The 57026-nt window shown below is 70.8% G+C and carries 54 protein-coding genes and 1 riboswitch (2 of these 55 running past the window's edge); of the genes, 44 read left to right on the top strand and 10 right to left on the bottom strand.

The features are described 5' to 3' along the window. From ACFZDK_RS32285 to mutM, 5 genes are all read left to right on the top strand, one after another. Positions 1 to 146: the final stretch of a cell division initiation protein gene (locus tag ACFZDK_RS32285; protein WP_390977450.1), read on the top strand. The gene continues 955 nt to the left of window position 1, outside the view; the window shows 146 of its 1101 coding nt (coding positions 956-1101); its start codon lies beyond the left edge, outside the window; the stop codon is at positions 144 to 146. Positions 147 to 279: 133 nt separating this feature from the next. After that, positions 280 to 930: a YceD family protein gene (locus ACFZDK_RS32280; RefSeq protein ID WP_390977449.1), complete on the top strand. Its 651-nt coding sequence runs from the start codon at positions 280 to 282 to the stop codon at positions 928 to 930. Positions 931 to 932: 2 nt separating this feature from the next. Then, positions 933 to 1106, top strand: coding sequence for a 50S ribosomal protein L32 (rpmF, locus tag ACFZDK_RS32275; protein ID WP_007493396.1), 174 nt, complete (start codon positions 933 to 935; stop codon positions 1104 to 1106). An 8-nt stretch (positions 1107 to 1114) separates the two neighbouring features. Next, positions 1115 to 1966, top strand: a complete 852-nt coding sequence (gene rnc, locus ACFZDK_RS32270; protein WP_390977448.1) for a ribonuclease III — start codon at positions 1115 to 1117, stop codon at positions 1964 to 1966. 86 nt (positions 1967 to 2052) lie between these two features. Next, complete coding sequence (gene mutM, locus ACFZDK_RS32265; protein ID WP_390977447.1) at positions 2053 to 2913, top strand: bifunctional DNA-formamidopyrimidine glycosylase/DNA-(apurinic or apyrimidinic site) lyase; 861 nt, start codon at positions 2053 to 2055, stop codon at positions 2911 to 2913. On the opposite strand, the gene ACFZDK_RS32260 is transcribed toward mutM, so the two are convergent. Both ACFZDK_RS32260 and ACFZDK_RS32255 read right to left on the bottom strand, forming a co-directional pair. Next, positions 2886 to 3305: a winged helix-turn-helix transcriptional regulator gene (locus tag ACFZDK_RS32260; protein WP_390977446.1), complete on the bottom strand. Its 420-nt coding sequence runs from the start codon at positions 3303 to 3305 to the stop codon at positions 2886 to 2888. The genes mutM and ACFZDK_RS32260 overlap by 28 nt on opposite strands. Positions 3306 to 3385: 80 nt before the next feature. After that, complete coding sequence (locus tag ACFZDK_RS32255; RefSeq protein WP_390977445.1) at positions 3386 to 4543, bottom strand: CAP domain-containing protein; 1158 nt, start codon at positions 4541 to 4543, stop codon at positions 3386 to 3388. Positions 4544 to 4732: 189 nt separating this feature from the next. Here ACFZDK_RS32255 and ACFZDK_RS32250 point away from each other — a divergent pair, with 189 nt between their 5' ends. From ACFZDK_RS32250 to ACFZDK_RS32235, 4 genes are all read left to right on the top strand, one after another. Next, positions 4733 to 5014 carry an acylphosphatase gene (locus tag ACFZDK_RS32250; protein ID WP_390977444.1) on the top strand — a complete coding sequence of 94 codons (282 nt, stop codon included), beginning with the start codon at positions 4733 to 4735 and terminating at the stop codon, positions 5012 to 5014. A gap of 383 nt (positions 5015 to 5397) precedes the next feature. Then, positions 5398 to 5601, top strand: coding sequence for a hypothetical protein (locus ACFZDK_RS32245; RefSeq protein WP_093498859.1), 204 nt, complete (start codon positions 5398 to 5400; stop codon positions 5599 to 5601). A 252-nt stretch (positions 5602 to 5853) separates the two neighbouring features. Further along, complete coding sequence (locus ACFZDK_RS32240; protein ID WP_390977443.1) at positions 5854 to 9597, top strand: AAA family ATPase; 3744 nt, start codon at positions 5854 to 5856, stop codon at positions 9595 to 9597. A 247-nt stretch (positions 9598 to 9844) separates the two neighbouring features. After that, positions 9845 to 11263, top strand: a complete 1419-nt coding sequence (locus tag ACFZDK_RS32235; protein ID WP_390977442.1) for a sugar porter family MFS transporter — start codon at positions 9845 to 9847, stop codon at positions 11261 to 11263. A gap of 956 nt (positions 11264 to 12219) precedes the next feature. Here ACFZDK_RS32235 and ACFZDK_RS32230 read toward each other — a convergent pair. Together ACFZDK_RS32230 and ACFZDK_RS32225 are read right to left on the bottom strand one after the other, a co-directional pair. Continuing rightward, positions 12220 to 13191, bottom strand: coding sequence for an LLM class flavin-dependent oxidoreductase (locus ACFZDK_RS32230; protein WP_390977441.1), 972 nt, complete (start codon positions 13189 to 13191; stop codon positions 12220 to 12222). A 57-nt stretch (positions 13192 to 13248) separates the two neighbouring features. After that, positions 13249 to 14721 carry a cytosine permease gene (locus tag ACFZDK_RS32225; RefSeq protein WP_390977440.1) on the bottom strand — a complete coding sequence of 491 codons (1473 nt, stop codon included), beginning with the start codon at positions 14719 to 14721 and terminating at the stop codon, positions 13249 to 13251. Positions 14722 to 14849: 128 nt separating this feature from the next. Between ACFZDK_RS32225 and ftsY the strand changes: the two genes are divergently transcribed. Beyond that, entirely contained in the window at positions 14850 to 16043 is a 1194-nt protein-coding gene (gene ftsY, locus ACFZDK_RS32220) for a signal recognition particle-docking protein FtsY (RefSeq protein WP_390977439.1), read from the top strand. Positions 16044 to 16140: 97 nt separating this feature from the next. Here the strand turns inward: ftsY and ACFZDK_RS32215 are convergent, their stop codons facing one another. Further along, positions 16141 to 16797 carry a bifunctional DNA primase/polymerase gene (locus ACFZDK_RS32215; RefSeq protein ID WP_390977438.1) on the bottom strand — a complete coding sequence of 219 codons (657 nt, stop codon included), beginning with the start codon at positions 16795 to 16797 and terminating at the stop codon, positions 16141 to 16143. A 457-nt stretch (positions 16798 to 17254) separates the two neighbouring features. Here ACFZDK_RS32215 and ACFZDK_RS32210 point away from each other — a divergent pair, with 457 nt between their 5' ends. The 6 genes from ACFZDK_RS32210 (at position 17255) to ftsH (ending at position 26878) form a co-directional block, all read left to right on the top strand. Next, entirely contained in the window at positions 17255 to 18739 is a 1485-nt protein-coding gene (locus ACFZDK_RS32210; RefSeq protein WP_390977437.1) for a hypothetical protein, read from the top strand. Positions 18740 to 19070: 331 nt separating this feature from the next. Then, the gene (locus tag ACFZDK_RS32205) at positions 19071 to 20411 is read left to right on the top strand and encodes an ammonium transporter (protein ID WP_390977436.1); all 1341 of its coding nucleotides are present in this window, start codon (positions 19071 to 19073) and stop codon (positions 20409 to 20411) included. Next, on the top strand, positions 20408 to 20746 hold the full coding sequence (locus ACFZDK_RS32200) for a P-II family nitrogen regulator (RefSeq protein ID WP_390977435.1): 339 nt from the start codon (positions 20408 to 20410) through the stop codon (positions 20744 to 20746). The genes ACFZDK_RS32205 and ACFZDK_RS32200 overlap by 4 nt, the downstream gene beginning before the upstream one ends. Before the next feature lie 35 nt (positions 20747 to 20781). After that, positions 20782 to 23241, top strand: coding sequence for a [protein-PII] uridylyltransferase (locus tag ACFZDK_RS32195; protein ID WP_390977434.1), 2460 nt, complete (start codon positions 20782 to 20784; stop codon positions 23239 to 23241). 93 nt (positions 23242 to 23334) lie between these two features. Next, positions 23335 to 24885, top strand: coding sequence for a signal recognition particle protein (gene ffh / locus ACFZDK_RS32190; RefSeq protein WP_390977433.1), 1551 nt, complete (start codon positions 23335 to 23337; stop codon positions 24883 to 24885). Positions 24886 to 24934: 49 nt separating this feature from the next. Then, on the top strand, positions 24935 to 26878 hold the full coding sequence (gene ftsH / locus ACFZDK_RS32185) for an ATP-dependent zinc metalloprotease FtsH (RefSeq protein WP_390977432.1): 1944 nt from the start codon (positions 24935 to 24937) through the stop codon (positions 26876 to 26878). A gap of 121 nt (positions 26879 to 26999) precedes the next feature. Here the strand turns inward: ftsH and ACFZDK_RS32180 are convergent, their stop codons facing one another. Further along, the gene (locus ACFZDK_RS32180) at positions 27000 to 27857 is read right to left on the bottom strand and encodes a class I SAM-dependent methyltransferase (protein WP_390977431.1); all 858 of its coding nucleotides are present in this window, start codon (positions 27855 to 27857) and stop codon (positions 27000 to 27002) included. Positions 27858 to 28422: 565 nt separating this feature from the next. Here ACFZDK_RS32180 and ACFZDK_RS32175 point away from each other — a divergent pair. The 17 genes from ACFZDK_RS32175 (at position 28423) to ACFZDK_RS32095 (ending at position 41530) form a co-directional block, all read left to right on the top strand. Then, entirely contained in the window at positions 28423 to 29019 is a 597-nt protein-coding gene (locus ACFZDK_RS32175; RefSeq protein ID WP_093498845.1) for a hypothetical protein, read from the top strand. Between the two features lie 286 nt (positions 29020 to 29305). Continuing rightward, positions 29306 to 29725, top strand: coding sequence for a 30S ribosomal protein S16 (gene rpsP, locus ACFZDK_RS32170; protein ID WP_093498844.1), 420 nt, complete (start codon positions 29306 to 29308; stop codon positions 29723 to 29725). Between the two features lie 5 nt (positions 29726 to 29730). Further along, positions 29731 to 29970 carry an RNA-binding protein gene (locus ACFZDK_RS32165; RefSeq protein WP_005479813.1) on the top strand — a complete coding sequence of 80 codons (240 nt, stop codon included), beginning with the start codon at positions 29731 to 29733 and terminating at the stop codon, positions 29968 to 29970. A 103-nt stretch (positions 29971 to 30073) separates the two neighbouring features. Further along, positions 30074 to 30619 (top strand): ribosome maturation factor RimM, encoded by a 546-nt coding sequence (gene rimM, locus ACFZDK_RS32160; protein WP_390977430.1) that lies wholly within the window; start codon positions 30074 to 30076, stop codon positions 30617 to 30619. Continuing rightward, complete coding sequence (gene trmD, locus ACFZDK_RS32155) at positions 30619 to 31452, top strand: tRNA (guanosine(37)-N1)-methyltransferase TrmD (protein ID WP_390977429.1); 834 nt, start codon at positions 30619 to 30621, stop codon at positions 31450 to 31452. Before rimM ends, trmD begins: the two co-directional genes overlap by 1 nt. Before the next feature lie 136 nt (positions 31453 to 31588). Continuing rightward, positions 31589 to 31939 (top strand): 50S ribosomal protein L19, encoded by a 351-nt coding sequence (gene rplS / locus ACFZDK_RS32150; protein ID WP_123973848.1) that lies wholly within the window; start codon positions 31589 to 31591, stop codon positions 31937 to 31939. Between the two features lie 48 nt (positions 31940 to 31987). Further along, a complete protein-coding gene (lepB, locus tag ACFZDK_RS32145) occupies positions 31988 to 32683 on the top strand; it encodes a signal peptidase I (protein ID WP_390977428.1) in 696 nt (231 codons plus the stop codon). Continuing rightward, on the top strand, positions 32676 to 33764 hold the full coding sequence (gene lepB, locus ACFZDK_RS32140) for a signal peptidase I (RefSeq protein WP_390977427.1): 1089 nt from the start codon (positions 32676 to 32678) through the stop codon (positions 33762 to 33764). Before lepB (ACFZDK_RS32145) ends, lepB (ACFZDK_RS32140) begins: the two co-directional genes overlap by 8 nt. After that, complete coding sequence (gene lepB / locus ACFZDK_RS32135; RefSeq protein WP_390977426.1) at positions 33655 to 34662, top strand: signal peptidase I; 1008 nt, start codon at positions 33655 to 33657, stop codon at positions 34660 to 34662. Before lepB (ACFZDK_RS32140) ends, lepB (ACFZDK_RS32135) begins: the two co-directional genes overlap by 110 nt. 91 nt (positions 34663 to 34753) lie before the next feature. Next, complete coding sequence (gene lepB, locus ACFZDK_RS32130; RefSeq protein ID WP_390977425.1) at positions 34754 to 35551, top strand: signal peptidase I; 798 nt, start codon at positions 34754 to 34756, stop codon at positions 35549 to 35551. Continuing rightward, on the top strand, positions 35541 to 36047 hold the full coding sequence (locus tag ACFZDK_RS32125; RefSeq protein WP_390977424.1) for an NUDIX domain-containing protein: 507 nt from the start codon (positions 35541 to 35543) through the stop codon (positions 36045 to 36047). The genes lepB (ACFZDK_RS32130) and ACFZDK_RS32125 overlap by 11 nt, the downstream gene beginning before the upstream one ends. Positions 36048 to 36103: 56 nt before the next feature. After that, positions 36104 to 36412, top strand: a complete 309-nt coding sequence (locus tag ACFZDK_RS32120) for a DUF2469 domain-containing protein (RefSeq protein ID WP_390744759.1) — start codon at positions 36104 to 36106, stop codon at positions 36410 to 36412. A 139-nt stretch (positions 36413 to 36551) separates the two neighbouring features. Then, on the top strand, positions 36552 to 36923 hold the full coding sequence (locus ACFZDK_RS32115) for a YraN family protein (RefSeq protein WP_390977423.1): 372 nt from the start codon (positions 36552 to 36554) through the stop codon (positions 36921 to 36923). A 1-nt stretch (position 36924) separates the two neighbouring features. Beyond that, positions 36925 to 38547, top strand: a complete 1623-nt coding sequence (locus tag ACFZDK_RS32110) for an ATP-binding protein (protein WP_390977422.1) — start codon at positions 36925 to 36927, stop codon at positions 38545 to 38547. After that, entirely contained in the window at positions 38544 to 39701 is a 1158-nt protein-coding gene (dprA, locus tag ACFZDK_RS32105) for a DNA-processing protein DprA (RefSeq protein ID WP_390977421.1), read from the top strand. Before ACFZDK_RS32110 ends, dprA begins: the two co-directional genes overlap by 4 nt. A 312-nt stretch (positions 39702 to 40013) precedes the next feature. Continuing rightward, positions 40014 to 40856 carry an RNA polymerase sigma factor WhiG gene (gene whiG, locus ACFZDK_RS32100; RefSeq protein ID WP_355720435.1) on the top strand — a complete coding sequence of 281 codons (843 nt, stop codon included), beginning with the start codon at positions 40014 to 40016 and terminating at the stop codon, positions 40854 to 40856. Positions 40857 to 40972: 116 nt separating this feature from the next. Continuing rightward, a complete protein-coding gene (locus tag ACFZDK_RS32095; protein WP_390977611.1) occupies positions 40973 to 41530 on the top strand; it encodes a TetR family transcriptional regulator in 558 nt (185 codons plus the stop codon). A gap of 107 nt (positions 41531 to 41637) precedes the next feature. On the opposite strand, the gene ACFZDK_RS32090 is transcribed toward ACFZDK_RS32095, so the two are convergent. Continuing rightward, positions 41638 to 42180, bottom strand: a complete 543-nt coding sequence (locus ACFZDK_RS32090) for a peptidoglycan DD-metalloendopeptidase family protein (RefSeq protein WP_390977610.1) — start codon at positions 42178 to 42180, stop codon at positions 41638 to 41640. A 294-nt stretch (positions 42181 to 42474) separates the two neighbouring features. Here ACFZDK_RS32090 and rpsB point away from each other — a divergent pair, with 294 nt between their 5' ends. The 4 genes from rpsB (at position 42475) to frr (ending at position 46053) form a co-directional block, all read left to right on the top strand. Further along, entirely contained in the window at positions 42475 to 43413 is a 939-nt protein-coding gene (gene rpsB / locus ACFZDK_RS32085; RefSeq protein ID WP_390977420.1) for a 30S ribosomal protein S2, read from the top strand. Between the two features lie 132 nt (positions 43414 to 43545). After that, positions 43546 to 44382, top strand: a complete 837-nt coding sequence (tsf, locus tag ACFZDK_RS32080; RefSeq protein WP_390977419.1) for a translation elongation factor Ts — start codon at positions 43546 to 43548, stop codon at positions 44380 to 44382. A gap of 208 nt (positions 44383 to 44590) precedes the next feature. Beyond that, the gene (gene pyrH / locus ACFZDK_RS32075; protein ID WP_355720446.1) at positions 44591 to 45349 is read left to right on the top strand and encodes a UMP kinase; all 759 of its coding nucleotides are present in this window, start codon (positions 44591 to 44593) and stop codon (positions 45347 to 45349) included. A 146-nt stretch (positions 45350 to 45495) separates the two neighbouring features. Beyond that, on the top strand, positions 45496 to 46053 hold the full coding sequence (frr, locus tag ACFZDK_RS32070) for a ribosome recycling factor (protein WP_046727856.1): 558 nt from the start codon (positions 45496 to 45498) through the stop codon (positions 46051 to 46053). Between the two features lie 8 nt (positions 46054 to 46061). On the opposite strand, the gene ACFZDK_RS32065 is transcribed toward frr, so the two are convergent. Continuing rightward, positions 46062 to 46301: a hypothetical protein gene (locus ACFZDK_RS32065; RefSeq protein ID WP_390977418.1), complete on the bottom strand. Its 240-nt coding sequence runs from the start codon at positions 46299 to 46301 to the stop codon at positions 46062 to 46064. Positions 46302 to 46322: 21 nt separating this feature from the next. On the opposite strand from ACFZDK_RS32065, the gene ACFZDK_RS32060 reads away from it, so the two are divergent. The 7 genes from ACFZDK_RS32060 (at position 46323) to ACFZDK_RS32030 (ending at position 54954) form a co-directional block, all read left to right on the top strand. Further along, complete coding sequence (locus tag ACFZDK_RS32060; protein WP_390977417.1) at positions 46323 to 47372, top strand: phosphatidate cytidylyltransferase; 1050 nt, start codon at positions 46323 to 46325, stop codon at positions 47370 to 47372. 407 nt (positions 47373 to 47779) lie between these two features. Continuing rightward, a complete protein-coding gene (locus ACFZDK_RS32055; RefSeq protein WP_390977416.1) occupies positions 47780 to 49024 on the top strand; it encodes a cytochrome P450 in 1245 nt (414 codons plus the stop codon). Positions 49025 to 49040: 16 nt separating this feature from the next. Then, positions 49041 to 49829: a VOC family protein gene (locus ACFZDK_RS32050; protein ID WP_390977415.1), complete on the top strand. Its 789-nt coding sequence runs from the start codon at positions 49041 to 49043 to the stop codon at positions 49827 to 49829. Positions 49830 to 49908: 79 nt separating this feature from the next. Then, a complete protein-coding gene (gene rlmN / locus ACFZDK_RS32045; protein ID WP_390977414.1) occupies positions 49909 to 51015 on the top strand; it encodes a 23S rRNA (adenine(2503)-C(2))-methyltransferase RlmN in 1107 nt (368 codons plus the stop codon). Positions 51016 to 51035: 20 nt separating this feature from the next. After that, positions 51036 to 51143, top strand: a riboswitch (TPP riboswitch). Between the two features lie 72 nt (positions 51144 to 51215). Continuing rightward, positions 51216 to 52286 carry a thiamine ABC transporter substrate-binding protein gene (locus ACFZDK_RS32040; RefSeq protein ID WP_390977413.1) on the top strand — a complete coding sequence of 357 codons (1071 nt, stop codon included), beginning with the start codon at positions 51216 to 51218 and terminating at the stop codon, positions 52284 to 52286. A gap of 44 nt (positions 52287 to 52330) precedes the next feature. Then, positions 52331 to 53929 (top strand): ABC transporter permease subunit, encoded by a 1599-nt coding sequence (locus ACFZDK_RS32035; protein WP_390977609.1) that lies wholly within the window; start codon positions 52331 to 52333, stop codon positions 53927 to 53929. Then, complete coding sequence (locus ACFZDK_RS32030; RefSeq protein ID WP_390977412.1) at positions 53929 to 54954, top strand: ATP-binding cassette domain-containing protein; 1026 nt, start codon at positions 53929 to 53931, stop codon at positions 54952 to 54954. The genes ACFZDK_RS32035 and ACFZDK_RS32030 overlap by 1 nt, the downstream gene beginning before the upstream one ends. A gap of 111 nt (positions 54955 to 55065) precedes the next feature. Here ACFZDK_RS32030 and ACFZDK_RS32025 read toward each other — a convergent pair whose 3' ends face one another. Both ACFZDK_RS32025 and ACFZDK_RS32020 read right to left on the bottom strand, forming a co-directional pair. Further along, entirely contained in the window at positions 55066 to 55740 is a 675-nt protein-coding gene (locus ACFZDK_RS32025) for an LAETG motif-containing sortase-dependent surface protein (protein WP_390977411.1), read from the bottom strand. A gap of 192 nt (positions 55741 to 55932) precedes the next feature. Further along, positions 55933 to 57026, bottom strand: the 3' portion of a protein-coding gene (locus ACFZDK_RS32020) for an LOG family protein (RefSeq protein ID WP_390977410.1). The gene runs 61 nt beyond the window's last position; 1094 of the gene's 1155 nt are visible here — the last part of the coding sequence; the start codon falls outside the window, past its right edge; its stop codon occupies positions 55933 to 55935.

Below are 57026 nucleotides of genomic sequence, written 5' to 3'. Positions count from 1 at the left end.
TCTACGACCCCACGCAGCAGCCGGCCCAGCAGATTCCGCACCAGACGCAGCACCAGTCGTACGACCTCGACGAGACCAGCCTCTTCGACACCAGCATGATCACCCCGGAGCAGCTGAGGGCGTACGAGCAGGGCCGGGGCCTGTAGGAACCGGGCGGATTGGGCCGACAGCGAAAGGTCCAGTATCCTGGCTGTTCGGTCGCGTCTACGTCCGCGATCTGCGCTGCCCGGGGAGTCTCTCCGGACGGCGTCCCTCTGAGCTCGAAGATCGAAAGCAGGAATGGCTCCTCACGCGCGCCTCGACCACCGCAACCCGTTCGTGTTCGACACACACGAGCTGGGGCGGCGTCCCGGTGCGCTGCAGCGCCTGACCCGCACGGTCGACGCTCCCCAGGACTTCGGTATCAAGGGGGTCATCGGAGTGCCGGAAGGCGCCCCGGTGGAGCTCGTGCTCCGGCTCGAGTCGGTCATGGAAGGTGTGCTCGTCACAGGCACCGCCCGTGCACAGGCCGAGGGGGAGTGCGTAAGGTGTCTGGAGCCGGTCGAGCAGGAGCTCGAAGCGGACTTCCAGGAACTGTTCTCGTACCCTGACGCCGACGACCGGGGCCGCGTGATCGCGGAACCGGGCGACGACGCCGAGGACGACGAGGACAGGTTCTTCATCGAGGACGGCCTGTTCGACCTCGAACCCGTGCTGCGTGATGCGGTGGTGCTCGCACTGCCGATGCAGCCGGTGTGCCAGGACGACTGTCAGGGCCTGTGCTCCGAGTGCGGAGTCCGGCTCGCGGACGACCCGGACCACCACCACGATGCCGTCGACATCCGTTGGGCGGCTTTGCAGGGACTCGTCGGTTCCACCAAGGACGGCGAGAAGGACGAGATGAGCGGCGCTGACGCGCAAGCGGGCGTCGACGAGAAGCAGGAGAAGTAGCCGTGGCTGTTCCGAAGCGGAAGATGTCGCGCAGCAACACGCGCCACCGCCGGTCGCAGTGGAAGGCTGCGGTCCCCACCCTGGTTGCGTGCGAGCGCTGCCACGAGCCCAAGCTGCAGCACATCGCGTGCCCGTCTTGCGGCACCTACAACAAGCGCCAGGTCCTCGAAGTCTGAGCGGCCAGGTGAGAGGCACTGTGTCCAGTCCAAAGAAGGGCGAAGAGCCCAAGGCGGACCCGTCCGCCAAGAAGAAAGCGGACAGCACGGCCTCGTCCCACACGCTTCTGGAAGGGCGGCTCGGCTACAAGCTCGAGTCCGCCCTTCTGGTGCGTGCACTGACCCACCGTTCCTACGCGTACGAGAACGGCGGTCTGCCGACGAACGAGCGGCTGGAGTTCCTCGGTGACTCCGTCCTCGGTCTCGTCGTCACGGACACGCTGTACACCACCCATCCCGATCTGCCCGAGGGCCAGCTGGCCAAGCTCCGGGCCGCGGTGGTGAACTCGCGTGCGCTCGCGGAAGTGGGTCGCGGTCTCGACCTGGGTTCCTTCATCCGGCTCGGCCGCGGTGAAGAGGGCACGGGCGGCCGGGACAAGGCGTCCATCCTCGCCGACACCCTGGAAGCGGTGATCGGTGCGGTCTATCTCGACCAGGGCCTCGATTCGGCGTCCGAGCTGGTGCACCGGCTCTTCGACCCGCTGATCGAGAAGTCCTCGAACCTCGGAGCCGGCCTGGACTGGAAGACCAGTCTCCAGGAGCTCACCGCGACGGAGGGCCTCGGCGTGCCCGAGTACCTGGTCACGGAGACCGGCCCCGACCACGAGAAGACCTTCACTGCTGCCGCCCGCGTCGGAGGCGTCTCGTACGGCACCGGCACCGGCCGCAGCAAGAAGGAGGCGGAGCAACAGGCCGCCGAGTCCGCCTGGCGCGCGATTCGCGCCGCGGCGGACGAACGCGCCAAGGCCAAGGCGGCCGAGCAGGCCGCCGCAGCCGAAGCCGAGGAGGACGACGGTCCGTCGTCCGCCGCCTCCGCCTGACGAACAGCGCAGCCCGAGCGCCCGCCCCCGGCAGTACGGGGGGCGGGCGCTCGGATCTTCCCCCACGGTCCGCTACGGGAGTCCCGATGCCCGAATTGCCCGAGGTAGAGGTCGTACGGCGCGGCCTGGAGCGGTGGGTCGCCCATCGCGAGGTGGCCGAGGCCGAGGTACTGCACCCGCGTGCGGTACGACGGCACCTCGCCGGCGCCGACGACTTCACGCACCGCCTCAAAGGCCACCGGGTCGGCACCCCCAGCCGGCGCGGCAAGTACCTGTGGCTGCCGCTGGAGGACACGAACCAGTCGGTCCTCGCCCACCTCGGCATGAGCGGCCAGCTGCTGGTCCAGCCGCACGCGGCACCGGACGAGAAGCACCTGCGCATCCGTGTCCGGTTCGCGGACGAGGTCGACACCGAGCTGCGCTTCGTCGACCAACGCACCTTCGGCGGACTGTCGTTGCACGACAACACCCCCGACGGACTGCCGGACGTCATCGCGCACATCGCCCGCGACCCCCTCGACCCGCTGTTCGACGACGCGGCCTTCCACCAGGCGCTGCGGCGGAAGCGGACCACCATCAAGAGGGCGCTGCTCGACCAGTCGTTGATCAGCGGAGTCGGCAACATCTACGCAGACGAGGCGCTCTGGCGCGCCCGGATCCACTACGAACGCCCCACCGCCGGCTTCACCCAGCCGCGCACGGCCGAACTCCTCGGCCACGTACGGGACGTGATGAACGCGGCCCTGGCCGTGGGCGGCACCAGCTTCGACAGCCTGTACGTCAACGTCAACGGCGAGTCGGGGTACTTCGACCGCTCGCTGGACGCGTACGGGAGGGAAGGGCTGCCCTGCCGACGGTGCGGTACGCCGATGCGCAGGCGGCCCTGGATGAACCGGTCCAGCTACTTCTGCCCGAAGTGTCAGCGGCCGCCGCGGGTCTCGTCGTAACGCTCGCGGGCGGTCAGCACCTCGTCCATCCGGCTCTCCACGAAGTGCACGATGGACAGCGTCCGTTCGGCGACCTCGCGGCCGAGCGGGGTGAGCTCGTAGTCGACGCGGGGCGGGTTGGTCGGCTGGGCCTCGCGGTGCACCAGGCCGTCGCGCTCCAGCACCTGGAGCGTCTGGGAGAGCATCTTCTCGCTGACACCGTCCACACGGCGGCGCAGCTCGTTGAACCGGAACGAGCCCTCGTGCAGCGCGCTCAGGGTCAGTCCGCCCCAGCGGCCCATGATGTGTTCGAGGGTGGTGCGCGAGGGGCAGGCCCGGGCGAAGACGTCGTACGGGGGAAGCGGCTCCGGTATCTCCCGCGTCTCCTCCGGACGGTCCTGGGTGGTGGTCATACGCTCAGCGTACGGGAGCACAGCGCTAACCGACAGGGTGCGCTAACCGTCGGTTAGCGCACCCGTCGCACCTGGTCCGGTCAGTAGCCGAAGTCCTGCGTCCACCAGGGGCCGCCCGAACCGAAGTGCACTCCGACCCCGAGGGTCTTGAAGTCGCAGTTCAGTATGTTGGCGCGGTGGCCCTCGCTGTTCATCCAGGCGTCCATGACGGCCTGGGCGGTGGCCTGGCCCCGGGCTATGTTCTCGCCGCCGAGGTTGGATATGCCGGCGGCCGCGGCCCGGTCCCACGGCGTCTTGCCGTCCGGGTCGGTGTGGTCGAAGAAGTCCCGCGCGGCCATGTCGTCGCTGAACGCCTCGGCCAGCTTGGTCAGCGAGGAGTTCGCGGACAGCGCGCTGCAGCCGACCTTGGCCCGCTCCTCGTTCACCAGCTTCAGCACCTCGGCCTCGACGACGGCCTCCTCGGAGGAGGTGATCGGCGCGGCGGTCTTCACCGGCGCCTTGGTGGCCGTCTTGGAAGGCGTGACCTTCGGCTTCTTGGAGGGGGTGGCGCTCGGCGTCGGCTTCTCGGTGGCCGTCTTCGTCGGGGTGGGTGACGCGGACGCGGACGCGGAGGCCGAGTCGGACGCGGAGGCGGACGCCGACTGCGACTGCGACTGCGACTGCGTCGGAGAGCCGGAGCGCTGGGTGCCGGGGCTGGTGGCGGAGCCGGTGTCACCGCTCTCGGCGTTGCCGGAGGTGCCGCCCTGCTCGGCGGCCGTGTTGCTGGGCGTGCCGTCGGCCTGCACCCGCTCGCCGCCGGTCGTGTTGCTGGATCCGCCGAGCTTGTAGTTCTCCAGGCCCGGCACCACTCCGGTGGTCACCGCGACCGTGCCGAAGGCGACGGCGGCCGAGACCCCGAGCAGACCCGTGGCCACGGGCCGCCCGCCCTTCTTCCGGCGGCGGTGCCCGCCACTCGAGGAGGAGCCGCCGCCCGGGGTGAACTCCTCGGCCGGGAAGGCGCTGGGGTCCATGAAGCGGGCGTAGTCGTCCTTGGTGGCGAACAGGTAGGCCGAGCTGCGCGCGTTGGTGTCGGCGTACTCCTCCTGGCGCAGGTAGGCCGCCGTGCCGGTGCCGTAGCGGAGGCCCGCGTACGAGTCCTGCGATTCGTGGCCGCCCGTGTACGAGCCGTTGTTCTCCGTGACCCCCGTGGCGCGGCCCGTGGCGGCGCGGCCGGCGGCGGAGCGTCGGTGGCGTCCCATGTCCTTGCCTTCTTCCCTCGTCCTCGCGGTCGGGGCCGACCAGGGGCCGGTGTGGCCAGTGACACCTTCTGGTCAACCAGACTCACCCGATCGAGTGAGTTTCATATGAGATTCATTGGGTGGGGACGGTACCCCATACCGCTGAGGGAGGAGGTGTCCCGAGTGACATTGGCCGGTTAGGTTGCACCCATGAGCGAGGATGTGCGACTGGTCGCCTGGGTCCGTGGACGTGTGCAGGGCGTGGGATTCCGCTGGTTCACGCGGGCACGGGCGCTGGAGATCGGCGGGCTGAGTGGTTTTGCTCTCAATTTGGGGGACGGCCGCGTCCAGGTCGTCGCGGAGGGCTCCCGGGAGGGCTGCGAAGGGCTGCTCGACTGGCTCCAGGGCGATGACACGCCCGGGCGGGTGGAGGGTGTCACCGAGATCTGGGACACACCCCGAGGTGGCTACGACGGCTTCGCCATCCGCTGAGTCCGCTCTGTAAAGCCGCGCAGGAGAAAGCGGAGCGATCTGCCACCGGCATGTGCCCCGAGCAGAAATGGCCTGGTGGTTGCCAAGAATCGCCGGGCGTGGCAGGCTCCGCAGGTAAAGATGATCGCCACGCCCTGAGGGCCCCGCAGGAGTCGCAGCGCCCCCCGTCCAGGGTGGGCCGCCCCCGGGTTCGCCCGCCAATACAGGGCGTGATCGTGTTGACCGTCAAACTTTTTGGTGAGACGCTGAAAGCCCCGCGCACCTTAGCTGTTTGGCATGGCGCAACAGTCGAGCAACACTCGGATGTGTCAAGCACCGCGGGTGCGAATCCCTCACGACCCACACCGCTACGGTCGGTCACTCAGTGTGGAGGACCATCCATCATGGCAAAGGCGCTTCTCGGTTACGTCGGCGGCTCCGACCCGCGACTCCTCGCCGAGATGCGACGGCTCCAGCAGCGTGTCCAGGACCTCGAATCCGAGCTCGTACGGATTCAGGCCGAGAACGACGCGCTGACGGCTGCCGCTTCTCCCGACAGGATCATGGAGAGCATCGACGCAAACCAGGCGGAGCCTGCGCTCACCTGATCGCTGCATCGCTCCACAACAGCACATGCGGCGGTTGGGCAGCCCTTTCAACCGCTTGAGTTGTCAAGATGTACAAGGGACGCCCCGGCGTCCCTTTTTTCTTGCCCCCGACCCGTGCCCCGACCCGCTTGTAGCCCCGCGCATCCTTTCACCCTCTTTAACGTCTGGTGTGCCCTGCATGTTCATGCGCGAAACCGCGGGGTTGCGAGGCTTCGTGGAGTGGGGTAGCGGGGCCAGGTAGAGTCCGACGGCGTGCACCTCAAGGCCCTGACCCTTCGCGGGTTCAAGTCGTTCGCCTCGGCGACCACGCTCCGGTTCGAGCCGGGGATCACGTGTGTCGTCGGTCCGAACGGCTCGGGCAAGTCCAATGTCGTCGACGCGCTCACCTGGGTGATGGGCGAGCACAGCGCCAAGTCGCTGCGCGGCGGCAAGATGGAGGACGTCATCTTCGCCGGCACCACCGGCCGTCCCCCGCTGGGCCGCGCCGAGGTGTCCCTGACCATCGACAACTCCGACGGCGCCCTGCCCATCGAGTACGCCGAGGTCACCATCACGCGGATCATGTTCCGCAACGGCGGCAGCGAGTACCAGATCAACGGCGACACCTGCCGCCTCCTCGACATCCAGGACCTGCTCTCCGACTCCGGCATCGGCCGCGAGATGCACGTCATCGTCGGCCAGGGCCAGCTCGACTCCGTCCTGCACGCGGACCCCATGGGCCGCCGCGCCTTCATCGAGGAGGCCGCCGGCGTCCTCAAGCACCGCAAGCGCAAGGAGAAGGCCCTCCGCAAACTGGACGCGATGCAGGCCAACCTCGCCCGCGTCCAGGACCTCACCGACGAACTCCGCCGCCAGCTCAAGCCCCTCGGCCGCCAGGCGGCGGTCGCCCGCCGGGCCGCCGTCATCCAGGCGGACCTCCGCGACGCCCGCCTGCGCCTGCTCGCCGACGACCTCGTACGACTGCGCCAGGCACTCCAGACCGAGATCGCCGACGAGGCCGCCCTCAAGGAACGCAAGGAGGCCGCCGAGCAGGAGCTGAAGAAGGCCCTCCAGCGGGAGGCGCTCCTGGAGGACGAGGTACGCCGGCTCACCCCGCGCCTGCAGCGGGCCCAGCAGACCTGGTACGAGCTCTCCCAGCTCGCCGAACGCGTCCGCGGCACGATCTCGCTGGCCGACGCCCGGGTGAAGAGCGCCACCTCCGCGCCCCCCGAGGAGCGGCGCGGCCGCGACCCCGAGGACATGGAGCGCGAGGCCCACCGGATCCGGGAGCAGGAGGCCGAGCTGGAGGCCGCCCTGGAAGCGGCCGAGCGCGCCCTCGACGACACGGTCGCGCACCGCGCCGAGCTGGAGCGCGAGTTGGCGGTGGAGGAACGGCGCCTGAAGGACGTGGCCCGCTCCATCGCCGACCGGCGCGAGAGCCTGGCCCGGCTGAACGGCCAGGTCAACGCGGCCCGCTCACGTGCCGCGTCGGCCCAGGCGGAGATCGACCGCCTGGCCGCCGCCCGCGACGAGGCCCAGGAACGGGCGGCCGCCGCACAGGAGGAGTACGAGGCGCTCAAGGCCGAGGTCGACGGCCTCGACGCCGGCGACCACCAACTCGGCGAACAGCACGACCAGGCCAAGCAGCAGCTCGCCGAGGCGGAGGCGGCTCTCACCGCCGCCCGCGAGGCGGCCACGGCCGCGGAACGCAGCCGCGCCGCGACCCAGGCCCGCCACGAGGCGCTGGCGCTGGGCCTGAGACGGAAGGACGGTACGGGGATACTGCTGGGCGCCCGGGACCGCCTCGCGGGAGTCCTGGGCCCGGCGGCGGAACTGCTGACGGTGACCCCCGGCTACGAGATCCCTCTGGCGGCGGCGTTCGGCGCGGCGGCGGACGCGATCGCGGTGACGACCCCGTCCGCGGCAGCGGACGCGATCCGCCTGCTGCGCAAACAGGACGGAGGCCGGGCGGCCCTACTGCTGGCGGGCGCCCCGGACACCCCGACGCTTCACGCTGAGACGCCCCAGGCTGAGGCGCCCCAGAGGGGCGCGGGGCTGTATCAATCTGCGGCTCCGCCGCGGGACGCGATCAGCCACGACGGCGCCGCGGCAGACCGACGACCGACGACAGCACCGGACAGCGCCGGGGACGGGACAGCGCCTCTCAGGGGCGCGGGGAACTCCGCTACCGGCCCCCACCGGCCCGCGCCCGACGGACACCCGTTCGCCGCAGACCTCGTCCGCGGCCCCGCCGACCTGATGCCCGCCGTACGGCGACTGCTCAGAGACATCGTCGTGACCGACACCCTCGAAGACGCCGAGGATCTGGTCTACCGCCGCCCCGACCTCACCGTGGTGACCGCCGAAGGCGACCTCCTCGGCGCCCACTTCGCCCACGGCGGCTCCGCCGGCGCCCCCAGCCTGCTCGAGGTGCAGGCCTCCGTGGACGAGGCCGCCGCCGAGCTGGAAGAGCTCGCCGTCCGCTGCGAGGAACTGTCCGCGGCACAGCATGCGGCGGGGGAGCGGCGCAAGGAGTGCGCGGCCCTCCTCGAGGAGCTCGGCGAGCGGCGCCGCGCCGCCGACCGGGAGAAGTCGGCCGTGGCCCAGCAGCTGGGCCGGCTCGCCGGACAGGCCCGCGGCGCGGCCGGCGAGGCGGAACGCTCCACCGCGGCCGCCGCCCGCGCCCAGGACTCCCTCGACAAGTCCCTGGAAGAGCTGGAGATCCTGGCCGAACGGCTGGCCGTGGCCGAGGAGATGCCCGTCGAGGAGGAACCGGACACCTCGGTACGGGACCGGCTCGCCGCCGACGGCGCCAACGCACGGCAGACCGAGATGGAGGCCCGGCTCCAGGCCCGTACCCACGAGGAGCGCGTCAAAGGCCTGGCCGGCCGCGCAGACTCCCTCGACCGCGCCGCCCGCGCGGAACGCGAGGCACGCGCGCGTGCCGAGCAACGTCGGGCCCGGCTGCGCCACGAGGCGGCCGTCGCCGAGGCCGTCGCCGCCGGTGCGCGGCAACTGCTCGCGCACGTCGAGGTCTCCGTCGGCCGCGCCGAGCGGGAGCGGGCCGCCGCCGAGGCCGCGAAGGCACAGCGCGAGCAGGAGCTGACCGCCGCCCGCTCCACCGGCCGCGACCTCAAGGCCGAACTCGACAAACTCACGGATTCAGTTCACCGGGGTGAGGTACTCGGCGCCGAGAAGCGGCTGCGCATCGAGCAGCTGGAGACGAAGGCGCTGGAGGAGCTCGGTGTCGAACCGGCGGGGCTCGTCGAGGAGTACGGTCCCCATCAGCTCGTGCCGCCCTCGCCCCCCGCCGAGGGCGAGGTGCTCCCGGACGACCCCGAGCACCCGCGCAACCAGCCCAAGTCCTTCCACCGGGCCGAACAGGAACGCCGGCTCAAGGCGGCCGAGCGGGCCTACCAGCAGCTCGGCAAGGTCAACCCGCTCGCCCTGGAGGAGTTCTCGGCCCTCGAGGAACGGCACAAGTTCCTCAGCGAGCAGCTGGAGGACCTCAAGAAGACCCGCGCCGACCTGCTTCAGGTGGTGAAGGAGGTCGACGAGCGCGTCGAGCAGGTCTTCACGGAGGCCTACCGGGACACGGCGAGGGAGTTCGAGGGCGTCTTCAGCCGCCTCTTCCCGGGCGGCGAGGGACGGCTGATCCTCACCGACCCCGACAACATGCTCACCACGGGCGTGGACGTCGAGGCCCGGCCGCCGGGCAAGAAGGTCAAGCGGCTCTCCCTGCTGTCGGGCGGCGAACGCTCGCTGACCGCGGTCGCGATGCTGGTGTCCATCTTCAAGGCCCGCCCCAGCCCGTTCTACGTCATGGACGAGGTCGAGGCGGCCCTGGACGACACCAACCTGCAGCGGCTGATCCGCATCATGCAGGAGCTCCAGGAGTCCTCGCAGCTCATCGTGATCACGCACCAGAAGCGCACGATGGAGGTCGCCGACGCGCTGTACGGCGTGTCCATGCAGGGCGACGGTGTGTCGAAGGTCATCAGTCAGCGCCTCCGCTGAGTTTGCGTGCGCCCTACACCGGTCTGACCTGCACACCCCCTCCATAGCTTCAACTATTGAACACAAACACCTTCACCATGCCTTCAAGCTCACATCACCCGGTCTATTGACTTCGAAACTTGAAGGCATAGTCTCTGCAACGTTGCTTTTACCTTCAGGTGTGAGCGGCGTGAACGTATGCGCCACTTGAACCTGAAAGGGCTCACCCCCACCCCGGCAGCGCTGCCGGTGGCCCGAGGAGTTTCTTGTGACCAGCACTGCGCAGGCACCCCAGTCAGGAGCCGGGACGGCTCACCCCGATCATCTCGGGCATGTCATCTTCATCGCGGCGGCGGCCGCGATGGGCGGGTTCCTCTTCGGCTACGACAGTTCCGTCATCAACGGCGCCGTCGAGGCGATCCGGGGCCGTTACGACATCGGGTCCGCGGCCCTGGCACAGGTCATCGCCGTCGCGCTGATCGGCTGCGCCATCGGCGCCGCGACCGCCGGCCGCATAGCCGACCGCATCGGCCGTATCCGCTGCATGCAGATCTCCGCCGTGCTGTTCACCATCAGCGCCGTCGGTTCGGCGCTGCCCTTCGCTCTCTGGGACCTCGCCTTCTGGCGGATCGTCGGCGGCTTCGCCATCGGCATGGCCTCCGTGATCGGCCCCGCCTACATCGCCGAGGTCGCCCCGCCGGCCTACCGCGGCCGTCTCGGCTCCTTCCAGCAGGCCGCGATCGTCATCGGCATCGCCATCTCGCAGCTGGTCAACTGGGGTCTGCTCAACGCCGCCGGCGGCGACCAGCGCGGCAAGCTGATGGGCCTGGAGGCCTGGCAGGTCATGCTCGGCGTCATGGTGATCCCGGCCGTCCTCTACGGCCTGCTCTCCTTCGCGATCCCCGAGTCCCCGCGCTTCCTGATCTCCGTCGGCAAGCACGACCGCGCCCGCGAGATCCTCGAAGAGGTCGAGGGCGGGAGCGGCGACCTGGACGCCCGCGTCGCCGAGATCGAGCACGCGATGAAGAGCGAGCACAAGTCCACGTTCAAGGACCTGCTCGGCGGCTCCTTCTTCTTCAAGCCGATCGTCTGGGTCGGCATCGGTCTCTCGGTCTTCCAGCAGTTCGTCGGCATCAACGTCGCGTTCTACTACTCCTCGACCCTGTGGCAGTCGGTGGGCGTCGACCCGACGGACTCGTTCTTCTACTCCTTCACGACGTCGATCATCAACATCATCGGCACCGTGATCGCGATGATCTTCGTGGACCGCGTCGGCCGCAAGCCGCTGGCGCTCATCGGTTCCGTCGGCATGGTGATCGGCCTCGGCCTGGAGGCCTGGGCCTTCTCCTACGACCTGGTCGACGGCAAGTTGCCGGCCGCGCAGGGCTGGACCGCCCTGATCGCCGCGCACATCTTCGTCCTCTTCTTCGCCCTGTCCTGGGGTGTGGTCGTCTGGGTCTTCCTCGGCGAGATGTTCCCGAACCGGATCCGCGCCGCCGCGCTGGGCGTCGCCGCCTCCGCGCAGTGGATCGCCAACTGGGCCATCACCGCGAGCTTCCCGTCGCTGGCCGACTGGAACCTCTCCGCGACCTACGTGATCTACACGGTCTTCGCGGCCCTCTCCATCCCGTTCGTCCTCAAGTACGTCAAGGAGACGAAGGGCAAGGCCCTGGAGGAGATGGGCTGACCCGCGCAGGCTCCCCCCAACTCGGGGAGAAGGGCCAAGTCCCCGCTGCCCCTCTCCTCGTACCCTCCGCCGCCCCGCCCGGTCACTGCCCGGGCGGGGCGGCGGTCTGTTGCCCCACGCTCCCGCGGGCGCACAGTGTCACTCTCCTCGACCCGCACAGAAGTCGTCTCCGCCGCGATGGCGCTGCCCGGCGGTGCCGTACTCTCCGGCACCCGGCCACGGCCGATCCCGGCCCCCCTCGCTGCGCAGGCAGAGGCGGGCGCGCAGCGTCACTCTCCTCGACCCGCACAGAAGTCGTCTGTGCCGCGACGGCGATCCGCCGCGATGGCGCTGCCCGGCGGTGCCGTACTCTCCGGCACCCGGCCACGGCCGATCCCGGCCCCCCTCGCTGCGCAGGCAGAGGCGGGCGCGCAGCGTCACTCTCCTCGACCCGCACAGAAGTCGTCTGTGCCGCGACGGCGATCCGCCGCGATGGCGCTGCCCGGCGGTGCCGTACTCTCCGGCACCCGGCCACGGCCGATCCCGGCCCCCCTCGCTGCGCAGGCAGAGGCGGGCGCGCAGCGTCACTCTCCTCGACCCGCACAGAAGTCGTCTGTGCCGCGACGGCGATCCGCCGCGATGGCGCTGCCCGGCGGTGCCGAACTCTCCGGCACCCGGCCACGGCCGATCCCGGCCCCCCTCGCTGCGCAGGCAGAGGCGGGCGCGCAGCGTCACTCTCCTCGACCCGCACAGAAGTCGTCTGTGCCGCGACGGCGATCCGCCGCGATGGCGCTGCCCGGCGGTGCCGAACTCTCCGGCACCCGGCCACGGCCGATCCCGGCCCCCCTCGCTGCGCAGGCAGAGGCGGGCGCGCAGCGTCACTCTCCTCGACCCGCACAGAAGTCGTCTGTGCCGCGACGGTGCTGCCCGGCGGTGCCGAACCCTCCCGCCGCGACCCGCCGACGCGCCTCGCCCCGCTACGCCGGTAGCGCCGGAAGCACGGTCTCCGCGAACAGTCGTAGGCTCCGCCAGCCCTCCTCGACCGGCATTCCGCCGGCCAGCGGGTGCAGCACCAGGTTGTCCAGCCCCGCTGTCACACACTCCTCGGGCGTGAGGATGCGGTAGACGCCCTCCGCGCGGAGCTCCGGCACCGTCGTGGCCGTCGACCGGACCGCCGAGCGGATGTCCCCGGACTGCCAGGAGGCGTACGTCCGGGCCTCGTGCAGGAAGTGCTCGCCGTACCGCGCCCATGCCCGGTCCGGGTCCTCGGCGATGTGCAGCAGCGGGGTCTCGGCGGTGGGCATCATGGTCCAGCCCTCCGTGCCGTACTCGGTGAGCTTCTCCTTGTAGTAGGCCTCCAGCTCCGGCAGGTGCGCGCTCGGGAAGAACGGCAGGCCGAGGCGGGCGGCGCGGCGGGCGGCGGCCCGGGAGGAGCCGCCGACCAGGAGGAGGGGGTGCGGGTCGGTGAGGGGGCGGGGCGTGACCCGTACGGTGCGGCCCCGGTACTCGAACTCCTCGCCGGTCCAGGCCTTGAGCAGCGTCTCCAGGAGTTCGTCCTGCAGCCGCCCCCGCCGCTTCCACTCCACGTCGAACAGGGCGTACTCCTCAGGCCGGTAGCCGATCCCGGCCACCGTCACCAGCCGCCCCCCGCTGAGCAGGTCGAGGACCGCGATGTCCTCCGCGAGCCGCAGCGGGTCGTGCAGCGGGCCGATCACCGCCGACACGGTCACCGCGATGGTCCGGGTCGCCCCGAACACCGCGCCCGCGAAGGCGAACGGCGACGGCAGCCAGTTGTTGTCGACCCCGTGGTGCTCCTCGGTCTGGACGGTGGTGACGCCGCGCTCGTCGGCGTACGCGGCCATGTCGAGGGCCGCTCGGTACCGGGCGCCCAGGGACGCCCGGTCGGCGCCGGGCTCGACGAGGTTGAAGCGGACGACCGAGACGGGCATGGGAGTTCCCCTTCACCTTGGCCGGGCTGGTGTGCGGGGACAGTAGCTGACGGTGCGTCAGACGGCCAGAGGTGTGGGGTTCCTGGGCGCCGCCGGCACCACCGCCGGCTTCGGCAGCACCGCGTACAGCAAGCCCGAGACGACGATCGTCGCCACCCAGCCGAGGCCGTACCGGCCGACGGGGTTGTTCGCGGCGAACGGTCCGGTGAACCAGTCGCACCTGGTGAAGAGCAGCCCCGCGGCCAGGCCGAGCGCCCAGGCCGTGACGGCGGCGGGGGAGAAGCCCGCCCGGTACCAGTAGGCGCCGGCCGGGGTCGTGTCGAGGAGGGCCGTGGCGTCGTACTCCCGACGGCGGAGCATGTCGACCCCGAACACGCCCACCCACGCCGAGAACGCCACCGCCAGCAGCGACAGGAACGCGATGAAGGAGCCCAGGAACGAGGTCGCCGCCAGCATCAGGACACCGCCGAGGACCAGCGAGATGGCCGCGTTGACGGCGACCGCCCAGTGGCGGGGGATCCGGAAGCCCAGGGTCTGGGCGGTGAAGCCCGCCGAGTACATCGACATCGCGTTGATCAGCACCATCCCGACCAGGGCGATGAGGAGGTAGGGCACGGCGAGCCAGAGCGGGAGGATCGCGCCCAGGAAGGAGACCGGGTCGGCCGCTCGAGCCAGGTCGGGCATGCCCGACGCCGTCACCGCGCCCATCAGGACCATGGGGAGTACGACGATCCCCGCGCCGCCGACCGTGTTGCGTACGATCGCCGCCGAGGAGGCCGTACCCGGCAGGTACCGCGTGAAGTCCGGGGCCGCCGGCGCCCAGCTCATCCCGCCCGCCGCGATCAGCCCGGCCCCGGTGACCATCGCGGCCGCGGAGCCGGCGTCCTGCCCGAACACCCTGCTCCAGTCCGTCTTCACGATCAGCCTGCCGAGGACCAGCACGGAGAAGGCGCCGAACAGCCAGGTCGCCCAGCGGTTGCAGCGCCGCACCGCTCTGATGCCCATGCCCGAGATGGCGAACGTGGCGATCACGAAGAACACCAGCGCGACGATGATCAGGGCGGTGTTGCGCCGGACGCCGAACAGGATGTCCAGGACCGTCAGCAGTGCGTAGGCGCCGGTCACCGCGTTGATCGTCTCCCAGCCCCAGCGCGCCACCCAGATCAGCGCGCCGGGCAGCAGGTTCCCGCGCTGGCCGAAGACCGCGCGGGACAGTGCCATGCCCGGCGCCCCACCGCGTTTGCCCGCGATGCCGACCAGCCCGACCAGGCCGTACGCCACGATCGGCGCGGCGGTGCCCACGACCAGGATCTGCCAGAAGTTCAGCCCGAAGGAGACCGCCAGGCCCGCGCCCATGGTCACCAGCAGGACGGTGATGTTGGCGGCGATCCAGGTGGGGAGCAGACCGCGGGTCGTCGCGGTGCGCTCGGCGTCCGGAACCGGTTCGATGCCCCGGGTTTCGAGGCCGTGGTGCTCCAGGGACTCTTCGAGATGTTCGAGCGCGCCATCGTGGTGGGCGGTGGTGCTCATGGTCAATCATCGTACGTTAACCCGACTAATCCCCTCAAAAGGGACTACCGGTTTCGGGGGATCATCCGGAAACTCCTTCGCGAGGGAACAAAGTCGGCCGCGAGGGAGGGATGGATACTGGACGGGTTATGGAAACCGTCATCCTTGCTGTAGTCATCGCCGTGGTCGTGCTCGGCGCGCTCGGCGGGCTCGTCGTCGGCAGCCGGCGCAAGAAGTCGCTGCCCCCGCCGCCCCCCGCCGCGCCCGACATCACCGCGCCCCCGGCCGAGCCGCACATCGGCGACGAGGCCGAGACGCCGCGCGACGAAGTGCGCCGGACGATAGAGGAGGTCGACCTTCCCGACGGCTCGGCTCCCGTCGTCGTGGAAGAGCCCGCCGCCCCCGAGATCGAGATCCCCGAGCCCACGGCCGGCCGCCTGGTCCGGCTGCGCGCCCGGCTCTCCCGCTCCCAGAACGCGCTCGGCAAGGGGCTGCTCACGCTGCTCTCGCGCGAGCACCTCGACGACGAGACCTGGGAGGAGATCGAGGACACCCTGCTCACCGCCGACGTCGGTGTGCAGCCCACCACCGAACTGGTCGACCGGCTGCGCGAGCGCGTCAAGGTGCTCGGTACCCGCACCCCCGACGAGCTGCGCGGCCTGCTGCGCGAGGAACTCCTCAAGCTGGTCGGCACCGACGCCGACCGCACGGTGAAGACCGAGCCCGAGGACCGCAAGCCCGGCATCGTGATGGTCGTCGGCGTCAACGGCACCGGCAAGACCACCACCACCGGCAAGCTCGCGCGCGTGCTCGTCGCCGACGGCCGTACGGTCGTCCTCGGCGCCGCCGACACCTTCCGGGCCGCCGCCGCGGACCAGCTCCAGACCTGGGGCGAGCGGGTCGGCGCCTACACCGTGCGCGGCCCCGAGGCCGGTGACCCCGCCTCCGTCGCCTTCGACGCGGTGAAGGAGGGCAAGGAGATGGGGGTCGACGTCGTCCTCATCGACACCGCAGGGCGGCTGCACACCAAGACCGGGCTCATGGACGAGCTCGGCAAGGTGAAGCGGGTCGTCGAGAAGCACGCCCCGCTGGACGAGGTGCTGCTCGTGCTCGACGCCACCACCGGGCAGAACGGCCTGGTGCAGGCCCGGGTCTTCGCCGAGGTCGTGGACATCACCGGGATCGTGCTCACCAAGCTGGACGGCACCGCCAAGGGCGGCATCGTGATCGCGGTCCAGCGTGAACTGGGCGTCCCGGTCAAGCTCATCGGCCTCGGTGAGGGCGCGGACGACCTGGCGCCGTTCGAGCCGGAAGCGTTCGTGGATGCCCTTATCGGTGACTGACCCGAGGGGGATACGAATACCCCCCGACCGCGTGAGAAGCGCCCGGCCCCCCAAGACGCAGTGGGGGACGGGCGCTTCGGCGTACGGGCCTGCGGGGCTAGGCCCGCGACCGGTGTGCCACGTAGGCCAGCGTCCCCAGCAGCAGCCTCGCGGCGGGCGGCCGGGTCGCCGAGTCCAGGGCCGGCGGGCGCAGCCAGCGCGCCGGACCCAGGCCGCCCCGGTCCGACGGCGGAGCCGTGATGTGGGTACCCGGGCCGAGGCCCCGCAGGTCCAGGGAGGTCGGGTCGTCCCAGCCCATGCGGTAGAGCAGCTCGGGCAGTTCGGCGGCGGCGCCGGGGGCGACGAAGAACTGGGTGCGGCCCTGCGGGGTGGCGGTGACCGGGCCGAGCGGCAGGCCCATGCGCTCCAGACGGACCAGGGCGCGGCGCCCGGCGGGCTCGGCGACCTCGATCACGTCGAACGCGTGGCCGACCGGGAGCATCACCGCCGCGCCCGGGAACTCGGCCCAGGCCTTGGTGACCTCGTCGAGCGTGGCCCCGGCGGACACCTGGGGCGCGAAGTCCAGCGGGTGAGCTCCCGGCGCGGGGCAGTCGCCGTGCCCGCAGGAACAGACGCCGGCCGCGGCCCGGGCACCCGGGACCACGTCCCAGCCCCACAGACCGGTGAACTCGGCGACGGCGGTGCAGTCCGATGAACGACCGCGCCGGCGTGTGCCGGAGCGGATCTCGCGAATGCCGCCGATCGTGAAGCCCATGCCCCCTCCAACGGGTCCGGCGCGCCGGTGGTTACGACACGGAACGAGACGGAAACGGAACGTGACGCTACGGCTCCGCCTTCCCCTCCGCCCGCAAGGTCAAGACAGCGCCCTGAGGCGCCTTGGGTGGTGCGCCTGGGGACACGCGCCCCCGGATGCATCGTTCCGCCTACTCCCGGCCGTCCTATGTCAAGTGAATCGCGCCAAGGCCATCGTGAGTTCATTCGAAGGGGTGGCGAATGGTGGCGTTTCCGGGATCGCCATGGCTGGAGCAGTGATCGTAGGATTACTTTGAGTACACGAGGCCTGGGGGCACATGCTCTCGTGGGTATGCCGGAGGCAACTCGGCATCCCGTTCGAAGGGTGAGAACTACCGGACGGGCAGCCGTATTTACCGGCATTCTGATAGGGCTTGGCGCATCCGGCATCAAGTGGTCTCAGGGATGGGGGCGTTCCAGTGGGCGGCAACGGCGGAAGCGGGACGACCGCGACCAGTACCGACAAGCGCCCCAATGAGCTGCTCAACTCGTGGTTCGTGCGCAGCGGCTGGTCCAAGGGCGAGCTGGCACGGCAAGTGAACCGCAGGGCACGCCAGTTGGGCGCGAACCACATCTCGACGGACACGTCCAGGGTGCGTCGCTGGCTCGACGGGGAGAACCCGCGCGAGCCGATCCCCAGAATCCTCTCCGAGCTGTTCTCCGAGCGGTTCGGCTGCGTCGTCTCCGTCGAGGACCTCGGTCTGCGGGCCGCCCGCCAGTCACCCTCCGCGACCGGCGTCGACCTGCCCTGGACGGGCCCGCAGGCGGTGGCCCTGCTCAGCGAGTTCTCGCGCAGCGACCTCATGCTGGCGCGGCGCGGCTTCCTCGGAACCTCGCTGGTCCTGTCGGCGGGCCCGTCCCTCATCGAGCCCATGCAGCGCTGGTTGGTGCCCTCGCCCGGCTCCCCGCTGCGGGCCCCCGAGTCGCCGGCCGACTCCCGCCGCCCGGGCCGCCTCTCCAAGCCCGAGCTGGAGCTCCTGGAGTCCACCACGGTGATGTTCCGCCAGTGGGACGCCCAGTGCGGCGGCGGGCTGCGCCGCAAGGCGGTCGTCGGCCAGCTGCACGAGGTCACCGACCTCCTCCAGGAACCCCAGCCCGAGGCCACCGAGCGCAAGCTCTTCAAGGTCGCCGCCGAACTCGCCGAGCTGGCCGGCTGGATGTCGTACGACGTCGGGCTCCAGCCCACCGCCCAGAAGTACTTCGTGCTCGCCCTGCACGCGGCCAAGGAGGCCGGCGACAAGCCGCTGGGCTCGTACATCCTCTCCAGCATGAGCCGCCAGATGATCCACCTCGGCCGGCCCGACGACGCCCTGGAGCTCATCCATCTCGCCCAGTACGGCAGCCGGGACTGCGCGAGCCCGCGCACCCAGTCGATGCTGTATGCGATGGAGGCCCGGGCCTACGCCAACATGGGCCAGCCCGGCAAGTGCAAGCGCGCGGTCCGGATGGCCGAGGACACCTTCTCCGAGGCCGACGAGTGGGACGAGCCGGACCCCGACTGGATCCGCTTCTTCTCCGAGGCCGAGCTCTACGGCGAGAACAGCCACTCCTTCCGCGACCTCGCCTATGTCGCCGGCCGCAGCCCCGCCTACGCCTCGCTCGCCGAGCCGCTGATGCAGAAGGCCGTGGAGCTGTTCGCGAAGGACGCCGAGCACCAGCGGTCGTACGCACTCAACCTCATCGGCATGGCCACCGTGCACCTGCTGCGGGGCGAGCCCGAGCAGAGCACGGTTCTGGCCTCCGAGGCCATGGGCATCGCCAAGAAGGTGCGCTCCGAGCGCGTCAACACTCGTATTCGAAAAACGGTCGACTCGGCCGTCCGCGACCACGGCGACCTCGCCGCGGTCGTCGATCTCACCGAGCAGCTCGCCGTAGACCTCCCGGAGACCGCCGAGGCGGTCTGAACCCCGGTACTGCCCAGACCCCGGCCGCGGCCGGCCCTCCCGAACTGCCCGACTCGGCTCCCCCACGCCAGGTCATCGGAAGGCCGACCGTGGCCGGTTCTCTCCCTCCGAGGGAAGGTTGCGCCACGATAACGATCCCGCAGCCGGACATCTCGCAATTCATCTACCTGTAACACGCCAGGCGCCTTCGTCACTCCGGTGAAACAACGAGGGGCAACGGCCGAAACCGCGCTGCGCCAATCTCATGGCGCATAACCGGCCCACCCCCCGCTTGACCGGACCGCTCACGCTCCGACCCGCACGGGGCCGTACAACCGACGAGGAGACGCCGATGGCATCAGCCGCCATCACGCTTGCCGCGGAGGCACCCAAGCTGTCCTCCGCGAACACGGGCTTCATGCTCATCTGTTCCGCCCTGGTGCTGCTCATGACGCCGGGACTCGCCTTCTTCTACGGCGGCATGGTCCGCGTCAAGAGCACCCTGAACATGCTGATGATGAGCTTCATCAGCATCGGGATCGTCACCATCCTGTGGGTGCTCTACGGCTTCTCCCTGGCCTTCGGCTCCAGCAACGGCTTCATCGGCTTCAACTCCGACTGGCTGGGCATGAGCAACGTCGGCCTGACGGAGCTGTGGGACGGCTACACGATCCCGATCTTCGTCTTCATGGTCTTCCAGATGATGTTCGCGGTCATCACGCCGGCCCTGATAAGCGGCGCCATCGCGGACCGCGTCAAGTTCTCGGCCTGGGCGCTCTTCGTCGCCCTGTGGCTCACGGTCGTGTACGTCCCGGTCGCCCACTGGGTCTGGGGCGCCGACGGCTGGGCCTTCAAGCTCGGTGTGATCGACTTCGCCGGTGGTACCGCGGTCCACATCAACGCCGGTGCCGGCGCCCTCGGCGTCATCCTGGTCATCGGCAAGCGCGTCGGCTTCAAGAAGGACCCGATGCGCCCGCACAGCCTCCCGCTGGTCATGCTCGGCGCCGGTCTGCTGTGGTTCGGCTGGTTCGGCTTCAACGCCGGCTCCTGGCTCGGCAACGACGACGGCGTCGGCGCGCTGATGTTCGTCAACACGCAGGTCGCCACCGCCGCCGCCATGCTCGCCTGGCTCGCCTACGAGAAGATCCGGCACGGCGCGTTCACCACCCTGGGCGCCGCCTCCGGCGCGGTCGCCGGTCTGGTCGCGATCACCCCGTCCGGTGGTGCGGTCTCCCCGCTCGGCGCGATCGCCGTCGGCGTCATCGCCGGTGTCGCCTGCGCCGCTGCCGTCGGACTGAAGTTCAGGTTCGGCTACGACGACTCCCTGGACGTCGTCGGCGTCCACATGGTCGGCGGCATCATCGGCTCCCTGCTCATCGGCTTCTTCGCCACCGGCAAGGGCCAGTCCACCGCGACCGGCGTCTTCTACGGCGACCACTCCTTCACCCAGCTGTGGAAGCAGTTCGCCGGTGTCGGCGCGGTCCTCGGCTACTCCCTGGTCGCCTCCGCGGTCCTCGCCTTCCTCCTGGACAAGACCCTCGGTATGCGGGTCACCGAGGACGAGGAGGTCTCCGGCATCGACCAGGCCGAGCACGCCGAGACTGCATACGACTTCAGCGGCGCGGGTGGCGGTGTCGTCAGCACCGTCTCCGGAGGGTCGCTGGCCGGCACGAGCAAGAAGGTGGACGCATGAAGCTCATCACCGCCGTCGTGAAGCCCCACCGGCTCGACGAGATCAAGGAGGCCCTGCAGGCCTTCGGCGTCCAGGGCCTCACGGTCACCGAGGCCAGCGGCTACGGTCGGCAGCGCGGCCACACGGAGGTCTACCGTGGTGCCGAGTACACGGTCGACCTGGTGCCCAAGATCCGCATCGAGGTGCTGGCCGACGACGCCGACGCCGAGCAGCTGATCGACGTCATCGTCAAGGCCGCCCGCACCGGCAAGATCGGTGACGGCAAGGTCTGGTCGCTCCCGGTCGAGACCGCCGTACGGGTCCGCACGGGCGAGCGCGGCCCGGACGCGCTGTAGAACAGAACCATCTGAATACAGGCAGGAGTCGCTGGGTGACGGGTACGGAAGTTCGGAACGACGCGGAGAACACGGGACCCAGCGGCTACGCGGCGGCCCGGCTGCGCCTCCTCACCGAGGGGGCGCGGTCCGGGCCGCCGCGCCGTACCGCCCTCGCCGAACTCACGGACGAGTGGCTGACCGGACTGTTCGCGGCGGCCACCGAGGGCATCAGAGGCGGTGTCTCCCTGGTCGCCGTCGGCGGCTACGGCCGCAGCGAGCTCTCCCCGCGCAGCGACCTCGACCTCCTGCTGCTGCACGACGGCGGCGACTCCGGCGCGGTCGCCGCGGTCGCCGACCGGCTCTGGTACCCCGTCTGGGACCTGGGCCTGGCCCTCGACCACTCCGTACGCACCCCCGCCGAGGCCCGCAAGACCGCCGGAGAGGACCTCAAGGTCCAGCTCGGCCTGCTCGACGCCCGCCACATCGCCGGCGACCTCGGCCTCACCTCCGGACTGCGCACCGCGATCCTCGCCGACTGGCGCAACCAGGCGCCCAAACGCCTCCCCGAGCTCCAGGAGCTGTGCGCCGAGCGCGCCGAACGCCAGGGCGAGCTGCAGTACCTCCTGGAACCCGACCTGAAGGAGGCCCGCGGCGGCCTCCGCGACGCCACCGCGCTGCGCGCCGTCGCCGCCTCCTGGCTGGCCGACGCCCCGCGCGAGGGCCTCGCCGACGCCCGCCGCCGCCTCCTCGACGTCCGCGACGCCCTGCACCTCACCACCGGCCGGGCCACCGACCGCCTGGCCCTCCAGGAGCAGGACCAGGTCGCCGCCGAACTGGACCTCCTCGACGCCGACACCCTGCTGCGCCAGGTCTACGAGTCCGCGCGCGTCATCTCGTACGCCAGCGATGTCACCTGGCGCGAAGTGGGGCGCGTGCTGCGCTCGCGCGCCGTCCGCCCGCGGCTGCGCGCCATGCTGGGCGGCGGCAAGCCGGTCCCCGAGCGCTCCCCGCTCGCCGAAGGCGTGGTGGAGCAGGACGGCGAGGTGGTGCTCGCCCGCGCCGCCCGCCCCGAACGCGACCCCGTGCTCCCGCTGCGCGCCGCGGCCGCCGCCGCCCAGGCCGGCCTCCCGCTCTCCCTGCACGCCGTACGGCGCATGGCCACCACCGCACGCCCCCTGCCCACGCCCTGGCCCGCCGAGGCCCGCGAGCAGCTGGTCACCCTGCTCGGCTCCGGCCGCCCCACCGTGGACGTCTGGGAGGCGCTGGAGGCCGAGGGCCTGATCACCCGCCTGCTCCCGGACTGGGAGCGGGTGCGCTGCCGGCCGCAGCGCAACGCCGTGCACATCTGGACCGTCGACCGGCACCTCATCGAGACCGCCGTCCGCGCCTCCGAGTTCACCCGCCGCGTGCACCGCCCCGACCTCCTCCTGGTCGCCGCCCTGCTGCACGACATCGGCAAGGGCTGGCCCGGAGACCACTCGGTGGCCGGCGAGATCATCGCCAAGGACGTGGCCGCCCGGATCGGCTTCGACCGCGTGGACGTGGCGGTCCTGTCGACGCTGGTACGACACCACCTCCTGCTCATCGAGACCGCCACCCGGCGCGACCTGGAGGACCCGGCCACGGTCCGGCTGGTCGCCGAGGCGGTCGGCACCCAGGGCACCCTGGAGCTGCTGCACGCCCTCACCGAGGCGGACGCGCTGGCCACCGGACCGGCGGCCTGGTCCTCCTGGCGCGGCTCCCTCGTCGCCGACCTGGTGAAGCGGGTCGCGGCGGTCCTCGCCGGCGACGACACCACCGACGAACCCGAGCCGGGGGCCCCCACGGCCGAGCAGGAGCGGCTGGCCATCGAGGCCTTCCGCACCGGCAGCCCGGTCCTTGCCCTGCGCGCCCAGACCGAGCCCGCGGCGACCGAGGACGAGCCGGCCGGCGACCCCGAGCCGCTCGGCGTGGAGCTGCTCATCGCCGTACCGGACCAGCCGGGCGTCCTGCCGGCCGTCTCCGGCGTGCTGGCCATGCACCGGCTCACGGTCCGCACTGCCGAGCTGCGCGCCCTGGAACTGCCGAACGACGTCGACGACGGCACGGTGCTGCTGCTCGACTGGCGGGTCGCGGCCGAGTACGGCTCCCTGCCGCAGGCCGCCCGGCTCCGCGCCGACCTGGTGCGGGCCCTGGACGGCTCCCTCGACATCGCCGGCCGCCTCGCCGAACGGGACGCGGCCTACCCGAGGCGCCGGGGCTGGGTGGCCCCGCCGCCGCGCGTGACGGTGGCCTCCGCGGCCTCCCGGCACGCCACGGTGTTCGAGGTACGCGCCCAGGACGCCCCCGGCCTGCTGTTCCGCATCGGGCGGGCGCTGGAGGACGCGGAGGTACGGGTGCGCAGCGCCCATGTCAGCACGCTGGGCGCGAACGCCGTCGACGCCTTCTACGTGACCGGCACCGACCAGGCGCCGCTGCCCGCGGAGGAGGCGGCCTCGGTGGCCCGCAAACTGGAGGAGACTCTCAGGGGCTGATCGCACGGTCGTGCAAGGCGGGGACTACTTCCTTGCGCGGCCGGATACCCTGGAAGACGCTCACCGCCCCCGACTCCGAGGACCGACGCCGCCGTGTTCGACACTCTCTCCGATCGCCTTTCAGCGACCTTCAAGAATCTGCGCGGCAAAGGGCGTCTGAGCGAAGCCGACATCGACGCCACGGCCCGGGACATCCGCATCGCGCTCCTCGAAGCCGACGTGGCCCTCCCGGTCGTCCGCACGTTCATCAAGAACGTCAAGGAACGGGCCCTCGGCTCCGAGGTCTCCAAGGCGCTGAACCCGGCCCAGCAGGTCCTGAAGATCGTCAACGACGAGCTCGTCACGATCCTCGGCGGCGAGACCCGGCGGCTGCGGTTCGCCAAGCAGCCGCCCACCGTGATCATGCTGGCCGGTCTCCAGGGTGCCGGTAAGACCACCCTCGCGGGCAAGCTCGCCCACTGGCTCAAGGAGCAGGGCCACTCCCCGCTGCTGGTCGCCGCCGACCTCCAGCGCCCCAACGCCGTCAACCAGCTCAGCGTGGTCGCCGAGCGCGCCGGTGCCGCGGTCTACGCGCCCGAGCCGGGCAACGGCGTCGGCGACCCGGTCAAGGTCGCCAAGGACTCCATCGAGTTCGCGAAGGCCAAGGTCCACGACATCGTGATCGTGGACACCGCCGGCCGGCTCGGTATCGACCAGGAGCTGATGCAGCAGGCGGCCGACATCCGGGACGCCGTCTCGCCCGACGAGATCCTCTTCGTCGTCGACGCCATGATCGGCCAGGACGCCGTCACCACCGCCGAGGCCTTCCGCGACGGCGTCGGCTTCGACGGTGTCGTCCTCTCCAAGCTCGACGGTGACGCCCGCGGTGGTGCCGCGCTCTCCATCCGCCAGGTCACCGGCAAGCCGATCATGTTCGCATCGAACGGGGAGAAGCTCGACGACTTCGACGCCTTCCACCCGGACCGGATGGCCTCCCGCATCCTCGACATGGGTGACCTGCTCACCCTGATCGAGCAGGCGGAGAAGACGTTCAGCCAGGAAGAGGCCCAGAAGATGGCCTCCAAGCTGGCGTCGAAGAAGGGCCAGGACTTCACCCTGGACGACTTCCTGGCCCAGATGGAGCAGGTCAGGAAGATGGGCTCCATCTCGAAGCTCCTCGGGATGCTGCCGGGCATGGGCCAGATCAAGGACCAGATCAACAACCTCGACGAGCGGGACGTCGACCGCACCGCCGCGATCATCAAGTCGATGACCCCGGGCGAGCGCCAGGACCCGACGATCATCAACGGCTCGCGCCGCGCGCGTATCGCCAAGGGTTCCGGTGTCGAGGTCAGCGCGGTCAAGGGGCTCGTCGAGCGGTTCTTCGAGGCCCGCAAGATGATGTCCCGCATGGCGCAGGGCGGCGGCATGCCGGGCATGCCGGGGATGCCGGGCATGGGCGGCGGCCCCGGCCGTACCAAGAAGCAGCCGAAGCAGGCCAAGGGCAAGCAGCGCTCCGGCAACCCGATGAAGCGCAAGCAGCAGGAGCTGGAGGCGGCCCAGCGCCGCGAGGCCGCCGCCCAGGGCGGGAACGCCTTCGGACTGCCCCAGCAGGGCGGCGAGGACTTCGAGCTGCCGGACGAGTTCAAGAAGTTCATGGGCTGAGTTCACCTTTGCGGGTGCCAGGGGTTGGTCCGTGTCGTACGGTCCGCATATGACCAACCCCGCGCCGCCGCGCAAGTCACCCGATCAGCCCTGGCGTACCGAGGGGGCTCCCGAGGAGCCCCCGAAGCCGCCGAACGGCGGGCGTCGGATGCATGGTGGCTGGTGGCGGCTGATCGTCACGGCACTGGTCGTGTACCTGCTGGCCAACCTGGTGCTGTCCTACTTCGACCAGGCGAACGAGCCGACCGTCTCGTACACCGAGTTCACCAAGCAGGTGGACGCGGGCAACGTCGAGAAGATCTACGCCAAGGGCGACTCGATCCAGGGGCAGCTCAAGAAGAAGCAGAAGAACCCCGAGGGCGGCGGCGACTACACCAAGTTCAACACCGAGCGCCCGTCGTTCGCCGGCGACGACCTCTGGACCAGCCTGACCAAGCACAACGTGACGGTCACGGCCGAGCCGGTCGTCCAGCACCGCAGCTTTCTCGCCAATCTGCTGATCTCGCTGGCGCCGATCATCATCCTGGTCGCGGTGTGGGTCTTCATCGCCCGCCGGATGAGCGCCGGGCTCGGCGGCGCGGGCGGCATGCTGGGCCGCAAGGCGCCGCCCAAGCCGGTCGAACTGGAGCCCGGACAGCAGCGCACCACCTTCGAGGACGTGGCCGGCATCGACGAGGTCGAGGGCGAGCTCAACGACGTCGTCGACTTCCTGAAGAACCCCGACGCCTACCGGAAGATGGGCGCCAAGATGCCGCGCGGTGTGCTGCTCGCCGGCCCGCCCGGCACCGGCAAGACGCTGCTCGCCCGGGCCGTCGCCGGCGAGGCGGGGGTGCCGTTCTTCTCGGCCTCCGCCTCCGAGTTCATCGAGATGATCGTGGGCGTCGGCGCCTCACGCGTGCGCGAGCTGTTCGCCGAGGCCCGCAAGGTCGCCCCCTCCATCATCTTCATCGACGAGATCGACACCATCGGCCGGGCCCGCGGCGGCGGCGCCTCCATGGGCGGGCACGACGAGCGCGAGCAGACCCTCAACCAGATCCTCACCGAGATGGACGGCTTCTCCGGCTCGGAGGGCGTCATCGTCATCGCGGCCACCAACCGCGCTGACATCCTCGACCCGGCGCTCACCCGCCCCGGCCGTTTCGACCGGGTGGTCCAGGTCTCGCCCCCCGACCGCACAGGGCGCGAGGCCATCCTGGAGATCCACACCCGCCAGATCCCGCTCGCCGACAACGTCGACCTCGCCCAGGTCGCCCGTACGACCCCGGGCATGACCGGCGCCGAACTGGCCAACCTCGCCAACGAGGCCGCCCTCCTCGCCGTCAAGCGCAAGCAGGAGAGGGTCACCCAGTCCGACCTCTCGGAGGCCCTGGAGAAGGTCCAGCTCGGTGCCGAACGGCCCCTGGTCATGCCCGAGGAGGAGCGGCGCAGGACCGCTTACCACGAGAGCGGACACGCCCTGCTCGGCATGCTGCAGCCCGGCGCCGACCCGGTCCGCAAGATCACCATCGTGCCGCGCGGCCGCGCCCTCGGCGTCACGCTGTCCACGCCGGACGCGGACAAGTACGCGTACACCGAGGAGTACCTGCGCGGCCGGATCATCGGCGCCCTCGGCGGCATGGCCGCCGAACAGGTCGTCTACGGCGTGATCACCACCGGCTCGGAGAGCGACCTGGAACAGGTCACCGGCATCGCCCGCGGCATGGTCTCCCGCTGGGGCATGAGCGAGGAGGTCGGCCGTCTCTCCGCCCTCCCCAGCGACGCCCAGCAGGCCTACGGCCTCGCCGCCGCACCCCAGACCCTCGACGTCATCGACACCGAGATGCGCCGGATCGTCGACGAGTGCTACGAAGAGGCCCGCCGCAAACTCCGCGACCACCGCGGCCAGTTGGACGCCCTCGCCCAGGCCCTCCTGGAGAACGAGACCCTGGAGGAGGCGGACGCCTACCGCATCGCGGGAATCACCCGCCTGACCAAGGACCTGGACGAGGCCTGACCGTCCAAACGCCCCAGCTGTAGCGCCCCGAAGGGGCGCGATGAACTGCGCGACCAGCCACGACGGCGCCCCAGACGAACGACGGCGGCACCCCCCTCAAGGCGGCCCCCGCCGAGAAGCGTCAGCGCACGCGGGCGATCAAGTACCGGAAGACATTCGGCATCCACACCGTGCCGTCCGCCCGCTGGTGCGGATGCAGCGCCTCGGTCAGCTCCTTGCCGACCTGCTCCTGGTCGGTCGCCGCGATCGCCGCGTCGAACAGCCCGGTCGACAGCAGCCCGCGTACCGCGCTGTCCGCGTCGGCGTACCCGAACGGGCAGGAGACCCGCCCCGAACCGTCGATCCGCAGCCCCGCCCGCTCGGCGACCTCCTCCAGATCGTCCCGGCGGGCCGGCCGCCAACTGCTCGTACTGCGCAAAGGATCGGCCAATTTCGCGGCCATCCGCAGCACGGACGAGGTCGCACAGCGCTCCGGCGGGCCCCAGCCGACCAGCACCACGGCCGCCCCGTGCTCCGCCAGCGGCGTCGCCTCGACCAGCAGGTCGGCGAGCCCTTCGGAGTCGCCGGCCAGGCAGCCGATCGGGTCGAAGGCGGTGATCAGGTCGTACGCCGGTGCCCGCGCGCCCGCCAGGTCCCCGGGCGTGCCCTCGACGATCCGGGCGGCGCCGCGCGAGCGTGCGCCCGGGGCCGTCTCGGGCAGCAGGCGCTCACGGGCGAGGGCGAGGCGTTCGGGGGAGGAGTCGACACCGGTGACCGCGGCCCCTCTGGTCGCCGCCATCAGCAGGGCGAGACCGGAACCGCAGCGCAGGCCGAGCAGTCGGGTGGCGGGGCCCACTTCGAGTCGCTCGTGGACGGTCTCGTAGAGCGGGACCAGCATCCGCTCCTGGATCTCGGACCAGTCACGCGCGCGTGCCCACAGGTTCACGCGGGGGGTCGAGTCCGCGTGAGACCGGTGCTGCCGCACGAGCGTAGGTGTCATAGGTAAGCGCCCCAATCCGCCGAGAGTTACGCACTGACCGATTCCGTGGCCCCCGTGCCGCGCGCTCGCACTTCCCACCTATGCCACATAACTCCGGGCTCGCGGTGGCGTCCAGGGGTCGCGGGTCCCGGCTTGTGCGGGCGCTGTGACTGTGGCGAGATTTCACATCCCGGCAACGTGGGGCTCTACCATCGGACCCGTGACACGGCGGTTCTGGCCATGGTCGGCCGCCTCGGGGGACCGGCCCGGTGCCGGACGACGACGGGCTCCGGAGTAACGTCGGGGCGCTCGGCGACGCTGACCGGGGTAGCGTCCTGCGCCACGAGAGCGGCCGAAACGTCCCTTGCGCGTCCGCCGACCACAGCCTCCCCGGCGTCCCGGCCGGGACTACGCGTCGGGTCGTACGTCAGACTACGCACCGGCTTGGTACGAGCTGTGCGGCTTCTCCGCAGATCAGCGCACCCGTACTCGTCTCCACGCATCAGCGGCAACTGACGGGTACGTGCAAATTATTTGGGATGGCCCGGAATAGGAACACAGCGGCACCCCCGCTCGTTGTCATTACGTGAGCACGACACAGACACCACCTGTTCTCGCCGCAGAGCTGGCAGAGGCGTGGGCCGACATTCAGCGGTACCACCCCGAGCTGCCCGACCTTGCCGCGCCAGAGTCCCTGATCGGGGAGTCGTCGTCCGCGTGCGGTCACGAGCTCTCCTTCGAACGACTGCTCCATGAGGCAGTCCACGGCATCGCCGCTTCCCGCGGAGTCCGCGACACCTCCCGGGCCGGCCGCTACCACAACCGCAGATTCCTCGCGATCGCCGAGGAACTGGGCCTGGACCACCCCGACGAGCCGCATCCCAGCAGTGGCTTCTCGCTGGTCACGCTCAACCCCGAGGCAAAGCGCCGCTACCGCCCGACCATCGAGAGACTGCAGCGCGCTCTCAAGGCGCACACGGTGGCCACCTCGGCCGACACCTCGCGCACCTTCCGCGGCCCGGCCGCCCGCCACGGCTCGTCCGGCGGCGGCGTCCGGGTCAAGGCGGTGTGCGACTGCGGCCGCAACGTCCGGGTGGTCCCGTCCGTCCTGGCCCAGGCCCCCATCGTGTGCGGCGGCTGCGGCAAGCCGTTCCGCATCCCGGAGGTCGTCGGAGCGGCGTGACTCCGGCGGACGACTGCTCGTGGCAGCCGTAGCCATCGCCACGCCGTGATGCCGGTCGGCGCACCCGACGTAACCACCTCCACGCCGGGTGCGCCTCCGGCGTGCCCTCGTACGGCCGCCGGACAGAGCGACCCGCAGGGTGTGGCACAATGGCTAGCTGTACTCGACAGCCGCACAGGACCCCTCTCTCCTCCGGCTGACGCGTCCGTCGGGCACTCGGGTACCGCAACCCCACGCGGCAGTCTCGCCGTGCCCAACCACGTCAAAACCAGGAGAACCCACTCCCGTGGCAGTCAAGATCAAGCTGAAGCGTCTGGGCAAGATCCGTTCGCCTCACTACCGCATCGTCGTCGCCGACTCCCGCACCCGCCGTGACGGCCGTGCGATCGAGGAGATCGGCAAGTACCACCCGACCTACAACCCGTCGGTCATCGAGGTGGACGCCGACCGCGTCGCGTACTGGCTCGGCGTCGGCGCCCAGCCGACCGAGCCCGTGCTCGCCATCCTGAAGAAGACCGGCGACTGGCAGAAGTTCAAGGGTGAGCCCGCCCCGGCGCCGCTGCTCGTGGCCGCTCCGAAGGCCACGCGTCCGTCGTTCGAAGCGCTCGGCGGTGACGACGAGGGCAAGGGTGAGGCGATCACCCAGAAGAAGAAGGCTGAGAAGAAGGACGAGGCCGCGGCTGAGTCCGAGTCGACCGAGGCCTGAGCAGCATGCTCGAAGAGGCGCTTGAGCACCTCGTGAAGGGCATCGTCGACAACCCCGACGATGTGCAGGTCGCCTCGCGCGACCTGCGCCGTGGGCGCGTGCTGGAGGTCCGGGTGCACCCCGACGACCTCGGCAAGGTGATCGGCCGCAACGGCCGCACCGCCCGTGCCCTGCGCACCGTCGTGGGCGCCATCGGCGGTCGCGGAGTCCGCGTCGACCTCGTCGACGTCGACCACGTCCGCTGACGCTTATCGCAACCGGCTCGGGCCGGGGAGGGCCGTAACCGGCTGTCCCCGGCCCGCAGTCGTATGAGCAGGCCGAGCAGGAGATGACAGGAGAACAGGCACAGTGCAGCTCGTAGTCGCACGGATCGGCCGCGCCCACGGCATCAAGGGCGAGGTCACCGTGGAGGTACGTACCGACGAACCGGAGCTCAGGCTCGGGCCGGGCGCCGTACTCGCCACCGATCCCGCCGGCGTGGGACCGCTCACCATCGAGACGGGCCGCGTGCACAGCGGCCGCCTGCTCCTGCGCTTCGAGGGCGTCAAGGACCGCACCGGCGCCGAGGCCCTGCGCAACACCCTCCTGATCGCCGAGATCGACCCGGAGGAACTGCCCGAGGGCGAGGACGAGTACTACGACCACCAGCTCATGGACCTGGACGTGGTCACCGTCGACGGCACCGAGGTCGGCCGGATCACCGAGATCTCGCACCTGCCTTCCCAGGACCTGTTCATCGTCGAGCGCCCCGACGGCAGCGAGGTGATGATCCCCTTCGTCGAGGAGATCGTCACCGAGATCGACCTGGCGGAGCAGAAGGCCGTCATCGCGCCGCCGCCCGGTCTGATCGACGACCAGGCCGAGATCGACTCGTCGTGGGGGGACGAGTCGTAATGCGCCTCGACGTCGTCACGATCTTCCCCGAGTACCTCGAACCGCTGAACGTCTCGCTGGTCGGCAAGGCACGCGCGCGTGGGCAGCTCGACGTCCATGTGCACGACCTGCGCGGATGGACCTACGACCGGCACAACACCGTGGACGACACCCCGTACGGCGGCGGCCCCGGCATGGTCATGAAGACCGAGCCCTGGGGCGACGCCCTCGACTCCGCGCTCGCCGACGGCTACGAGACCGGCTCGCACGCCCCCGCGCTGATCGTCCCCACCCCCAGCGGCCGTTCCTTCACCCAGGAACTCGCCGTCGAGCTCTCCGAGCGGCCCTGGCTGATCTTCACGCCGGCCCGCTACGAGGGCATCGACCGGCGGGTCATGGACGAGTACGCCACCCGGATGCCGGTGTACGAGGTGTCCATCGGCGACTATGTGCTCGCCGGTGGCGAGGCGGCCGTACTGGTGATCACGGAGGCCGTGGCGCGGCTGCTGCCCGGCGTCCTCGGCAACGCCGAGTCGCACCGGGACGACTCCTTCGCGCCCGGCGCGATGGCGAACCTCCTGGAGGGTCCCGTCTACACCAAGCCGCCCGTCTGGCGCGGCCGGGACATCCCCGAGGTGCTGGTCAGCGGCCACCACGGCAAGATCGCCCGCTGGCGCCGGGACGAGGCCCTGAAGCGGACGACCGTCCACCGGCCCGACCTGATCGAGCGCTGCGACCCCAAGGCCTTCGACAAGAAGGACCGCGAGATGCTCTCCATCCTGGGCTGGGCCCCGGACCCGGAGGGCGCCCCCCACGGCCGATTTTGGCGCAGGCCAGAGGGCGTGGAAGAATAGGTCGCTGTTGTGCGTCCGTCCGGCGTGCGCCCCTGCCGCAGGGGGACACGACGCCCGCCCCGACCCGCACGGCAGACCTCATGGAACACCTAGTTTCCGTTGATGACCTGTGGCATCAGCGAGGAAAGCAGACGAAATGTCTCACCTGCTCGACACTGTCGACTCCGCGTCGCTGCGCAGCGACGTCCCGGCCTTCCGCCCGGGTGACACCGTCAACGTCCACGTCCGCGTCATCGAGGGCAACCGCTCCCGTGTGCAGCAGTTCAAGGGCGTTGTGATCCGCCGCCAGGGCAGCGGTGTCCGCGAGACCTTCACGGTCCGCAAGGTCTCGTTCTCCGTCGGCGTCGAGCGCACCTTCCCGGTGCACACCCCGATCGTCGAGAAGATCGAGCTCGTCACCCGTGGTGACGTGCGTCGCGCCAAGCTCTACTACCTGCGCGACCTGCGCGGTAAGGCCGCGAAGATCAAGGAGAAGCGCGAGCGCTGATCTCGCGCGAACGGGGTTCTTATCGGGGCCGGATACCATCTGGCCCCGATGGACACCGAAGCACAGCCGACGGAGCGCGACCGCTCCTCCCGCCCCGAACCGGAGGCCGTGGAGGGCCGGTCGCGCTTCGCGTTGCCCGCGCGGGTCGTCGACTGGCTGCCGGGCGGCCGGATCACCCTGACCCTCTTCGCCTGCCTCGCGTTTTTGCTCGTCCTCAACACTCTCGTGGCGCAACCATTCCAGATTCCCAGCGGATCCATGGAACAGGGATTGAGGATCGGGGACCGCGTTCTCGTAAATAAGTTGGCGTACCGTTTCGGTGCCGAGCCGCGCCGCGGCGATGTCGTCGTGTTCGACGGAGCCGGGTATTTCGGGGACGCCGACTACATCAAACGCGTTGTCGGTGTGGGAGGAGACCATGTGGTCTGCTGCGACAAGAAGGGGAGGATCGAAGTGAACGGCCGGTCGGTCGACGAGACCGCGTTCCTCTATCCCGGGGACACCCCCTCCACGGTCCCCTTCGACGTCGTCGTCCCCGGCGGGAGGATCTTCGTCCTTGGTGACCATCGCAGCGACTCCAGCGACTCCCGCGACCATCTCGGCTCGCCGGGCGGCGGCATGATCCCCGTCGAGAAGGTCATCGGCCGGGCCGACTGGATCGTCTGGCCGTACGCGCACTGGACCCGCCTCCTCCGTCCCGCCGCCTACGCGCGTGTGCCGGCGGCGGGAGCGGCCCATGGGTAACCGCGGCAAACCGCGCGGCGTGCCCACCGACGCCGTCTCCGCTCTGCTGCCCACCGGGGCCCGGCGCGCCGCCAGCCCGTCCGGCGGCCGCAGCCGCGCGGAGCGGCGCCAACTGCAGCGCAAGGTGAAGCGCAAGCGCCGGCGCGGCGCGATGCGGGAAGTACCGCTGCTGGTCGGGGTGGCCGTCCTGATAGCGCTCGTGCTGAAGACCTTCCTCGTCCAGGCCTTCGTGATCCCCTCGGGCTCCATGGAGCAGACGATCCGGATCGGCGACCGCGTTCTCGTCGACAAGTTCACCCCGTGGTTCGGGTGGCAGCCGCACCGCGGGGACGTCGTCGTCTTCCACGACCCCGGCGGCTGGCTGGCCGACGAGCAGACCACCAAGACGAACGACCCGGTGGGCGTCAAGCAGGTCAAGGAAGGGCTCACCTTCATCGGCCTGCTGCCCTCCGCCAACGAGAAGGACCTCATCAAGCGGGTCATCGGGGTCGGCGGCGACCACGTCAAGTGCTGCGACTCACAGGGCCGGGTGACCGTCAACGGCGTACCGCTGACCGAGGGCGACTACCTGTATCCCGGGAACGCACCGTCCACTCAGGAGTTCGACATCACCGTCCCGAAGGGCCGGCTCTGGGTGATGGGCGATCACCGGGGCAACTCGGCCGACTCCCGGGCGCACCAGGACACCGACTACGGCGGCACGGTCCCGGTGAGCAACGTGGTGGGCCGGGCCAAGTGGATCGGATGGCCGTTCGGGCACTGGGCCTCGCTCGATGAACCTAAAACCTTCGCAAGCGTTTCTAACTCTGTGTCGGGGTCGACCGCGTCCCCCCAGGTGTCGCATAGGGTTGCCTCCGACGATCCGAACGGATACATCCAACTCCCGACCCCTGCGGAACTCCCGCTCGTTATGGGAGTGGTGGGCCTGCGCCGGGGATGGCGCGGGCGGCGGCACAGAGTAAGGAGCTGGCGTGGGGGATGTGGCGGTTGGCGCACGGTCGGGACACGACGGCGAGGAGCACAGCGGGCGCCCCGAGGAGAATGTCCCCAGCGCAGACAGCGGTCTGACCTCCGGGAATGACGCCGGCGCGGCCAAGGACGGCGGTCCTGCGGACGTGCTGTCCTCCGGCGGCGCGGGCGGCGGCCAGGACGGGGAGCCGGGCGACTCGGCGGCGCCCGCACCGAAGAAGCCCCGCTCCTTCTGGAAGGAGCTGCCGATCCTGATCGGTATCGCGCTGGTGCTGGCGCTGCTGATCAAGACGTTCCTGGTGCAGGCGTTCTCGATCCCCTCGGACTCGATGCAGAACACCCTCCAGCAGGGTGACCGCGTCCTGGTCGACAAGCTCACCCCGTGGTTCGGCTCCAAGCCGGAGCGGGGCGAGGTCGTCGTCTTCCACGACCCGGACGACTGGCTGGCGGGCGAGCCCACCGCTCAGCCGAACGCGATCCAGACCTTCCTCAGCTGGATCGGCCTGATGCCGTCCGCCGAGGAGAAGGACCTCATCAAGCGGGTCGTCGGCGTCGGCGGCGACACCGTCTCCTGCAAGGGCAGCGGCCCGCTCATGGTCAACGGCCATGCGCTGAACGAGCCTTATGTGTACCCGGGCAACACCCCGTGCAGCGTCGACGACCAGGGCGGCCAGTTCACGGTGAAGGTGCCCAAGGGCTACATCTGGGTGATGGGCGACCACCGCCAGAACTCCCGCGACTCGCGCTACAACCAGTCGGACAAGCACCACGGCATGGTCCCGGTGAAGGAGGTCGTCGGCCGCGCCATCGTCAAGGCCTGGCCGATCAACCGCTGGGGCACGCTGCCGATCCCGGACACCTTCGACCAGTCCGGCATCAACACGCAGTCGTCCGCCGCCGCCTCCCTCTCGGTGGCCCCGCAGGGCATGGCCGTCGCGGCCGTCCTGCCGATCGCGGTGTGGCGCCGCCGGCGGGGCGACCGGGTCGGATCCAAGTTCGAGAAGCGGTAACCGGCACATGTGAAACCCTTGGGGAGCTTGTGACCAAGGGCGCCGAAGAAGGGCTGCCCCTGCCCGGTACCGCCGGGTAGGGTGCGGCCTCATGGGTGGCGAGAGCACGATACGTACGGCCCCGCGCAGCGGCGCGGGCACCAGCACGGGCGCGGCGCGGACCGGCAGCAGGCTCGGACATCGGTTGTCCGGGATCGCCGTCGCGCTGGGCATCGTGCTGTTCCTCGGGGGATTCGCCTGGGGCGCGGTGGTGTACCGGCCGTACACCGTCCCCACCGGGTCGATGACCCCGACGATCAACGCCGGGGACCGGGTCCTCGCCCAGCGCATCGACGGCAGCGAGGTGCGCCGGGGTGACGTCGTCGTCTTCCACGACAAGAGCTGGGTCACCAACGCGGACGTTGTCAAGCGGGTGGTCGCGGTCGGCGGGGACACGGTCTCCTGCTGCACGAACGGCAAGCTGACGGTGAACGGCAAGCAGATCGACGAGCCGTATCTGCCGGCGGGCAGCCTCGCCGAGATCCAGAACTTCCCGTCCGTCACCGTGCCCAAGGGCCGGCTCTTCCTCCTCGGCGACGAGCGCCAGGGTTCCCTGGACTCCACTGCCCACCTCACGGACGCGGCGAAGGGCACGGTCGCCACCAGTGCCGTGACCGCCCGGGTGGACTCGATCGTCTGGCCGATGAAGGGCATGCTCAAGCGCCCGACCGGCTTCCAGGCCCTGGGCAGCCTCTCCCGGCCGGGACCGATCCGGACCATCGAGATCATGATCGTGGCCGGCGCCGTGCTGGTCCTCGCGGGCGCCGCGTACGGCCCGGTCGCGAACCTGCTGAGCCGTTCCCGCACCCGCGGCCGTACCGACCGTACGGAGCCCGTCGGTGCCCGCTGAGGCGCTGTGTGAGGGCAGCCTGCGCAAGGTGGCCCGGGTGGTCCTGCTCGACCCCGACGACCGCATCCTGCTCCTGCACGGCCACGAACCGGACGACCGGGCCGACGACTGGTGGTTCACGCCCGGCGGCGGACTGGAGGGCGACGAGACCCGTGAGCAGGCCGCGCTGCGGGAACTCGCGGAGGAGACCGGCATCACGGAGGTCGAACTCGGCCCGGTGCTGTGGCGGCGGACGTGCTCCTTCCCGTTCGCCGGCCGCCGCTGGGACCAGGACGAGTGGTACTACCTGGCCCGTACGACGCAGACGTCCGTCCGGGCCGACGGCCTGACCGAGCTGGAGCGGCGCAGCGTCGCCGGAGCACGCTGGTGGACGTGCCAGGAACTGACCCGGGCGCATGAGACGGTGTATCCGACCAGACTCGCCGAGCTGTTCCGTAGGCTGCTCGACGAAGGTCCCCCCGTCAGGCCCGTCACCCTTGACACGGAAATCGTCTAGGGGCGCGCGGGACTGGCGCACAATGGTGGGATCGCACGGCTGAAGGGGAACATGCCATGAGCGCCGAGGACCTCGAAAAGTACGAGACCGAGATGGAGCTGAAGCTCTACCGGGAGTACCGCGATGTCGTCGGTCTGTTCAAATTCGTGATCGAGACCGAGCGGCGCTTCTACCTCACCAACGACTACGAGATGCAGGTGCACTCGGTCCAGGGCGAGGTGTTCTTCGAGGTGTCCATGGCGGACGCCTGGGTCTGGGACATGTACCGGCCGGCCCGTTTCGTGAAGCAGGTCCGTGTCCTCACGTTCAAGGACGTGAACATCGAGGAGCTGAACAAGACCGACCTGGAGCTTCCGGGCGGCTGAGCCGGGGTGTGACCCGGAGCCGTGGTCGCTCGCGGTCGCTCGTGTGGGTGACGGAGTTTTCCACAATCGCCGAGTAGCTCACCAAGATCAACTTCTGGGTGGGGGATGCGTGACGGTTGGCGCCGGAGGTGGTGCCGACATGAACACGAATCGGGCACGCAGTGCACTCGGCAAGTACGGCGAGACGCTGGCCGCGCGGCGGCTGACGGAGGCCGGTCTGACGGTCCTGGAGCGAAACTGGCGCTGCGGCAGGACGGGCGAGATCGACATCGTGGCGCGGGACGGGGACGTCCTGGTCGTCTGCGAGGTCAAGACCCGGAGGGCGGGTCTCTTCGAGCACCCCATGGCCGCGGTCTCCCCGGAGAAGGCGGAGCGGCTGCGCGGCCTCGCCGAACACTGGATCCACGCCCACGGCGGGGCACCGCCGGGCGGCGTCCGCATCGACGTGGTCGGGGTGCTCCTGCCCCAGCGCGGGGCACCCGTGGTCGAGCACGTGCGGGGGGTGGCGTGAGATGGGGTTCGCGCGTACCTGCTCGGTGGCCCTGGTGGGCGTCGAGGGCGTGGTGGTGGAGGTCCAGGCCGACCTCGAGCCCGGCGTCGCCGCGTTCACGCTGGTGGGACTCCCGGACAAGAGCCTGACGGAGAGCAAGGACCGGGTCCGGGCGGCGGTGGTCAACTCGGGAGCGGCCTGGCCTTCGAAGAAGCTGACGGTGGGGTTGAGTCCGGCGTCGGTGCCGAAGGCGGGTTCGGGGTTCGACCTCGCCGTCGCCTGTGCGGTGCTCGGTGCCGCCGAACGGATCGACCCGCGGGTCCTCGCCGACATCGTGATGATCGGTGAGCTGGGTCTGGACGGACGGGTCCGGCCGGTCCGGGGCATCCTGCCGGCGGTGCTCGCGGCGGCCCACGCGGGATACGAGCAGGTCGTCGTACCGGAGTGCGCCGCGGCCGAGGCCTCCCTGGTGCCCAACCTCTCCGTGCTGGGCGTGCGGACCCTGCGGCAGCTGGTCGCGATCCTCGCGGACGAGCCGGTGCCCGACGAGGAACCAGACGATCCCGGTCGTCCTGATCCGCTGCTGGCCGGACTGCGGGTGCCGGGCACCGGAGCCGCCACCGGCATGCACACCCCGGGGGCCGCTCGGCACGACGGACACGACCTCGCCGACATCGTGGGCCAGCTGTCGGCCCGGACCGCCGTCGAAGTGGCGGCGGCGGGCGGTCACCACCTGTTCCTGGAGGGCCCGCCCGGCGCCGGCAAGACCATGCTCGCGGAGCGCCTCCCGGCCGTTCTGCCCACGCTGACCCGGGAGGAGTCACTCGACGTCACGGCAGTGCACTCGGTGGCGGGCCTGCTGCCGCCCGGCAAACCCCTGATCGACGTCGCCCCCTACTGCGCCCCGCACCACTCGGCCACCATGCAGTCCCTGGTCGGCGGCGGTCCCGGCATCGCCCGCCCCGGCGCGGTCTCGCTCTCCCACCGAGGCGTCCTGTTCCTCGACGAGGCACCCGAGTTCAACACCCAGGCTCTCGACGCGCTGCGCCAGCCCCTGGAGGCGGGCCACGTGGTGATCGCGCGCAGCGCGGGCGTCGTGCGCTTCCCGGCGAGGTTCCTGATGGTGCTCGCCGCGAACCCCTGCCCCTGCGGCCGCTTCTCCCTGACCGACGACTTCTGCGAGTGCCCGCCCTCGGCCGTCCGCCGCTATCAGTCCCGGCTCTCCGGCCCGCTGCTCGACCGCGTCGACCTACGGGTGCAGGTGGACCGTGTCACACGCGCCGAGCTGACCGAGCGAGGCGCTCGCGGCGAGTCGACGGCGGCGGTCGCCGACCGGGTGCGGACGGCCCGGGAACGGGCGGTGCTGCGCCTCACCGGTACGCCCTGGCGGACGAACAGCGAGGTGCCAGGGCGTGAACTGCGCAGCCGCTGGCATGCCCGGGCGGGGGCGATGGACGAGGCCGAGCGCAATCTGGAACGGGGCATACTGACCGCTCGCGGACTCGACCGCGTTCTGCGCGTCGCCTGGACCGTGGCCGACCTGGCCGGACACGACCGTCCGGACGCGAGGGACGTCGCTCTGGCGCTGCAACTGCGTACCGGGGTACCGAGGGGCGTACCGATGTCGATCGGGGCGGCGACATGACCGGCAGCGGTCCCGACGGGGAACTGCTCGGCCGGGTCTTCCTGGCCCGGGTCGCCGAGCCCGGGGACGAGGTTGTCGGGCGGTGGGTGCGGGAGTGGGGCGTGGGGGAGGTGGTGGGGCGGCTGTGCGACGGGGGCGCGGCGCTGCCCGGTGTCGGTGCCAAGCGCTGGGCGGGGTTGCTGGCCCGGGCGGCGGTGGCCGACCCCCGCGCGGACCTGGCCGTCGCCCGGGAGGCCGGCGCGCGGTTCGTGGCGCCCGGTGACGCCGAGTGGCCCAGCCAGCTCGACGACCTCGGCGACGCCCGCCCCCTCGGCCTGTGGGTGCGCGGCCGGCCCAGCCTGCGGATGTGGGCGCTGCGGGCGGTCGCCGTCGTAGGGGCCCGGGCCTGCACCGAGTACGGGGCGCACATGGCGGCCACCCTCGCCGCGGGGCTCGCCGAGCACGGCTGGGTGGTGGTGTCCGGCGGCGCCTACGGCGTGGACGGCGCCGCCCACCGCGGCGCCCTCGGCGCCGGCGGTGCCACCGTCGCCGTGCTGGCCTGCGGGGTCGACCGGCCCTACCCCCGCGGACACACCGAACTGATCGGCAGGATCGCCGAACAGGGACTGGTGGTGGGGGAGTTGCCGCCCGGTGAGCACCCGACGCAGAGCAGATTCGTGCTCCGCAACCGGGTCATCGCGGCCCTCACCCGGGGCACCGTCGTCGTGGAGGCCGCCCACCGCAGCGGCTCCCTGGTCACCGCGCGGGCGGCCCAGCGGCTCGGCCGCTTCACCATGGGCGTGCCCGGGCCCGCCACCAGCGGCCTCTCGGCAGGGGTGCACGAACTGCTCCGAGGGGAGGCCGTACTGGTCACCGACGCCGCGGAAGTCGTCGAACTCGTGGGTGCCATGGGCGCGCTGGCCCCGGCCAGACGGGGCCCGGTCCTCCCGCGTGACCTGCTGGAACCCACCGCCCGGCGGGTCCTGGCCGCCCTGCCCGGGAACCGTCCGGCCTCACCCGAAGAGGTGGCACGCGGCGCGCAGACGTCCGAGGACGAGGCCGTCGCCCGGCTGTACGAACTCCGAGCACTTGGTTACGTCGAACGACACGGCGACGGCTGGAAGTTGACACGCCAGGCGATGATCTCGGTCCGGGACGGTCGGAGTCGGTGCTGACCGAGCGTGTTCGGCCGTCCGGGGGAACGCCCGACGCCCTTGGGAATTCCCGGAGTTGACACCTACCGGTGATCACGCAGAGCGACACGCCGGGCGCGGCCGGACGTGCCGTACAGGGGGTTCGCGCAGGGGTGGAGCCGTACTGTTCGCGCACCGCGACTCCCCAGTCACGCTACGCTCACGAAAGCCCCGACGCAGACCGCGCCAACCGACATCAGACCGACACCTCGCCCGGCACACCCTCTTCACCCCACCACGCAGCACATCACGGCACTTCCTGGCACTTCACGGCAGAACGGCACAAGGCGACGAATGCCCCAGCACACCTCCGGGTCCGACCGGGCGGCCATCCCCCCAGCCGCCCGCGACGGTGGCAGCGTGCGGCCGCCCGCTCCCTCGACGCTCGACGAGCTGTGGCGGTCGTACAAGGCGACAGGGGACGACCGGCTGCGGGAGCAGCTGATCCTGCACTACTCGCCGCTGGTCAAGTACGTGGCCGGGCGGGTGAGCGTCGGCCTGCCGCCCAATGTGGAGCAGGCCGACTTCGTCTCCTCCGGGGTGTTCGGGCTCATCGACGCGATCGAGAAGTTCGACGTCGACCGGGAGATCAAGTTCGAGACCTACGCGATCACCCGGATCCGCGGCGCCATGATCGACGAGCTGCGGGCGCTGGACTGGATCCCGCGGTCGGTGCGGCAGAAGGCCCGCAACGTCGAACGGGCGTACGCGACCCTGGAGGCGCGGCTGCGGCGGACGCCGACGGAGGGCGAGGTCGCCGGTGAGCTGGGCATCGAGGTCGACGAACTGCACGCGGTGTTCAGCCAGTTGTCGCTGGCCAACGTGGTGGCGCTGGAGGAGCTGCTGCACGTCGGGGGTGAGGGCGGGGACGGGCTCAGCGTCATGGACACGCTGGAGGACACCGCCGCGGACAACCCCGTGGAGGTGGCCGAGGACCGCGAGCTGCGGCGGTTCCTGGCGCGGGCCATCAACACCCTGCCGGAACGCGAGAAGACCGTGGTGACCCTCTACTACTACGAGGGCCTCACGCTCGCCGAGATCGGGAACGTGCTCGGGGTCACCGAGAGCCGGGTCAGCCAGATCCACACCAAATCGGTGCTGCAGCTACGGGCGAAGCTGGCGAGTTTCGGCCGCTGACCGGCGGCTTTCGGGTCGCGGTCGCCGGGAGTGACCCGTGTCCCCGTCGTGCTGTCTCCCCTCCGACGTGGCGCGTCCGTAGAGTGGTTGACGTGCCAAGGATTCGAGCGGCCTCCGTGGCCGAGCACCGGTCGATGCAGCGAGCCGCCCTGCTGGACGCGGCGCGGTCCCTCCTGTCCGAGGGCGGGACGGAGGCGCTGACCTTCCCGGCGCTCGCCGAGCGGACAGGGCTGGCCCGGTCGTCCGTCTACGAGTACTTCCGCTCCCGGGCCGCGGTCGTCGAGGAGCTGTGCGAGGTCGACTTCCCCGTGTGGGCGGCGGAGGTCTCGGCAGCGATGCGGGGCGCGGCTTCCGCCGAGGGCAAGGTCGAGGCGTATGTGCGGCAGCAGCTGACCCTGGTCGGCGACCGGCGGCACCGGGCGGTGGTCGCGATCTCGGCGAGCGAGCTGGACGCGGGGGCCCGGGAGAAGATCCGCGCCGCGCACGGCGGGCTCGTCGCGATGATCGTGGAGGCGCTGGGGGAACTGGGGCACGAGCAGCCGCGGCTGGCGGCGATGCTGGTGCAGGGGGTCGTCGACGCGGCCGTGCGGCGCATCGAGCTCGGGGCGGCCGAGGAGCCGGGCGTCATCACGGACGCGGCCGTGGCCATGGCACTGCGGGGCGTGCGGGGCTGAGGGCGGGGGGTGTCGCTTGCCGGCGCCGGTCGGGTAGTGCCCCTTCAGGGGCGCGGGGAACCGCGCGAGCAACCCCCACCCACCCGCGGTCGCGCATCCGGCCGTGATCACCCCTCCGGCAGCGGAACCCCCAGCACCGGCAGCAGTCTCGAAGGCCCCCCGTTCAACAACCACGGCGGCAACAGCAGCAACGGGTTCAGATACACGTCCCCACGCAGCAGCCCCCAGTGCACACACGGCCGCCCACCGCAATGCGCACCCCCCGCCTCCACCACCCCCACCACCTCCCCGGCCGCCACCTCGTCCCCCTTCTTCACCGTCGGCGTGACCGGTCCGTAGGTCGTGCGCAGGTCCGTCCTCGTCAGTCGCACCGATACCACCCCCCTCCCCGCCACCCGCCCCGCGAAGAACACCCGGCCCGCCGCCACCGCCCGTACCGGCTCACCGGCGGACGCGGCCACGTCGACGCCGCGGTGCCCGGGGCCGTAGACCGTCGCCGGCGGCTCCCAGCCGCGCAGGACCGGTGGCCGTACCCCCACCGGCCAGGCGCGGGCGATCGCCGGTACCGGTGGTGACGGAGGGTCGTCCGCCCGTGCCGCCGCCACCGCCAGGACCAGCGGCAACACCGTCGCCGTCGCCACCCACCGCATCGCTCGTCGCGTGATCACCATGCCCGCACCGTCTCGCACCCCCGCCGATCATGGCCGGTACCTGTGGATTACTCCCGAGTTGTGGACAGCGGCGTCACCCGGTACCCCGCGGGTCCCGTACACTTCTGTTGGCGATCCGGGTCACCGGGTCGACTTCGCACGCCCCGACATCGGGTCAGTAACACGATCCGGGTCAGCGCTTCTCGGTCCTTCGCGGCACAGCGCACACGGGCGTCAGGCGCGGGAGCCGTCCGGTCCCCGCGGCACAACCGAGAAATTCAAGGAGATACGGCCATGGCCGTCGTCACGATGCGGGAGCTGCTGGAGAGCGGCGTCCACTTCGGTCACCAGACCCGTCGCTGGAACCCGAAGATGAAGCGCTTCATCTTCACCGAGCGCAACGGCATCTACATCATCGACCTGCTCCAGTCGCTGTCGTACATCGACCGCGCCTACGAGTTCGTCAAGGAGACCGTCGCCCACGGCGGCACGGTCATGTTCGTCGGCACGAAGAAGCAGGCGCAGGAGGCCATCGCCGAGCAGGCCACCCGCGTCGGCATGCCCTACGTCAACCAGCGCTGGCTGGGCGGCATGCTCACCAACTTCTCGACCGTCTACAAGCGTCTGCAGCGCCTCAAGGAGCTCGAGCAGATCGACTTCGAGGACGTCGCCGCGTCCGGTCTGACCAAGAAGGAGCTTCTCGTGCTCTCGCGCGAGAAGGCCAAGCTGGAGAAGACCCTCGGCGGTATCCGCGAGATGTCCAAGGTTCCCAGCGCCGTCTGGATCGTGGACACCAAGAAGGAGCACATCGCGGTCGGTGAGGCCCGGAAGCTCAACATCCCGGTCGTCGCGATCCTCGACACCAACTGCGACCCCGACGAGGTCGACTACAAGATCCCGGGCAACGACGACGCGATCCGCTCCGTCACCCTGCTCACCCGCGTGATCGCCGACGCGGTCGCCGAGGGTCTCATCTCCCGCTCGCGTGTCGCCACCGAGGGCAAGGGCGACAAGGCCGCCGGCGAGCCGCTGGCCGCGTGGGAGCGCGACCTGCTCGAGGGCGAGAAGAAGGCCGACGAGGCGGAGAAGCCGGCCGAGGCCGCTGCCGAGACCCCGGCCGCCGAGGCTCCGGCTGCCGAGGCTCCGGCTGCCGAGGCCGCCGCCGAGACCGAGGCTGTCGCCGAGACCGAGGCTGTCGCCGAGGCCCCGGCCGCGGACGCCGAGCAGGCCTGACCCGTCAGCGTTGACGGCGGGGGCGGCGACATCCCGTACGCCCCCGCCGTTCACCCATAGGTTCGCGCTCTACATCTCGGTGTAGATCGTGGATCGGGCAGATCTTCCGACTTCGAGAAAGACTTACGACTCATGGCGAACTACACCGCCGCTGACGTCAAGAAGCTCCGCGAGCTCACCGGCGCCGGCATGATGGACTGCAAGAAGGCGCTGGACGAGGCCGAGGGCAGCGTCGACAAGGCCGTCGAGGCGCTCCGCATCAAGGGCCAGAAGGGCGTCGCCAAGCGCGAGGGCCGCTCCGCCGAGAACGGCGCCGTGGTCTCGGTCATCGCCGACGACAACTCCTCCGGTGTCATCGTCGAGCTGAAGTGCGAGACGGACTTCGTCGCCAAGGGTGACAAGTTCCAGGCCGTCGCCAACCAGATCGCCGCGCACGTCGCCGCGACCTCCCCGGCCGACCTCGACGCCCTGCTCGCCTCCGAGATCGAGCCCGGCAAGACCGTCCAGGCGTTCGTGGACGAGGCCAACGCCAACCTCGGCGAGAAGATCGTCCTGGACCGCTTCGCGCAGTTCTCCGACGGCTTCGTGACCGCGTACATGCACCGCACGATGCCCGACCTGCCCCCGCAGATCGGTGTCCTCGTCGAGCTGGACAAGCCGAACGCCGAGGTCGCCAAGGGCATCGCGCAGCACATCGCCGCGTTCGCCCCGAAGTACCTCGCCAAGGAGGACGTGCCGGCCGAGGTCGTCGAGTCCGAGCGCCGCGTCGCCGAGGAGACCACCCGCGCCGAGGGCAAGCCCGAGGCCGCGATCGCCAAGATCGTCGAGGGTCGTCTGAACGGCTTCTTCAAGGACGCCACGCTACTCGGCCAGCCGTACGCACTCGACAACAAGAAGTCGGTCCAGAAGGTTCTGGACGAGGCCGGTGTCACCCTGAAGCGCTTCTCGCGCATCAAGGTCGGCATCTGAGTCCGTACCGCGATCGACGCGCGACCCGCGGGGAAATCCCGATAGGGTCGGTCGACAGCAGTCGTCCCGGTACCCGGCCACACCCAGGGTCGTGACGGACGGCGGCAGATCTGACGAGGAGGCCATTGCCGCGCATGGGCAGCGAAAAGCGACCCCACCGGCAATGGCCTTCTTCGTATGTGCACCACGTGAAAGAGGCGGGATCTCCATGACCACCAAGGCCCAGAAGAGCGACGACGGCAAAGTACGCGGCCGGTTTCTGCTGAAGCTGTCCGGAGAGGCCTTCTCCGGCGGCGGCGGCCTGGGCGTGGACCCCGACGTGGTGCACAAGATCGCCCGTGAGATCGCGGCCGTCGTCCGCGACGGCGCGCAGGTCGCCGTCGTCATCGGCGGCGGCAACTTCTTCCGCGGCGCCGAGCTCCAGCAGCGCGGCATGGACCGGGCCCGCTCCGACTACATGGGCATGCTCGGCACCGTGATGAACTGCCTCGCCCTCCAGGACTTCCTGGAGAAGGAGGGCATCGACAGCCGGGTGCAGACCGCGATCACCATGGGGCAGGTCGCCGAGCCGTACATCCCGCTGCGCGCCGTGCGCCACCTGGAGAAGGGCCGCGTGGTCATCTTCGGCGCCGGTATGGGCATGCCGTACTTCTCCACCGACACCACCGCCGCCCAGCGCGCCCTGGAGATCGACGCCGAGGCGCTGCTCATGGGCAAGAACGGCGTGGACGGGGTCTACGACTCCGACCCCAAGACCAACCCCGACGCCGTCAAGTTCGACGCCCTCGGCTACGGCGAGGTCATCACCCGCGAGCTGAAGGTCGCCGACGCCACCGCGATCACGCTCTGCCGCGACAACAAGCTGCCGATCCTGGTGTTCGAGCTGCTGGCGGAGGGCAATATCGCCCGCGCCGTCAAGGGTGAGAAGATCGGCACGCTGGTGGGTGACCAGGGCGGCCGGGCCTGACCGGCACCGCCTGACGCACCCTGACCGGGGGATGGACAATGTCCTGCCGGTCGGGAACCGTGCAGGAAAGAAGACGCGACGCAGCCGGCCGCCGCCCCGCAACGGAACCGCAGCCGGGCCTTACTCAAGACACGCAGGAGCAAGTGGTGATCGAAGAGACCCTCCTCGAGGCCGAGGAGAAGATGGAGAAGGCCGTCGTGGTCGCCAAGGAGGACTTCGCCGCGATCCGCACCGGCCGTGCGCACCCGGCGATGTTCAACAAGATCGTGGCCGACTACTACGGCGCGCCGACGCCGATCAACCAGCTGGCCTCGTTCTCCGTGCCGGAGCCGCGCATGGCGGTCGTGACCCCGTTCGACAAGACGGCCCTGCGCAACATCGAGCAGGCCATCCGCGACTCGGACCTGGGCGTCAACCCGAGCAACGACGGCAACATCATCCGGGTGGTGTTCCCCGAGCTGACCGAGGAGCGCCGCCGCGACTACATCAAGGTCGCCAAGAGCAAGGCCGAGGACTCCCGGGTGTCGATCCGCTCCGTGCGCCGCAAGGCCAAGGAAGCGATCGACAAGCTCGTCAAGGACGGCGAGGTCGGCGAGGACGAGGGCCGCCGCGGGGAGAAGGAGCTCGACGACACCACGCACAAGTACGTCGCGCAGGTGGACGAGCTCCTCAAGCACAAGGAAGCGGAGCTTCTCGAAGTCTGATGAACGACTCATCCTGGGGAGCCCCGCCGCCCGCCGGGCCGCAGACCGGGCAGGCCGGACCGCAGGCCGGGGCCGGGTACTGGGCGCTGACCGATCAGGGCACCGGCCAGGGGTACGACCACGGTCAAGCCGCCGGTCAGGGGTACGCCCACGGCTCCGGCCAGGGGTACAGCCACGGTCATGCCCATGGCTACGGCCACGGGTATGTCCAGGGAGCCGCCCCGGCGGGTCCCACGTACGATGCGCATGACGCGCAGCAGACTCGCCCCATGCCCATCGTGCCCGACGATGTACCCGCGTACGGCTCGGACCAGGACGACGATCGGGGGGCCGCTCGGCTGGGCGGCCCCTTGTTCCGAGACGAGGCGTTCCGCGAAGGGACGTTCCACGACGGGACGTCCCGCAACGACACCCCGTCGGCGCAGCCCCTGCCTCACGCGGCGGCGCCGCAGAATCCGGAGCCCATGCCCGACGCCCCCCAGCCGGCGCCCGCGCCGCAGAAGAAGAGCGCGGGTCGTGACCTGGGTGCGGCCATAGGGGTCGGCGTCGGACTGGGCGTCGTGATCGTGGCGTCCCTGTTCGTCGTCAAGGCCGTCTTCGTCGGCGTGGTAGCCGTCGCGGTCGTGGTGGGTCTGTGGGAGCTGACCAGCCGGCTCCAGGAGCGCAAGGGCATCAAGGCGCCCCTGGTCCCGCTGGCACTCGGCGGAGCCGCGATGGTCGTCGCCGGCTACGCCCGGGGGGCCGAGGGGGCCTGGGTCGCCCTGGCGCTCACTGGGCTCGCGATCCTGGTCTGGCGGATGACGGAACCGCCGGAGGGCTATCTCAGGGACGTCACCGCGGGCCTCTTCGCGGCGTTCTACGTCCCGTTCCTGGCGACGTTCGTCTCCATGATGCTCAGCGCCGACGACGGCCCGCAGCGGGTGATCACCTTCCTGCTCCTCACCGTGGTCAGCGACACCGGCGCCTACGCCGTCGGCTGGCGCTTCGGCACCCATAAGCTCGCCCCCCGCATCAGTCCCGGCAAGACCCGCGAGGGCCTGGTCGGCGCGGTGCTGTTCGCCATGGTCGCGGGCGCGCTGTGCATGCAGTTCCTGATCGACGACGGCACCTGGTGGCAGGGCCTGCTGCTGGGCCTCGCGGTCGCCGCCAGCGCCACGCTCGGCGACCTCGGCGAGTCCATGATCAAGCGCGACCTGGGCATCAAGGACATGGGCACGCTGCTCCCGGGCCACGGCGGCATCATGGACCGACTGGACTCGCTCCTGCCTACGGCTCCGGTGGTGTGGCTGCTGATGGTGCTGTTCGTGGGGAGTGGCTGACAGCGGGCCATGGTGCCGCGTCGCGGTAGCGGCACGTTGATGGAGCATGGACCGGCTGGACTTGCTCCTGCCTACGGCTCCGGTGGTGTGGCTGCCGATGGTGCTGTTCGTGGGGAGTGGCTGACAGCGGGCCATGGTGCCGCGTCGCGGTAGCGGCACGTTGATGGAGCATGGACCGACTGGACTTGCTCCTGCCTACGGCTCCGGTGGTGTGGCTGCCGATGGTGCTGTTCGTCGGCAGTGGGTGACGTACACCTGTCGTCGTAGACGAGCCCCCGTCCTTCGCAGGGCGGGGGCTCGTCGGCTTGGCGGCCCCGGATGACGCAGCAGAAATCGCATGGTCGGACAAGCCGGAGGCAGACTCCCTGTGAGGACGCTGTGTCCTCCGACGCGCAGGGAGTGTGCCCATGCCCCTCGACCCGGCCCCGGCCTCCACCCCGTCCCCGACCTCGCCGCCTCCGCCGGTGCGGTTCTGGTCCGTCGACGACCTGCCCGCCCTCGACCCCGACCCGTTCCTGGACGAGATGATGCGCGAGGAGCCGGTCACCCGGATCAGGCTCGCGCACGGCGAGGGGCACGCCTGGCTGGTCACCCGGTACGAGGACGTCCGCTTCGTCACCTCCGACCCGCGCTTCTCGCGGGAGGCGGTCGTCGGCCGCGACGTCACCAGCATGCGCCCGGAGCCCGTCGCCTCGCAGACGGCGGGGCTGCAGTACATCGACCCGCCCGGGCACAACCGGCTGCGCCGGGTCGTCGCCCGTGCCTTCACCGGGCGGGCCATGCAGCGGCTGCGGCCGATGGCCGAACACAGGGCCGCCGAACTCCTCGACGCGATGGCCGAGGCGGGCCCGCCGGCCGACCTCATGGAGCAACTGCACGGCCCCTTCCCGATCGCCGTGATCCGTGACTTCCTCGGCGTCGACGAGAAGGACTGGCACCGCTGGGCGGAGACCGGCGAGGCCCTGCTCTCCGCCGGCCCCGACGCCGAGGAACGTGCCCGGGAGGCCGCCCGGGCCACCCGGGCCCGGATCGCCGAGCTGCTGCAGCGCCGTCGCGCCGAGCCCCGCGACGACCTCGCCGGCGTGCTGGCGCAGGCCGCGGCCGACGGCGAGCTCACCGACGACGAGGCGATCTCCCTGGCCACCGCCATCCAGGTCAGCGGCGGCCACGCGGTCCGCAACAACAGCGGGTCGATGATGTACGCGCTGCTGACCCGCCCCCACCACATGGACCGGCTGCGCCGCGAGCCGGAACTGCTCCCCAAGGCCGTGGACGAGCTGTTCCGCTACGTCCCGCACCGCAACGGCGTCGGCATCCCACGGGTCGCCGTCGAGGACGTCGAGGTCGGCGGCCAGCTGATCCGGGCCGGCGAGGTCGTCTACAACGCGTACGTCGCCGCCAACCGCGACCCCGCGGTCTTCCCCGACCCCGACGTCCTGGACTTCGACCGCACCAACGGTCCCCACCTCGCCTTCGGGCACGGCCCCCACCACTGCATGGCCGCGATCATGGCCCGCATGGAGGCCGAGATCATGATCGGCTCGGTCCTCACCCGCTTCCCCGGCATCCGGCTCGCCGTACCGCCGCGCGAGGTCGAGTTCCAGAGCCGGGGCCTGATCCGCGGACCGCGTACGCTGCCCGTGACCTGGTGACCGAGGAGGCCACGCGATGCTGACGACCGCCTATGTGCCCGGCGCCCCGAACTGGCTCGACCTGGGCAGCCCGGACACCGGGGAGAGCGCCGCCTTCTACTCCGCCGTCCTCGGCTGGGAGCACCGGTCGGCGGGACCGGAGGCGGGCGGCTACGGCTTCTTCCTGCAGGACGGCAGGACGGTCGCGGGTCTCGGCCCGCTCACCGAGGAGGGCGCGAGCCCGTCCTGGACGCTGTACTTCCACACCCCGGACGCCGACGCCACCGCCAAGGCCGTGGAAGAGGGCGGCGGCCGGGTCCGGGTCGCCCCGGGGGACGTCTTCACCTTCGGACGGACCGCCGCCTTCACCGACCCCACCGGCGCGGACTTCGCGGTCTGGCAGCCCGGCGACACCCAGGGCCTGGACCTGGTCGGCGCCCCCGGCAGCCTGTCCCGGGCGGAGCTCTACACCACCGACGCGAGCGCGGCGAAGGCCTTCTACACCTCGGTCTTCTCCTGGCAGACGCGCGATGTGCCGATGGGCCCCGGACTCACCTACAGCGTCCTCACCCCGGCCGGCGCCGGCGCACAGGCGGCCCTGGGCGGCCTGATGCAGCTGCCCCAGGCCAACCTCGACGCCGGTTCGACGCCGGAGTGGCACCCGTACTTCGAGGTGACCGACTGCGACGCGACCTCCGCCAGGGCCGTCGAGTCCGGAGCCGTCGTCCTCATCCCGGTCACCGAGGCACCGGGCATCGGTCGCTTCGCCATGTTCCTCGACCCCGTAGGCGCCCTCTTCGCCCTCATCACGACGGCCCGGTCCTGAGCCCCGTCCGCACCGGGCCCCACCGGACGAAACCTTCGGTCACAGGCCACCCAAGTGGATCTGCGACACTGGTACCACCATGCCCAAGCCCGGAGAACTCACTTTCGTCGCCCCGCGCGGAGCCAAGAAGCCGCCGCGGCATCTCGCCGATCTCTCGCCCGCCGAGCGCAAGGACGCGGTGGCCGAGACGGGGGAGAAGCCGTTCCGTGCCAAGCAGCTCTCGCAGCACTACTTCGCGCGGTACGCGCACGACCCCGAGCAGTGGACGGACATCCCGGCCGGCTCCCGGGAGAAGCTGCGCGAGGCGCTGTTCCCCGAACTGATGACCGTGGTACGGCATCTGTCGACGGACGAGGGCACCACTCGCAAGACGCTGTGGCGGCTGTTCGACGGCACGCTCGTCGAGTCGGTGCTGATGCGCTACCCGGACCGGGTGACGATGTGCATCAGCTCGCAGGCGGGGTGCGGGATGAACTGCCCGTTCTGTGCGACGGGGCAGGCGGGTCTGGACCGGAATCTGTCCACCGCGGAGATCGTCCACCAGATCGTGGACGGGATGCGGGCGCTCCGGGACGGCGAGGTGCCCGGCGGTCCTGCCCGGCTCTCGAACATCGTCTTCATGGGGATGGGCGAGCCGCTCGCCAACTACAAGCGGGTGGTCGGCGCCATCCGGGCGCTCACCGATCCCGCGCCGGACGGGCTCGGGCTCTCGCAGCGCGGCATCACCGTCTCGACCGTCGGACTGGTCCCGGCCATCAACCGGTTCGCCGACGAGGGCTTCAAGTGCCGGCTCGCGATCTCCCTGCACGCCCCCGACGACGAACTGCGCGACACTCTCGTCCCGGTCAACACCCGGTGGAAGGTGCGCGAGGTGCTCGACGCCGGGTTCGACTACGTCGAGAAGAGCGGCCGGCGGCTCAGCATCGAGTACGCCCTCATCCGGGACATCAACGACCAGGCGTGGCGCGGTGACCGGCTCGGCCGGCTGCTCCGCGGCAAGCCCGTGCACGTCAACCTGATCCCGCTGAACCCGACGCCGGGCTCCAAGTGGACCGCCTCGCGGCCCGAGGACGAGAAGGCGTTCGTCGAGGCGATCGCCGCCCATGGTGTGCCCGTCACCGTACGGGACACCCGTGGCCAGGAGATCGACGGCGCCTGTGGTCAGCTCGCGGCCACCGAGCGGTAGGATCTGGCCACCACATCTTCATATTCCGACAGGGGAGCGCCACAGCGCTGAGAGTGCGGCAATCGGGCCGCAGACCCTCTGAACCTCGCCCAGGTCATTCTGGGTAGGAAGTTCGGTCATCACTCAAGCTGTTGCGCCCTGCCCGCACACCGCGGGCAGGGCCGCGTCTCTTCCTGGTCCACCCCAGGAGGAAAACACCAGTGCACACCAAGACCTTCGTGGCCGCGGCCGTAGGGCTCGGTCTCGTCACGCTGTCCGCGTGTTCGTCGTCGTCGGGTTCGGCGGCCGACTCCAAGACCGTCACCCTCGTCAGCCACGACTCGTGGGCCGTCTCCAAGAACGTGCTCCAGGACTTCGAGAAGCAGTCCGGCTACCAGGTGAAGGTCCTCAAGGACGGCGACGCCGGGCAGGCCGTCAACAAGGCGATCCTGACCAAGGACAACCCGCAGGGCGACGTCTTCTTCGGCGTCGACAACACCCTGCTGTCCAGGGCACTCGACAACGGGCTCTTCCAGCCGTACGAGGCGAAGGGGCTCGACCAGGTCGGCACGGCCTACCGGCTCGACGCGGCCAAGCACCGGGTCACGCCCATCGACTACGGCGACATCTGCGTCAACTACGACAAGGCGTACTTCAGCGAGCACAAGCTGACCCCGCCGACCTCGTACGCCGATCTCGTCAAGCCGCAGTACAAGAACCTCCTCGTCACCGAGAACGCGGCCACCTCCTCGCCGGGGCTCGGTTTCCTGCTCGGCTCCGCCGCGCAGTACGGGGACAGCGGGTGGCAGGACTACTGGAAGAAGCTGAAGGCCAACGGCGTCAAGGTCGTCGACGGCTGGGAGCAGGCCTACAACGAGGAGTTCTCCGGCTCCGCGGGCGGCAAGAAGGCCAAGGGCGACCGGCCGCTCGTCGTGTCGTACGCCTCCTCGCCGCCCGCCGAGGTGATCTACGGCGACCCGAAGCCCAGCACCGCGCCCACCGGAGTCGCGACCGGCACCTGCTTCCGGCAGATCGAGTTCGCCGGGCTGCTGAGCAACGCCGGGAACAGCAAGGGCGGCAAGGCGCTCATCGACTTCCTGGTCTCCAAGGAGTTCCAGGAGGACATGCCGCTGAACATGTTCGTGTACCCGGTGGTGAAGGGGGCGAGTGTGCCCGCCGAGTTCACCAAGTACGGTCCCGCCGCCCAGGACCCCGAGACCATGGCGCCCGAGAAGATCGCCGCCAACCGTGACCAGTGGGTCAAGACGTGGACGTCACTCGTACTGAAGTAGCCCCGCACAAGGGCCGTTGGGGGAGCGCGGCGCGGCTCGGGCTGATGCTCGTGCCCGTCGCGTTCTTCGGCGTCTTCTTCGCCTGGCCGGTCGCGGCGATCGTCACCCGCGGTCTGAAGGCCGACGGGGCCTGGCGGTTCGGGCGGATCGCCGACGTCCTCGGCCAGTCCGACATCCGGCACGTGCTCTGGTTCACCACCTTGCAGGCGCTCGCCTCCACCGCGCTCACCCTGCTGGTCGCGCTGCCCGCCGCCTATGTCTTCGCCCGCCTGGACTTCCCGGGCAAGCAGGTGCTGCGGGCCGTGGTGACGGTCCCCTTCGTGCTGCCGACGGTGGTGGTCGGGACCGCCTTCCTGGCGCTCGTCGGGCGCGGCGGACTGCTCGACGAGCTGTGGGGCGTACGACTGGACACCACCGTCTGGGCCATCCTGCTGGCGCATGTCTTCTTCAACTACGCCGTGGTCGTACGGACCGTGGGCGGGCTCTGGGCGCAGCTGGACCCGCGGCAGGAGGAGGCCGCGCGGATGCTCGGCGCCTCGCCGCTGGGTGCCTGGCGGAAGGTCACCCTGCCCGCGCTCGCGCCCGCCGTGGCCGCCGCCGCGCTGATGGTCTTCCTGTTCACCTTCACCTCCTTCGGTGTGGTGCAGATCCTCGGCGGCCCCACCTTCTCCACCCTGGAAGTGGAGATCTACCGGCAGACGTCGGAGATCTTCGACCTCTCCACGGCCGCCGTCCTCACGATCGTGCAGTTCGTCGCGGTCGGCGCGATCCTCGCCGTGCACGCGTGGACGGTACGGCGGCGGGAGAGCGCGCTGCGCCTGGTCGCCCCGGAGGTGACCGCGCGCCGGCCGCGCGGGACCGGGCAGTGGGCGCTGCTCGGCGGGGTCCTCGCCACCGTCGCCGTCCTCCTCGTGCTGCCGCTGGCCGTGCTGGTACGGCGGTCGCTCGACGGGGGGTTCGGGTACTACCGGGCGCTGGGCGACGCCGACGGCGGCACCTTCCTGGTCGCGCCGATCGAGTCGGTGGTCAACTCCCTGCAGTACGCGGTCGCCGCCACCGCGATCGCCCTGGTGATCGGCGGGCTCGCCGCCGCCGCGCTGGCCCAGCGGGACGCGGGGCGGCTGGTACGGGGGTTCGACGCGCTGCTGATGCTGCCGCTGGGCGTGTCGGCCGTGACCGTCGGCTTCGGGTTCCTGATCGCGCTCGACAGGCCGCCGCTGGATCTGCGCCAGTCGTGGATCCTCGTCCCGCTGGCACAGGCGCTGGTCGGCGTGCCCTTCGTCGTACGGACCATGCTGCCCGTGCTGCGGGCCGTGGACGAGCGGCTGCGGGAGGCGGCGGCCGTGCTCGGGGCCTCGCCGTGGCGGGTGTGGCGGGAGGTCGATCTGCCGTTGGTGCGGCGGGCGCTGCTGATCGCGGCGGGCTTCGCCTTCGCGGTGTCGCTGGGGGAGTTCGGGGCGACCGTGTTCATCGCACGCCCCGACAACCCGACGCTGCCGGTCGCGGTGGCCCGGCTGCTGTCCCGCCCCGGTGATCTCAACTACGGCCAGGCGATGGCCCTTTCCACGATTCTGATGGTGGTGTGCGCGGTGGCGCTGCTGGTGCTCGAACGGCTGCGGACGGACCGGACGGGGGAGTTCTGATGTCCCTTCTCGAACTGGAGCGGGCCACTGTGCGGTTCGGCGGGCGGGCCGTGCTCGACGCCGTCGGTCTCGAGGTCGCCGAGCACGAGGTGGTGTGCGTGCTCGGCCCGAGCGGGAGCGGCAAGTCGACGCTGCTCAGGGCGGTGGCGGGGCTGCAACCGCTGGACGTTGGGCGGGTGTTGCTCGACGGCCGGGACCAGACGCGGGTGCCGGCGCACCGGCGGGAGGTCGGGCTGATGTTCCAGGACCATCAGCTGTTTCCGCAGCGGGACGTGGGCGGGAACGTGGCGTTCGGGCTCCGGATGCGGGGCGCCGGCCGTGCGCAACAGGCCGAGCAGGTGGGCGAGTTGCTGGAACTGGTGGGGCTTCCGGGGGCGGCCCGGCGGGCCGTCGCCGGGCTCTCCGGCGGTGAGCAGCAGCGGGTGGCGCTGGCCCGCGCGCTGGCGCCCCGGCCCCGGCTGCTGATGCTCGACGAACCCCTCGGGCAGCTCGACCGCTCGCTGCGGGAGCGGCTGGTGGTCGAACTCCGCGAGCTGTTCGCGCGGTTGGGTACGACCGTGCTCGCCGTGACCCACGACCAGGGCGAGGCGTTCGCGCTGGCCGACCGGGTGGTGGTGATGCGGGACGGCCGGATCGCCCAGTCCGGCACGCCCCTGGAGGTGTGGCAGCGGCCCGCCGACGCGTTCGTGGCCCGCTTCCTCGGCTTCGGCAACGTGGTCCCGGCGACCGTCGAGGGAGCGGTCGCGGTGACGCCGTGGGGGAAGCTGCCGGTGCCCGGGGACGCGCCCGAGGGGACGCATACGCTGCTGGTCCGGCCCGCCGGTGTACGGCTGGTGGCGGCCGACACGGGGCTGCCCTGCACGGTGGCCGCCCGCACCTTCCAGGGCACCCATGTCACCGTCCACCTCCAGCCCCAGGACGGCGGCCCCCGGCTGGAGGCGGCCTGTGCGCTGCGGGAGGCCCCGGAGGCGGGGGACGCGGTGGGCGTGGAGTTCGACGCGGCGGAGACCGTCGTACTGGACTGAGACCCCGGGAAACGGCCGAGGCCCGTCCCCCGGGGATACGGGGACGGGCCTCGACGGTGTGCTGGGTGGTGCCGGCGGTGCTGGCGTGACGGTGTTGCTCGGGGAAGTACGTCAGCTGCCGCTGTGGGCACCGCGACGGCGCATACCGAACCAGACGGCGCCGCCGCCGACCGCGACCAGCGCGGCGGCGATACCGGCGATCAGACCGGTGTTGGAGTTGGCACCGGTCTCGGCGAGGTTCGACTCGCCGACCGCCGGGGACGGGGCGTTGCTCGACGTGCCGGCCGGGGCGGTGCTGCTCTCCGACTCCGACGGGGCCGGGGAGTCCGACTCGGCCGGGGTGGACTCCGACGCCGACGGCGACGGCGTGGCCGAATCCGACGGGGACGGGCTGGAGCTCTCCTCCGTGGTGCACGCGGTGGAGGGGGTGGTCAGGTTGGGCGTGATGTCCTTGTCGATCTTGATCTTGTCGGTGTCGACGACCACATGGACCCGGTACTCCGCGTTCGGCTTCCAGTCCTCGGAGAAGGTGACCTTCGTACCTTCCTTGGAGCCCTTGACGGTCTGGGCCTCGCCGACCTGCTTCGCGTCGGCGCCGTTGTTCTCGAGGAAGACGGTGATGGTGGCCGACTTACCGGAGGCGTCCGTGTTGGTGACGACGATGGAGCCCTGGGCGCCGTCGCAGGTGGCCTCGGCGGAGAAGTCGGAGATGGTGCACGCGAGGGCGGAGCCGGAGACGCCCAGCGTCAGCGCGGCCGACGCGGCGGCGACACCCAGGATGCGCACGGAACGACGTGCACTGCGGCGGGATATGGACACATTTGTCCTTACTGAGTGCATAACTGCGGGGGGCTGAGGGGAAGTTGACGCGACGGTGAGGCGAGGCATCAGCATTCCCAAGAGGCTCACAGGTGTATAAGCGCTCCGTAAGTAGTGTCAATGCATATGCGGTCCACGGGCGTTGACTTTGCCTACTTATTAAGTGCTGAGACGTTTCACCGCGTGTGAAGCTTGCTCGATCCGGTCAACCAGGGCGATACGGGACGCCATCGCGCGCTCCCCGGCGAGCGAGGTCAGCAACGGCCAGGCCGGCAGCTTCTCGCTCCAGTGCGCCTCGTCCACGAGCACCATCGGGGTCGGTTCGCCCCGCGACTCGTAGTAGTTGGGCGTCGCGTTGTCGAAGATCTCCTGGACGGTCCCGGCCGCGCCCGGCAGGAACACCACGCCGGCGTTGGAACGGGCCAGCAGGCCGTCCTCGCGGGTGGCGTTGGCGAAGTACTTGGCGATGTGCGCGGCGAAGGCGTTCGGCGGCTCATGGCCGTAGAACCAGGTGGGGATGCCGACCGAGGGACCGCCGTCCGGCCAGCGCTCGCGGACCTCGAAGGCGGCGCGGGCCCAGTCGGTGACCGACGGCCGGAACGACGGGGTCTTGGCGAGGAGCCGGAGCGCCTCCTCCAGCATCCCGTCGTCGAAGGGGGCCGCGTACGCGCCGAGGTTCGCCGCCTCCATCGCGCCCGGGCCGCCGCCGGTCGCCACCGTGTACCCGGCGCGCGCGAGTTCGCGGCCCAGCCGGGCGGCACCGGCGTACGCGTCCGTGCCGCGCGCCATGGCGTGCCCGCCCATCACGCCCACCACCCGGGCGCCGGCGAGGAGTTCGTCGAGTGCGTCGGAGACCGCGTCGTCGTGGATCGAGCGGAGCATCGAGGCGAATATGTCGCCGTCCGACCTGGTCCGCTGGAACCAGGCGTACGAGCGGGCGTCCGGGGTCGCCTCGTAGCCCTCGGCGAGCGACTCGAACAACTCGTCGGGCGTGTAGACGAAGGCGCGGTAGGGGTCGAAGGGGAGGTCCGGGACCGGCGGGAACACCAGGGCGCCGGACGCGCCCACCCGGGCGGTGGCCTCGGGGGACATCGGGCAGCCGAGGAAGACGGCGCCGGTGGTGTCGGTGGCCAGCAGGACGTCTGTACGGGCCGTCAGATCGACGGCCTGGAGCCGGTACTGCGCGAGCGTCCCGTGCGCGGCGACCACCTCGTCGAACTCGGCGAGCGACTCGATCTCACGGTCGCGGGCGG

It is taken from the genome of Streptomyces sp. NPDC007901 (genome assembly GCF_042959465.1).
Taxonomy (GTDB): domain Bacteria; phylum Actinomycetota; class Actinomycetes; order Streptomycetales; family Streptomycetaceae; genus Streptomyces.
This window is presented reverse-complemented; position numbering and strand designations above follow the sequence as displayed.

Bases quoted from the DNA above. Each gene is read 5' to 3' on its own strand.
- ACFZDK_RS32280 (WP_390977449.1), top strand. From the start codon at position 280: ATGGCTCCTCACGCGCGCCTCGACCACCGCAACCCGTTCGTGTTCGAC.
- mutM (WP_390977447.1), top strand. From the start codon at position 2,053: ATGCCCGAATTGCCCGAGGTAGAGGTCGTACGGCGCGGCCTGGAGCGG.
- ACFZDK_RS32260 (WP_390977446.1), bottom strand. From the start codon at position 3,305: ATGACCACCACCCAGGACCGTCCGGAGGAGACGCGGGAGATACCGGAG.
- ACFZDK_RS32255 (WP_390977445.1), bottom strand. From the start codon at position 4,543: ATGGGACGCCACCGACGCTCCGCCGCCGGCCGCGCCGCCACGGGCCGC.
- ACFZDK_RS32250 (WP_390977444.1), top strand. From the start codon at position 4,733: ATGAGCGAGGATGTGCGACTGGTCGCCTGGGTCCGTGGACGTGTGCAG.
- ACFZDK_RS32245 (WP_093498859.1), top strand. From the start codon at position 5,398: ATGGCAAAGGCGCTTCTCGGTTACGTCGGCGGCTCCGACCCGCGACTC.
- ACFZDK_RS32230 (WP_390977441.1), bottom strand. From the start codon at position 13,191: ATGCCCGTCTCGGTCGTCCGCTTCAACCTCGTCGAGCCCGGCGCCGAC.
- ACFZDK_RS32225 (WP_390977440.1), bottom strand. From the start codon at position 14,721: ATGAGCACCACCGCCCACCACGATGGCGCGCTCGAACATCTCGAAGAG.
- ftsY (WP_390977439.1), top strand. From the start codon at position 14,850: ATGGAAACCGTCATCCTTGCTGTAGTCATCGCCGTGGTCGTGCTCGGC.
- ACFZDK_RS32215 (WP_390977438.1), bottom strand. From the start codon at position 16,797: ATGGGCTTCACGATCGGCGGCATTCGCGAGATCCGCTCCGGCACACGC.
- ACFZDK_RS32205 (WP_390977436.1), top strand. From the start codon at position 19,071: ATGGCATCAGCCGCCATCACGCTTGCCGCGGAGGCACCCAAGCTGTCC.
- ACFZDK_RS32200 (WP_390977435.1), top strand. From the start codon at position 20,408: ATGAAGCTCATCACCGCCGTCGTGAAGCCCCACCGGCTCGACGAGATC.
- ftsH (WP_390977432.1), top strand. From the start codon at position 24,935: ATGACCAACCCCGCGCCGCCGCGCAAGTCACCCGATCAGCCCTGGCGT.
- ACFZDK_RS32180 (WP_390977431.1), bottom strand. From the start codon at position 27,857: ATGACACCTACGCTCGTGCGGCAGCACCGGTCTCACGCGGACTCGACC.
- ACFZDK_RS32165 (WP_005479813.1), top strand. From the start codon at position 29,731: ATGCTCGAAGAGGCGCTTGAGCACCTCGTGAAGGGCATCGTCGACAAC.
- trmD (WP_390977429.1), top strand. From the start codon at position 30,619: ATGCGCCTCGACGTCGTCACGATCTTCCCCGAGTACCTCGAACCGCTG.
- rplS (WP_123973848.1), top strand. From the start codon at position 31,589: ATGTCTCACCTGCTCGACACTGTCGACTCCGCGTCGCTGCGCAGCGAC.
- lepB (WP_390977428.1), top strand. From the start codon at position 31,988: ATGGACACCGAAGCACAGCCGACGGAGCGCGACCGCTCCTCCCGCCCC.
- lepB (WP_390977427.1), top strand. From the start codon at position 32,676: ATGGGTAACCGCGGCAAACCGCGCGGCGTGCCCACCGACGCCGTCTCC.
- lepB (WP_390977425.1), top strand. From the start codon at position 34,754: ATGGGTGGCGAGAGCACGATACGTACGGCCCCGCGCAGCGGCGCGGGC.
- ACFZDK_RS32120 (WP_390744759.1), top strand. From the start codon at position 36,104: ATGAGCGCCGAGGACCTCGAAAAGTACGAGACCGAGATGGAGCTGAAG.
- ACFZDK_RS32115 (WP_390977423.1), top strand. From the start codon at position 36,552: ATGAACACGAATCGGGCACGCAGTGCACTCGGCAAGTACGGCGAGACG.
- ACFZDK_RS32110 (WP_390977422.1), top strand. From the start codon at position 36,925: ATGGGGTTCGCGCGTACCTGCTCGGTGGCCCTGGTGGGCGTCGAGGGC.
- dprA (WP_390977421.1), top strand. From the start codon at position 38,544: ATGACCGGCAGCGGTCCCGACGGGGAACTGCTCGGCCGGGTCTTCCTG.
- whiG (WP_355720435.1), top strand. From the start codon at position 40,014: ATGCCCCAGCACACCTCCGGGTCCGACCGGGCGGCCATCCCCCCAGCC.
- ACFZDK_RS32090 (WP_390977610.1), bottom strand. From the start codon at position 42,180: ATGCGGTGGGTGGCGACGGCGACGGTGTTGCCGCTGGTCCTGGCGGTG.
- rpsB (WP_390977420.1), top strand. From the start codon at position 42,475: ATGGCCGTCGTCACGATGCGGGAGCTGCTGGAGAGCGGCGTCCACTTC.
- tsf (WP_390977419.1), top strand. From the start codon at position 43,546: ATGGCGAACTACACCGCCGCTGACGTCAAGAAGCTCCGCGAGCTCACC.
- pyrH (WP_355720446.1), top strand. From the start codon at position 44,591: ATGACCACCAAGGCCCAGAAGAGCGACGACGGCAAAGTACGCGGCCGG.
- ACFZDK_RS32065 (WP_390977418.1), bottom strand. From the start codon at position 46,301: ATGCGCATCGTACGTGGGACCCGCCGGGGCGGCTCCCTGGACATACCC.
- ACFZDK_RS32060 (WP_390977417.1), top strand. From the start codon at position 46,323: ATGCCCATCGTGCCCGACGATGTACCCGCGTACGGCTCGGACCAGGAC.
- ACFZDK_RS32055 (WP_390977416.1), top strand. From the start codon at position 47,780: ATGCCCCTCGACCCGGCCCCGGCCTCCACCCCGTCCCCGACCTCGCCG.
- ACFZDK_RS32050 (WP_390977415.1), top strand. From the start codon at position 49,041: ATGCTGACGACCGCCTATGTGCCCGGCGCCCCGAACTGGCTCGACCTG.
- rlmN (WP_390977414.1), top strand. From the start codon at position 49,909: ATGCCCAAGCCCGGAGAACTCACTTTCGTCGCCCCGCGCGGAGCCAAG.
- ACFZDK_RS32035 (WP_390977609.1), top strand. From the start codon at position 52,331: ATGCTCGTGCCCGTCGCGTTCTTCGGCGTCTTCTTCGCCTGGCCGGTC.
- ACFZDK_RS32030 (WP_390977412.1), top strand. From the start codon at position 53,929: ATGTCCCTTCTCGAACTGGAGCGGGCCACTGTGCGGTTCGGCGGGCGG.